Origin of the sequence: Alloalcanivorax balearicus MACL04, assembly GCF_025532145.1 — a bacterium.
Classification (GTDB): Bacteria; Pseudomonadota; Gammaproteobacteria; order Pseudomonadales; family Alcanivoracaceae; genus Alloalcanivorax; species Alloalcanivorax balearicus.
On the sequence record NZ_ARXS01000027.1, the window covers coordinates 1 to 55,767 of the forward strand.

The 55,767-nt window shown below is 62.2% G+C and carries 60 protein-coding genes (1 of these 60 only partly in view); 38 read left to right on the plus strand and 22 right to left on the minus strand.

Translation table 11 applies throughout. From position 1 onward, the window contains the following. Window positions 1–174: 174 nt before the first annotated feature. On the minus strand, window positions 175–582 hold the full coding sequence (locus MA04_RS17780; RefSeq protein WP_262461916.1) for a DUF1090 domain-containing protein: 408 nt from the start codon (window positions 580–582) through the stop codon (window positions 175–177). A gap of 57 nt (window positions 583–639) precedes the next feature. On the opposite strand from MA04_RS17780, the gene rrtA reads away from it, so the two are divergent. The 5 genes from rrtA to rimI all read left to right on the plus strand — a co-directional run bounded on the left by rrtA (window position 640) and on the right by rimI (window position 5,768). After that, entirely contained in the window at window positions 640–1,239 is a 600-nt protein-coding gene (gene rrtA, locus MA04_RS17785; protein WP_262461918.1) for a rhombosortase, read from the plus strand. Then, window positions 1,205–2,926: a DUF3592 domain-containing protein gene (locus tag MA04_RS17790; RefSeq protein WP_262461919.1), complete on the plus strand. Its 1,722-nt coding sequence runs from the start codon at window positions 1,205–1,207 to the stop codon at window positions 2,924–2,926. The genes rrtA and MA04_RS17790 overlap by 35 nt, the downstream gene beginning before the upstream one ends. Window positions 2,927–2,988: 62 nt before the next feature. After that, window positions 2,989–4,536 (plus strand): 2-isopropylmalate synthase, encoded by a 1,548-nt coding sequence (locus MA04_RS17795; protein ID WP_262461921.1) that lies wholly within the window; start codon window positions 2,989–2,991, stop codon window positions 4,534–4,536. A 34-nt stretch (window positions 4,537–4,570) separates the two neighbouring features. Continuing rightward, the gene (locus MA04_RS17800) at window positions 4,571–5,317 is read left to right on the plus strand and encodes a hypothetical protein (RefSeq protein WP_262461922.1); all 747 of its coding nucleotides are present in this window, start codon (window positions 4,571–4,573) and stop codon (window positions 5,315–5,317) included. After that, window positions 5,310–5,768: a ribosomal protein S18-alanine N-acetyltransferase gene (gene rimI / locus MA04_RS17805; RefSeq protein ID WP_163126271.1), complete on the plus strand. Its 459-nt coding sequence runs from the start codon at window positions 5,310–5,312 to the stop codon at window positions 5,766–5,768. Before MA04_RS17800 ends, rimI begins: the two co-directional genes overlap by 8 nt. 204 nt (window positions 5,769–5,972) lie before the next feature. On the opposite strand, the gene MA04_RS17810 is transcribed toward rimI, so the two are convergent. From MA04_RS17810 to flgA, 5 genes are all read right to left on the minus strand, one after another. After that, a complete protein-coding gene (locus MA04_RS17810) occupies window positions 5,973–6,422 on the minus strand; it encodes a hypothetical protein (protein WP_163126269.1) in 450 nt (149 codons plus the stop codon). An 81-nt stretch (window positions 6,423–6,503) separates the two neighbouring features. Next, window positions 6,504–7,739, minus strand: coding sequence for an EAL and HDOD domain-containing protein (locus MA04_RS17815; RefSeq protein ID WP_262461993.1), 1,236 nt, complete (start codon window positions 7,737–7,739; stop codon window positions 6,504–6,506). A gap of 55 nt (window positions 7,740–7,794) precedes the next feature. After that, entirely contained in the window at window positions 7,795–8,244 is a 450-nt protein-coding gene (locus tag MA04_RS17820; RefSeq protein ID WP_262461924.1) for a flagella synthesis protein FlgN, read from the minus strand. After that, on the minus strand, window positions 8,241–8,525 hold the full coding sequence (gene flgM, locus MA04_RS17825) for a flagellar biosynthesis anti-sigma factor FlgM (RefSeq protein ID WP_262461926.1): 285 nt from the start codon (window positions 8,523–8,525) through the stop codon (window positions 8,241–8,243). Before flgM ends, MA04_RS17820 begins: the two co-directional genes overlap by 4 nt. A gap of 112 nt (window positions 8,526–8,637) precedes the next feature. Then, complete coding sequence (flgA, locus tag MA04_RS17830; protein WP_262461927.1) at window positions 8,638–9,303, minus strand: flagellar basal body P-ring formation chaperone FlgA; 666 nt, start codon at window positions 9,301–9,303, stop codon at window positions 8,638–8,640. Window positions 9,304–9,453: 150 nt separating this feature from the next. Here flgA and flgB point away from each other — a divergent pair, with 150 nt between their 5' ends. The 11 genes from flgB (at window position 9,454) to flgL (ending at window position 19,532) form a co-directional block, all read left to right on the plus strand. Then, window positions 9,454–9,864, plus strand: a complete 411-nt coding sequence (flgB, locus tag MA04_RS17835; RefSeq protein WP_262461929.1) for a flagellar basal body rod protein FlgB — start codon at window positions 9,454–9,456, stop codon at window positions 9,862–9,864. 29 nt (window positions 9,865–9,893) lie between these two features. Continuing rightward, window positions 9,894–10,292 carry a flagellar basal body rod protein FlgC gene (flgC, locus tag MA04_RS17840; protein ID WP_262461931.1) on the plus strand — a complete coding sequence of 133 codons (399 nt, stop codon included), beginning with the start codon at window positions 9,894–9,896 and terminating at the stop codon, window positions 10,290–10,292. Further along, a complete protein-coding gene (gene flgD, locus MA04_RS17845) occupies window positions 10,292–10,975 on the plus strand; it encodes a flagellar hook assembly protein FlgD (protein WP_262461932.1) in 684 nt (227 codons plus the stop codon). Before flgC ends, flgD begins: the two co-directional genes overlap by 1 nt. 14 nt (window positions 10,976–10,989) lie before the next feature. Next, complete coding sequence (gene flgE, locus MA04_RS17850; RefSeq protein WP_262461933.1) at window positions 10,990–12,171, plus strand: flagellar hook protein FlgE; 1,182 nt, start codon at window positions 10,990–10,992, stop codon at window positions 12,169–12,171. Window positions 12,172–12,188: 17 nt separating this feature from the next. Next, window positions 12,189–12,926 carry a flagellar basal body rod protein FlgF gene (locus tag MA04_RS17855; RefSeq protein ID WP_262461934.1) on the plus strand — a complete coding sequence of 246 codons (738 nt, stop codon included), beginning with the start codon at window positions 12,189–12,191 and terminating at the stop codon, window positions 12,924–12,926. A 53-nt stretch (window positions 12,927–12,979) separates the two neighbouring features. Further along, entirely contained in the window at window positions 12,980–13,762 is a 783-nt protein-coding gene (gene flgG, locus MA04_RS17860) for a flagellar basal-body rod protein FlgG (protein WP_063139934.1), read from the plus strand. Next, window positions 13,731–14,423, plus strand: coding sequence for a flagellar basal body L-ring protein FlgH (locus MA04_RS17865; RefSeq protein ID WP_262461935.1), 693 nt, complete (start codon window positions 13,731–13,733; stop codon window positions 14,421–14,423). The genes flgG and MA04_RS17865 overlap by 32 nt, the downstream gene beginning before the upstream one ends. A 14-nt stretch (window positions 14,424–14,437) precedes the next feature. After that, on the plus strand, window positions 14,438–15,574 hold the full coding sequence (locus MA04_RS17870; protein ID WP_262461936.1) for a flagellar basal body P-ring protein FlgI: 1,137 nt from the start codon (window positions 14,438–14,440) through the stop codon (window positions 15,572–15,574). Next, on the plus strand, window positions 15,574–16,473 hold the full coding sequence (gene flgJ / locus MA04_RS17875; RefSeq protein WP_262461937.1) for a flagellar assembly peptidoglycan hydrolase FlgJ: 900 nt from the start codon (window positions 15,574–15,576) through the stop codon (window positions 16,471–16,473). Before MA04_RS17870 ends, flgJ begins: the two co-directional genes overlap by 1 nt. A 225-nt stretch (window positions 16,474–16,698) precedes the next feature. Further along, the gene (gene flgK, locus MA04_RS17880) at window positions 16,699–18,318 is read left to right on the plus strand and encodes a flagellar hook-associated protein FlgK (RefSeq protein ID WP_262461938.1); all 1,620 of its coding nucleotides are present in this window, start codon (window positions 16,699–16,701) and stop codon (window positions 18,316–18,318) included. 20 nt (window positions 18,319–18,338) lie between these two features. Continuing rightward, complete coding sequence (gene flgL, locus MA04_RS17885; RefSeq protein WP_262461939.1) at window positions 18,339–19,532, plus strand: flagellar hook-associated protein FlgL; 1,194 nt, start codon at window positions 18,339–18,341, stop codon at window positions 19,530–19,532. Between the two features lie 250 nt (window positions 19,533–19,782). Here flgL and fliR read toward each other — a convergent pair whose 3' ends face one another. The 13 genes from fliR to fliF all read right to left on the minus strand — a co-directional run bounded on the left by fliR (window position 19,783) and on the right by fliF (window position 30,756). Next, entirely contained in the window at window positions 19,783–20,574 is a 792-nt protein-coding gene (gene fliR / locus MA04_RS17890) for a flagellar biosynthetic protein FliR (RefSeq protein ID WP_262461940.1), read from the minus strand. Between the two features lie 3 nt (window positions 20,575–20,577). Then, the gene (fliQ, locus tag MA04_RS17895) at window positions 20,578–20,847 is read right to left on the minus strand and encodes a flagellar biosynthesis protein FliQ (protein WP_014995753.1); all 270 of its coding nucleotides are present in this window, start codon (window positions 20,845–20,847) and stop codon (window positions 20,578–20,580) included. Window positions 20,848–20,860: 13 nt separating this feature from the next. Beyond that, window positions 20,861–21,619 (minus strand): flagellar type III secretion system pore protein FliP, encoded by a 759-nt coding sequence (gene fliP, locus MA04_RS17900; RefSeq protein ID WP_262461941.1) that lies wholly within the window; start codon window positions 21,617–21,619, stop codon window positions 20,861–20,863. Further along, a complete protein-coding gene (gene fliO, locus MA04_RS17905; RefSeq protein WP_262461942.1) occupies window positions 21,616–22,041 on the minus strand; it encodes a flagellar biosynthetic protein FliO in 426 nt (141 codons plus the stop codon). The genes fliP and fliO overlap by 4 nt, the downstream gene beginning before the upstream one ends. Before the next feature lie 3 nt (window positions 22,042–22,044). Further along, a complete protein-coding gene (gene fliN, locus MA04_RS17910) occupies window positions 22,045–22,560 on the minus strand; it encodes a flagellar motor switch protein FliN (RefSeq protein ID WP_262461945.1) in 516 nt (171 codons plus the stop codon). Beyond that, complete coding sequence (fliM, locus tag MA04_RS17915; protein ID WP_262461946.1) at window positions 22,553–23,584, minus strand: flagellar motor switch protein FliM; 1,032 nt, start codon at window positions 23,582–23,584, stop codon at window positions 22,553–22,555. The genes fliN and fliM overlap by 8 nt, the downstream gene beginning before the upstream one ends. Before the next feature lie 42 nt (window positions 23,585–23,626). Continuing rightward, on the minus strand, window positions 23,627–24,094 hold the full coding sequence (fliL, locus tag MA04_RS17920) for a flagellar basal body-associated protein FliL (RefSeq protein WP_262461948.1): 468 nt from the start codon (window positions 24,092–24,094) through the stop codon (window positions 23,627–23,629). Between the two features lie 372 nt (window positions 24,095–24,466). Next, window positions 24,467–25,531, minus strand: a complete 1,065-nt coding sequence (locus MA04_RS17925; RefSeq protein ID WP_262461949.1) for a flagellar hook-length control protein FliK — start codon at window positions 25,529–25,531, stop codon at window positions 24,467–24,469. Between the two features lie 17 nt (window positions 25,532–25,548). After that, complete coding sequence (fliJ, locus tag MA04_RS17930) at window positions 25,549–26,004, minus strand: flagellar export protein FliJ (RefSeq protein ID WP_262461951.1); 456 nt, start codon at window positions 26,002–26,004, stop codon at window positions 25,549–25,551. After that, window positions 26,001–27,359: a flagellar protein export ATPase FliI gene (fliI, locus tag MA04_RS17935; RefSeq protein WP_262461952.1), complete on the minus strand. Its 1,359-nt coding sequence runs from the start codon at window positions 27,357–27,359 to the stop codon at window positions 26,001–26,003. Before fliI ends, fliJ begins: the two co-directional genes overlap by 4 nt. Then, window positions 27,356–28,066, minus strand: coding sequence for a flagellar assembly protein FliH (fliH, locus tag MA04_RS17940; RefSeq protein ID WP_262461953.1), 711 nt, complete (start codon window positions 28,064–28,066; stop codon window positions 27,356–27,358). The genes fliI and fliH overlap by 4 nt, the downstream gene beginning before the upstream one ends. After that, window positions 28,059–29,075, minus strand: a complete 1,017-nt coding sequence (gene fliG, locus MA04_RS17945; RefSeq protein WP_262461954.1) for a flagellar motor switch protein FliG — start codon at window positions 29,073–29,075, stop codon at window positions 28,059–28,061. Before fliG ends, fliH begins: the two co-directional genes overlap by 8 nt. Then, window positions 29,062–30,756, minus strand: a complete 1,695-nt coding sequence (gene fliF, locus MA04_RS17950; RefSeq protein ID WP_262461955.1) for a flagellar basal-body MS-ring/collar protein FliF — start codon at window positions 30,754–30,756, stop codon at window positions 29,062–29,064. The genes fliG and fliF overlap by 14 nt, the downstream gene beginning before the upstream one ends. A 265-nt stretch (window positions 30,757–31,021) precedes the next feature. Here fliF and fliE point away from each other — a divergent pair, with 265 nt between their 5' ends. Next, on the plus strand, window positions 31,022–31,339 hold the full coding sequence (fliE, locus tag MA04_RS17955; RefSeq protein WP_262461958.1) for a flagellar hook-basal body complex protein FliE: 318 nt from the start codon (window positions 31,022–31,024) through the stop codon (window positions 31,337–31,339). A 48-nt stretch (window positions 31,340–31,387) separates the two neighbouring features. Here the strand turns inward: fliE and MA04_RS17960 are convergent, their stop codons facing one another. Then, on the minus strand, window positions 31,388–31,738 hold the full coding sequence (locus MA04_RS17960; RefSeq protein WP_022995650.1) for a flagellar protein FlaG: 351 nt from the start codon (window positions 31,736–31,738) through the stop codon (window positions 31,388–31,390). A gap of 266 nt (window positions 31,739–32,004) precedes the next feature. Beyond that, window positions 32,005–32,898, minus strand: a complete 894-nt coding sequence (locus tag MA04_RS17965) for a LysR family transcriptional regulator (protein WP_262461960.1) — start codon at window positions 32,896–32,898, stop codon at window positions 32,005–32,007. A gap of 145 nt (window positions 32,899–33,043) precedes the next feature. On the opposite strand from MA04_RS17965, the gene bla reads away from it, so the two are divergent. Continuing rightward, complete coding sequence (gene bla, locus MA04_RS17970) at window positions 33,044–33,940, plus strand: class A beta-lactamase (RefSeq protein ID WP_262461962.1); 897 nt, start codon at window positions 33,044–33,046, stop codon at window positions 33,938–33,940. Between the two features lie 231 nt (window positions 33,941–34,171). On the opposite strand, the gene MA04_RS17975 is transcribed toward bla, so the two are convergent. After that, complete coding sequence (locus MA04_RS17975; protein ID WP_262461964.1) at window positions 34,172–35,437, minus strand: FliC/FljB family flagellin; 1,266 nt, start codon at window positions 35,435–35,437, stop codon at window positions 34,172–34,174. Window positions 35,438–35,769: 332 nt separating this feature from the next. Between MA04_RS17975 and fliD the strand changes: the two genes are divergently transcribed. The 20 genes from fliD to flhA form a co-directional block, all read left to right on the plus strand. Beyond that, a complete protein-coding gene (fliD, locus tag MA04_RS17980; protein WP_262461965.1) occupies window positions 35,770–37,119 on the plus strand; it encodes a flagellar filament capping protein FliD in 1,350 nt (449 codons plus the stop codon). Window positions 37,120–37,237: 118 nt separating this feature from the next. Continuing rightward, window positions 37,238–37,663, plus strand: a complete 426-nt coding sequence (gene fliS, locus MA04_RS17985) for a flagellar export chaperone FliS (protein ID WP_262461966.1) — start codon at window positions 37,238–37,240, stop codon at window positions 37,661–37,663. Next, window positions 37,660–38,076, plus strand: a complete 417-nt coding sequence (locus MA04_RS17990) for a flagellar protein FliT (RefSeq protein ID WP_262461968.1) — start codon at window positions 37,660–37,662, stop codon at window positions 38,074–38,076. Before fliS ends, MA04_RS17990 begins: the two co-directional genes overlap by 4 nt. Continuing rightward, window positions 38,073–39,161, plus strand: coding sequence for a flagellar hook-length control protein FliK (gene fliK / locus MA04_RS17995; protein WP_262461969.1), 1,089 nt, complete (start codon window positions 38,073–38,075; stop codon window positions 39,159–39,161). Before MA04_RS17990 ends, fliK begins: the two co-directional genes overlap by 4 nt. Beyond that, complete coding sequence (locus MA04_RS18000) at window positions 39,154–39,441, plus strand: EscU/YscU/HrcU family type III secretion system export apparatus switch protein (RefSeq protein WP_163125522.1); 288 nt, start codon at window positions 39,154–39,156, stop codon at window positions 39,439–39,441. Before fliK ends, MA04_RS18000 begins: the two co-directional genes overlap by 8 nt. A 330-nt stretch (window positions 39,442–39,771) precedes the next feature. Beyond that, window positions 39,772–40,098: a flagellar transcriptional regulator FlhD gene (gene flhD / locus MA04_RS18005; protein WP_163125524.1), complete on the plus strand. Its 327-nt coding sequence runs from the start codon at window positions 39,772–39,774 to the stop codon at window positions 40,096–40,098. Between the two features lie 3 nt (window positions 40,099–40,101). Beyond that, a complete protein-coding gene (gene flhC / locus MA04_RS18010; protein WP_262461971.1) occupies window positions 40,102–40,674 on the plus strand; it encodes a flagellar transcriptional regulator FlhC in 573 nt (190 codons plus the stop codon). 152 nt (window positions 40,675–40,826) lie between these two features. Continuing rightward, window positions 40,827–41,714 carry a flagellar motor stator protein MotA gene (gene motA / locus MA04_RS18015; RefSeq protein WP_022995639.1) on the plus strand — a complete coding sequence of 296 codons (888 nt, stop codon included), beginning with the start codon at window positions 40,827–40,829 and terminating at the stop codon, window positions 41,712–41,714. Beyond that, window positions 41,711–42,571: a flagellar motor protein MotB gene (gene motB, locus MA04_RS18020; protein ID WP_262461975.1), complete on the plus strand. Its 861-nt coding sequence runs from the start codon at window positions 41,711–41,713 to the stop codon at window positions 42,569–42,571. Before motA ends, motB begins: the two co-directional genes overlap by 4 nt. Window positions 42,572–42,573: 2 nt before the next feature. Then, window positions 42,574–44,562, plus strand: coding sequence for a chemotaxis protein CheA (gene cheA / locus MA04_RS18025; RefSeq protein WP_262461976.1), 1,989 nt, complete (start codon window positions 42,574–42,576; stop codon window positions 44,560–44,562). Then, window positions 44,559–45,059, plus strand: a complete 501-nt coding sequence (locus MA04_RS18030) for a chemotaxis protein CheW (protein WP_022995636.1) — start codon at window positions 44,559–44,561, stop codon at window positions 45,057–45,059. The genes cheA and MA04_RS18030 overlap by 4 nt, the downstream gene beginning before the upstream one ends. A 21-nt stretch (window positions 45,060–45,080) precedes the next feature. Next, a complete protein-coding gene (locus MA04_RS18035) occupies window positions 45,081–46,328 on the plus strand; it encodes a methyl-accepting chemotaxis protein (protein ID WP_262461977.1) in 1,248 nt (415 codons plus the stop codon). Continuing rightward, entirely contained in the window at window positions 46,321–47,982 is a 1,662-nt protein-coding gene (locus MA04_RS18040) for a methyl-accepting chemotaxis protein (protein WP_262461979.1), read from the plus strand. The genes MA04_RS18035 and MA04_RS18040 overlap by 8 nt, the downstream gene beginning before the upstream one ends. Window positions 47,983–48,001: 19 nt before the next feature. Then, window positions 48,002–48,829, plus strand: coding sequence for a CheR family methyltransferase (locus MA04_RS18045; protein WP_262461995.1), 828 nt, complete (start codon window positions 48,002–48,004; stop codon window positions 48,827–48,829). Between the two features lie 129 nt (window positions 48,830–48,958). Beyond that, window positions 48,959–50,011 (plus strand): protein-glutamate methylesterase/protein-glutamine glutaminase, encoded by a 1,053-nt coding sequence (locus MA04_RS18050; protein ID WP_262461982.1) that lies wholly within the window; start codon window positions 48,959–48,961, stop codon window positions 50,009–50,011. A gap of 33 nt (window positions 50,012–50,044) precedes the next feature. Continuing rightward, window positions 50,045–51,793 (plus strand): methyl-accepting chemotaxis protein, encoded by a 1,749-nt coding sequence (locus MA04_RS18055; RefSeq protein WP_262461983.1) that lies wholly within the window; start codon window positions 50,045–50,047, stop codon window positions 51,791–51,793. Between the two features lie 25 nt (window positions 51,794–51,818). Further along, on the plus strand, window positions 51,819–52,208 hold the full coding sequence (gene cheY, locus MA04_RS18060; protein ID WP_262461996.1) for a chemotaxis response regulator CheY: 390 nt from the start codon (window positions 51,819–51,821) through the stop codon (window positions 52,206–52,208). A gap of 90 nt (window positions 52,209–52,298) precedes the next feature. Continuing rightward, the gene (gene cheZ, locus MA04_RS18065) at window positions 52,299–52,955 is read left to right on the plus strand and encodes a protein phosphatase CheZ (protein WP_262461985.1); all 657 of its coding nucleotides are present in this window, start codon (window positions 52,299–52,301) and stop codon (window positions 52,953–52,955) included. Between the two features lie 200 nt (window positions 52,956–53,155). Continuing rightward, the gene (flhB, locus tag MA04_RS18070) at window positions 53,156–54,313 is read left to right on the plus strand and encodes a flagellar biosynthesis protein FlhB (RefSeq protein WP_080531358.1); all 1,158 of its coding nucleotides are present in this window, start codon (window positions 53,156–53,158) and stop codon (window positions 54,311–54,313) included. Further along, window positions 54,310–55,767, plus strand: the 5' portion of a protein-coding gene (gene flhA, locus MA04_RS18075) for a flagellar biosynthesis protein FlhA (protein WP_262461988.1). Its footprint extends 627 nt past the window's final position; only the first 1,458 of its 2,085 coding nucleotides appear in the window; it begins with the start codon at window positions 54,310–54,312; the stop codon falls past the right edge of the window. The genes flhB and flhA overlap by 4 nt, the downstream gene beginning before the upstream one ends.

Consider the following 55,767-nt stretch of genomic DNA (forward strand, 5'->3'; position numbering starts at 1 on the left):
TTCCCGCTAAAGCGCGATGAACCTTTTTTATTGCCACTTCCGTATACCTGCTATGCCGATTCGCTGGCAAGCCAGCTTCCCACAGCGACTTCGTAGCCTCCTCTGTGGGAAGCTGGCTTGCCAGCGAATACCGTGCGAGTTCATGTCCGCAAGACCAACAAATTGGCCGCCAACTCAGCGTACTTGCAGCAGTGCCTCCAGGTCGGCCTGTTCTTCCGCCAATTCCTGCCGCGCCTCTTTGAGCTTTTCCCGCCGCTTTTTGATATCGTCCTTGTCGCCTTCCCGGATGGCGGCATCCAGGTCGGCCTGGCGTTCGGCGACTTCCTGCTGCGCTGCGTCGACGTCGCCGCGGGCGTCGTCGATCAGGCCTTGATCGGTGCAGCCGTCCCGCAGCGCGTCCAGAGCCCGCTGCAGTCCCCGGGCCTTGTGATCGTGGCCGTGAGCGCGCGCTTCCGCCTGCTGACGTTCCACTTCGGCGATCTTCTTCCCGCACAGAGGCTGGTCGGCGAAAACGGGGGCCGCCAGAGCGGTGTGCAGGACAACCAGGGTAGCGGGCAAGGTGAGAAGAGATGATTTCGGCATGGGGCAAATCCGTTTGGGTGAGCCTGTAGGGTAAAGGCAACGACACGAGAGGACCAGATGGTCGTTCGGGACCAAAAACTGTGGCGCCATGTGGCGGTCTTCGCGCTCGTCGTGTTGGCGCTGGGAGCGGCCCACCAATGGGTCAGTCCCTGGCTGCGGTACGATCGCGCTGCTCTGGCGGCGGGCCAGGGATGGCGGTTGTGGAGCGCCCACGTCAGTCACTTGAATCTGTGGCATACGGTGATGAATCTCGCCGGCCTCGCTCTGATCGTCCACTTCTTCCGTGATTTGCTGGACCGCTACCGGTTCTGGGGCTGGCTGCTGTTTTGCGGGCTGTTTTCCAGCGTCGCATTATATCTTCTCGATCCGGAGCTGGATTGGTACGTGGGATTGTCCGGGCTATTGCATGCGTTGCTGGTGTTTTGCCTGCTGCTCGGCTGGCGCGGCCACCCGTGGCTGCACTCGCTGGTGCTGGCGGTGGTGGCTGGTCGCCTGCTGGTCGAGCAATGGCCCGGCTATGACGTGGAGTATCTGCGCGGCTGGATCGGTGGCAGTGTTTACGTGAACGCCCATCTGTATGGGGCGATCAGTGGTGTTTTCTTGATGATGGGAGTGACAGGGTTTGAACGAAGCCGCATCAGACACAAGGAAAGGTAGCAAAGGGCCGGGTTGCCTGCTGAACGGTTTCGCCGCCGTCTTTCTTTTGGCGGGCCTGGCCGCGATGTACTTCATAGCATTGAAGCCATTGTTGCATTACTGGCAGACCGACAGCTGGGAGCGGGTGCCGGCCCAGGTGTTGGACAGCCGTCTGAATCGCAGCACTTCGGACGGTTCCACCACTTACAGCGTCAGCGCGCGCTACCAATACCAGTATCAGGGACGCACCTACACCAGCGAATCGGTGTCGCTGTACGGTGGCAGCGATAACTTCGACGATTTCTGGCAGAGTCTGGCCCGCCGCCTGGAGCGGGCCCGGCTGGCGCAACAGCCGGTGCTGGCCTGGGTGAACCCGGACCAGCCGGAAAAAGCTTATCTGGAACGCGGCCTGCGCAGTGGTTCGCTGGTGTTCGGCTTCGCCTTTGGCGGTGTGTTTGCCCTGGTGGGCGGTGGCTTGTTGTTTTTCTTCAATCGAAGAGCAAAAGCTTCAGGGAACCCTGAGGGCGGCGGCGAACCGGTCTACAGCAGCAGCCAGAAATCCGGACACGGGTTTCTGATTGTGTTCGGCTTGATTTTTGCTCTGGTGCCGGCGCCGGGTTATTGGCCCGCTGTCAAGGGCGTGCCGCAGGGCGATTACGCCATGCTGTTTATCTTTCTGTTCCCCCTGATCGGGCTGTTGGTGATGGCCGGAGGCTGGGCCGGCCGCCGCCGTTACAAGTTCTTCGGGCCGACACCGCTGACCCTGGATCCGAACCCGGGCTACGCCGGCGGGCAGGTGGGCGGTGAGGTCCTGATCAGCCGGGCGGTGCCGCATTCGGTCAAATTCACCGTTTCCCTCTCCTGCGTGCACCAGGAGACCCGCGGCAGTGGCGATGACCGCCGCACGGATACCACGGTGCTGTGGCAGAGCGAGCAGGGTGGCTATGTGGAGTCCGGCATGCGCGACAGCCGCGTTCAGTTCTGCTTCGATGTGCCGGGGGATTTGCCGCCCACCTATCAGCGTGGCCGGCAATCGGTGTACTGGCAGGTTTCCATGGAAGGAGAGATGGACGGTCGCGAATTGCATCGTGACTGGTCCATTCCTGTGATGCAGGGCGACGCTGGCAGCCGCTTTACTCTGCCGGAGTCCCATGTGGAGGAGGATCGCCGCGAGCGCGAGGAAGCGGCACTGGCGTCGGCCAGGGAACAGATCGTGATCAAACGCACCGGCCTGGGGCTGACAGTGACCAGCCGTGCCGGCCGCAATCTGGGCCTGAAATTGGGGCTGCTGCTGCTCGGCGGCATTTTCGCCGCGGTGGGCACCTTCCTGCTGATGCTGGCCCTCGATGAAGGCGGCATGCTGTATTTGATGGCCGGCGTTTTCGGGTTGGTGGGCTACGGCTTGGTCCTTATCACGCTGTATATGCTCGGACGCAGCCTCCAGGTGGTGATTCGTGGCGATGAAGTACGCAGCCGTCGGCGCTGGCTGGGGATTCCGCTGCGACAGCGCCGCATGCGGCTGCGTAACGCCGATCAACTGGTACTCGACAGCGCGCTCAGATCCACCACCAATGGCCGGGTACAGGAATACATGAACCTCTACGCTCAGGACGAGAGCGGGCGGGTGCGGGTGGCCGAGGGCATCGCCGGGCAGCAGGCCGGGGAGCAGCTCCGCGAGGAACTGTTGCGGGAACTGCATCTGGTTTGATACCCCCGGTCCGGGCTGATTTGCTAGAATCGATGAACCCCCATACTCGGCGAGATACGACGATGAACAAAGAGCGCCTGATCATATTCGATACCACCTTGCGTGACGGCGAGCAAAGCCCCGGCGCCACCATGGACCAGGACGAAAAACTGCGCATCGCCAAGGCGCTGGAGCGGATGCGGGTGGATGTCATCGAAGCCGGTTTCGCCATTGCCAGCCAGGGGGATTTCGAGGCGGTGAAGGCGATCGCCGATACCGTGCGCGAGTCCACCATCTGCTCGCTGGCGCGGGCCAAGGCGGAGGACATCGACCGCGCCGCGGAAGCGCTGGCCGGGGCCGAGTCCGGCCGTATCCATACCTTCCTCGCCACCAGCCCCATCCATATGGAGCACAAGCTGCGGATGACCCCGGACCAGGTGGTGGAGAACGCGGTGGCGGCGGTCAAGCATGCCCGTAACCGCATCGACGATGTGGAGTTTTCCTGCGAGGACGCCGGCCGTTCCGAACTGGACTTCCTGTGCCGCATCGTCGAGGCGGCCATTGATGCCGGTGCCCGCACCATCAACATTCCCGACACCGTTGGCTATAACATTCCCGAACAGTTCGCCGACACCATCCGCTCCCTGCTGGAGCGGGTGCCGAACGCCGACAAGGCGGTGTTCTCGGTGCATTGTCATAACGACCTGGGGCTGGCGGTGGCCAACTCCCTGGCGGCGGTGCAGGCCGGCGCCCGTCAGGTGGAGTGCACCATCAACGGACTGGGCGAGCGGGCTGGTAACGCCTCCCTGGAAGAGATCGTGATGGCGGTGCGCACCCGCCAGGATCTGTTTCCGGTGGACACCGGCATCAACGCCCGCGAGATCGTGCCGGCGTCAAAACTGGTCTCCACCATCACCGGCTTCCCGGTGCAGCCCAACAAGGCCATCGTCGGCGCCAACGCCTTTGCCCATGAGTCCGGCATTCACCAGGACGGCGTGCTCAAGCATCGCGAGACCTACGAAATCATGTCCGCCGAGGACGTGGGCTGGCACACCAACCGCATGGTGCTCGGCAAACACTCCGGTCGTGCCGCCTTCCGCGCCCGCCTGGAGGAACTGGGAATCCCGTTGGGCTCCGATGCGTCACTGAACATAGCCTTCCAGCGCTTCAAGGATCTGGCCGACAAGAAGCACGAGGTATTCGACGAGGACCTGCAGGCGCTGGTCAGCGATACCCGGCAGGCGGCGGAACAGGAGCGGTATCAACTGGTGGTGCTGGAAGTGACTTCCTGTACCGGCGAAACGCCCAAGGCACGTATCGTCATTAATGTGGATGGTGAGGAACGGGAGGCCACCGCTGCCGGCGCCGGACCGGTGGATGCCACCTTCAAGGCCATCGAATCCCTGGTTCAGAGTAACTGTTCCATGTCCTTGTATTCGGTGAATGCCATCACCTCTGGCACCGACAGTCAGGGCGAGGTGACCGTGCGGTTGGAGAAAGGCGGGCGCATCGTCAACGGCCATGGCGCCGACACCGATATCATCAGTGCTTCGGCGAAGGCGTATCTGAATGCCTTGAACCATTTCGCCTCCGGGTCACAGCGGGCCCATCCGCAGGCGGCGGACGTATGATAGAGGCTGACATCGGACCGGCGCGGAGCGCCCTATGAACGAACCGCAGCGGCAAAGTTACCTGAAGGCCCTGGGGCTGACGCCCTGGGTGGCGCGGGTGGCACTGCCCGGCGCGGCGCCTTCTCCGGAGCTGGCGCCGCCTGAGCCGCCACCGGCTCCGGAGGCGGCGCCAGCGAGCATCGAGGCACCGCGGGTGGCGGTGGAAACGGAGACGCCGAAAGCGCCGCCGTCATTGTCCAGTGAATTGGAACGGACGCCGCCACCGGCGCCGCGACCTGTCGCAACGGAACCCGCCGCGCCGGTCCAGACCGCTCCGCAGCCCGTTGCCGCCGATCAGGCGTTGGTCTTTACGCTCGAAGCGCACCTGGCCGGGGAAACCTGGCTGCTGTTTCAACAAAGCGATGCCAAGGCGCCGGGATTGGGGCGTCACGACGGTGCCCTGGCGACATCTCTGCTGGCTGTGTTTGCCGCCGCCCCGTCCCGGCCACGCCGGTTTTATTGTCCGCTGACCGACGATCAACCCATGGACCGGAATGCTGCTTCCCAGGCGTTGACGGCGTTTGTCGCCGGTCTGGCGCGGCTGGATGGCGGGCAGCGCGCCCTGTTTTGCCTGAACGAGACCCTGGCGAAGCAGGTGCTCGGCACGGAACGCTATCAAGGGTTCAAGCTCGGCGAAATGGGCGCCCTGGTGGTGAGCAGTCTGGATGAGATGCTCTCGGAACCGGCGCGGCACAAGAAGCGCAGTTGGCAGGCAATGGTGGAATCGGGTTTCCATGGCTGAGATTACCGATGACGTGCGCCTGCGCACCATGACCAGCGCGGATCTGGAGCGGGTGCTGGAGGTGGAGCAGGCCTGTCAGTTAACGCCCTGGTCTATGGCCAATTTCCGCAGCTGTCTTTCCAGTGGTTACCACTGCAAGGTGGCGACCCACGATGGGGAAATCACCGGTTTCATGGTGTTGTCCACGGTGCTGGATGAAGCCCATCTGCTCAATATCGCGGTGGCGCCGGCCTGGCAACGGCGCGGTATCGCTCGCTGGATGCTGGAGCAGGCCATCGCCCGGGCTGTCGATGGGGGCATGTCGGTGATGTATCTGGAGGTGCGGGCTGGCAATCGGGGGGCCCGGAAGCTCTACAAGCAGCTCGATTTCGAGATATGCGGTCGCCGGCCCGGCTACTACCGGGCCGAAGAGGGTTACGAGGACGCGGTGCTGATGACCCTGATGCTGTGATGCGCAGGACGCTTACACGCAACACGCTGGCACGGCCGTTTCCCACGGACCGGACTACGGAGCCGCTGTGGGAGCTTGCTTGCAAGCGAATGGGTTTCGGCCCCAAGAGATTCGCTTGCAGGGCAAGCTCCTACAGCGGCCTTGTCGCGACCTCAGACAGGCTTGGGGGCGCGCTGGCTGGCTACGATGGTGCCAGCGGCCGAATCATCGCTGATCCGGCTTCGCTCCCAAAGCGCTTTTCATTTGCCAGCCCTGATCGCCTTTACTGAATACCAGCCGCCGTTCCCGGTTGAAGGTGTCGCCCTCCTCGAACGGGCCGAACTCCACCCGCACCGCGGCCAGCGCCATGGTCATGGCGAAGCGGTCCATCGGCTCGCGTTCGTCATCGCCGCGGATTTCACCCGCGTAGTCGGCCAGACCCTTGCGGGCGCGTAACCGGTAATTCACTTCCACGCTGTAATCCCCCTGGCTGTCCTCCACCGCGCTGAGTTGTTCCACGTCTTCCACTTCCAGCAATTCGTTGAGATGCGCCTGTTCCAGTTCCGCGTTCAGCGCATCGCGAATCACATTGTCGCCCGGACCGCTATCGCAGGCGGTGAGCAGGGCGGCCAGGGTCAGCAGGCACAATACGGGCAGGGAGCGTGGCACGGTCATGACATTATCCTTATTGGCGAAAGACCCATGCTAGCAAGGCGGCGGCGCGGAGCCCATTGACCGCGCCGCCGTGACCGGGTGTCACAAGCTGCCGAGGGCCTGTTGAATCTGCCGGGCCCAGGCCACGCTGTGACGATAGGCGACTTCGTAGAACGAGGTGTCGTTGAGCCAGGTGAGCCGGTCGAAGCGGCCGTTTTCGTAGTGTTCCACTTCGTTGAGCAGATCCCCGAGTTTCCCTTCGCGGGCCACCAGAGCGCGTTTCACCTCCTGGCTCAGGGGGACCTGATCCATTAATTCCGGCATGGCGATGTCGGTGATGACATCCAGTTGCGACAGCAGGCCAACGATGAAATGGTTCACCGGGACCTCTTCGCCGGAAAGCTCCGCCATCACTTCGCACATGCGTCCGCGCACCAGCATGTTGCGGACCAGATGCGCGGGCTTGTTCTGGCTGCCGTGCACCAGCAGCAGATTGGCCCAGCGCCGCATCTCGTCCATGCCCAGCAAGGCGATGGCCTGGGACAGGGAACTCACCTCACGGTGCAAACCCAGGGCAGCGGAGTTGACCACGCGCAGAATGCGCCAGGTCAGATGGGCGTCCTGGATAGCGATGGCCTCCAGCGACGACGGCGTGGATTCCGGGTTGTGCAGTTCGGCGAGCAGGCGCAGTAACAACAACTGATTGCCGGCGATCTTGCGGCCTTTCACCGGCACCGCCGTGGACAGGAAATCGCCCTGGTAATAACTGAAGCCCAACTCCAGGCAAACACGGAAACGACGGCGATCATCCAGATGATCGGCGAGCAGATCGGCGCCGTGGGGCCGGAGCCTTTCCACCGTGGCGCGCAGCGTGTCGTCGTCAAAGCGGCGAACGTCCAGTTTGATGATATGGACCAGATCCAGCAGCGCCGGATTCACGCTGTCGGCCGGTCCGAATCCGTCCAGTGCCAGCCGATAACCCTGGGCGGCCCAGCGCCGGGCTTGTTCCAGCAACACGTCCGGCTCGGCCAAACCGTGGTCGAGGTCGAGGATATACTGCTTTTTGGGCAGATGAGATAACGACCGGGCCAGCAGCACTTCCGGGGTCACGCGCAAAAAAGTCGGCACGGTGCGGGTGCGGCCGTCCTGATAAACCTGGGAATAGGTGCCCAGAATCACCGGATGGCTGGATTCGATGTCGGACAGTGTGACGCTGTCGCCGCCGCCTTGCAGCAGCAGTTGGAAGGCGGCCAGATCCTGATTTTTGCTGTACACCGGCCGACAGGCCAGCATGACGTCCAGTGCGTCGTCGTCGACGACCGCCTGTTTGAGAGTCATTGCCACGTTGTCATTCCTGCTCGCAGATACGGGAGAAGCGGAAACGAGACCTTTATCACGCGGACGAGGACAGCCGTCCGCTGCGCGGGCCTGGTTGGCCATCGGGGCCGTATAACGGAGTGCCGGCCTTTTCGCGCAGGGCGTTGAGTAGCCGCAGATTGCTGGCCGCGCGCAGTTCGATCAACTCGCCGTTGCCCCGGTTGTCCGCGGCCACGGCCCGGGCCCGGGCCTGGATCGCCCGCCACAACGGCAAACAGCCCGCTTCGCGGGCCGCCTGTTCGTCGCCTTGGGGAGTGTCGTCGTAGCCGAGCCGCTGCAGGGCTTCCCGGCGCCGCCCTTCGAAAGTGTCCAGCGTTTCCAGCAGAGCGGCTTTGCGCTGTGCCACGGCGCCTAGTTCCGGACCGTCGATGCTGCCCCGAACCAGCAAGGCCCGCTCTTCGGACAGTAAGCGTCCCAGCGAGGCCAAGTGGTCGTGTTGGCGCTGCAGATGCGTGTTCAGGCTCATGAAGGGTCGGACCGCGTTTCCAGCTCTTCCCGAACTCGCTCGATCAAGCCGTCGGCGATGCGGTCGGCCCGGATTTCCAGACGGCCTTCACTGATCGCCTGGCGGATTTCCGCCACCCGCGCGGTGTCGATGTCGCCGTCGCTGCGGTCCCGATGCAAATGGGTTACCGCCGCCGGGCTGGTCTGCGCAGGCTCGTTGCCGGAACGCTCGACGCTGCGCTCGGCGGCTTTCTCCGGCACCGGGCGGTTGGCGCCGAAGGGGTGCGGATGATCAATTTTCACAGCTGTCTCTCCATTGCGTTCGCGGAGGCACATAGAGCCTGTTCATGAGCCCGTTCAAGGTCTCCTCTCACGCTTCATCGGCCAAAAAGCCGGGCGCTTGAGTCCGGGAACGTCAAAATGTGACCCGGGTCCGGTTTGGCCCACTGACCACCACGGTCAGTACCCTTCGGTCCGGCAATCGCACCCGGATCCGTTCACCCAGTGCGCCGTCCTCCAGAGCATGGGCCGCGCGTTCGATACGAAAGCCGGTCCCCATGGCTTCCACCTTCACCGGCTGCCGCCGCCGTACCAGAGGCCGTACGCGCAAAACGCTGTCCTGCAGCACGGTGCCAGCGTTCAGCGGGCGGGTCAGTTCCTTGCCGACAAGCTCCTCCAGGCGGGTGACCGCCCGGCGTGGCAGGGCGCTCAGATCCCCCTCCCGCACCCGCAGATCGTCTTTTTCCAGAAGAGTGCCGGCTTCCAGAGTGTCCGCCGCCACCCAGTAGCGCCCCCGGGCACCGACCCGGGCCTGCAGATAGCGGACCTGGCCATCACAGCGCACGCCGACGGTCACCGGTCCGAGCAGGGGGCGCTGATGGCCGGGTAGAAACGGTGTGGCGTCGTCACAGGATGGTAACGACGCGCTCGGCGATTGCATTGTCACCTCGATGTGATCCCCCAGCCCGGCGGCTTCCCGTAACAGAAAGGCCCTGGCCTGTTCCTCCATCGCGGTGGTCGCCGCCGCCAGCGAGGGAATCAACAGCATCAATGCGCTGATTGTCCATGGCCATGCCTTCATGTTTTGTCATCTCTGATTCGGCCCTTGCCCATAGTGTACGAAACCCCGCCGATGGCGAATAAACGAAATGGCCATCAAATGCATGGCTGTTTATCCGTTTGCAGACTCAGGGCCCGTTTTAGTCTGTCTGTATCCAAAAGGAGTTTAGCCATGATCGATAAACTGGCTGGTGCCTTGAACTTCTATCAGCAGGCACTGCAACTTCGTCACGAACGTCAGGGGGTATTGGCTGGCAACATCGCCAACGCCGACACCCCGCATTTCAAAGCGCGTGACTTCAACTTCTCCGACGAGCTGGCGCGGGCCGTGGCCGGGGATGCGCAGGAGCGGGCTTTGCATTTGACCACCACGTCCGAGCGGCATTTTCCAGCACGGATTGCGTCCTCCAGCGACCGGGACTTGCTCTACCGGGTACCGGATCAGCCGAGCCTGGACGGTAATACCGTGAACATGGATGTGGAACGGGTGCAGTTCGCCGATAACTCGGTCCGTTACCAGGCCGCGCTCACCATGATCAACAGTCGTATTCAGGGCCTTAAGGGCGCCATGCAGTCGGAATAAACCTGCAATCGGAATAAAAGGAAACCGTGATGTTTTCCATCTTTGAAATTTCCGGCTCGGCGATGGTGGCCCAGGCCCAGCGCATGAACGTCACCGCCAGCAATCTGGCCAATGCCGACAGCGTCGCCGGCCCCGAAGGCGAAGCCTATCGGGCGCGCCAGGTGATTTTCGAAAGTCGCCAAAACGGGGAAGGCAGTGCCGGTGTTTCGGTACGGGAAGTAGTGGAAGATCCGGCGCCTCTGCGTCGCGAGTATCGGCCTCATCACCCGCTGGCGGATGAGCAGGGGTACGTGGCCATGCCCAACGTGGAACCGGTTCATGAGATGGTCAACATGATCGCCGCGTCCCGTTCCTATGAGGCCAATGTGGAAGTCCTCAACACCAGCAAGCAGTTGATGCTGAAAACTCTGACCGTGGGAGAAAGCTGATGGCGGCCGCCACCCAGAACATTAGTAACTCCGTGCTGAACAGTATGAACAGCACCAGCAGTGGCGACAGCCGCGGCGCCGCCGGCGAATTGCAGGACAGTTTCATGACCCTGCTGGTGACGCAGTTGAAGAATCAGGATCCGATGAATCCGATGGAAAACGCGGAGCTGACCTCGCAGCTGGCGCAGATCAATACCGTCAGTGGCATCCAGGAACTCAATGCCCGGCTCGGAGAAATCAACGATCAGATCGACGCCGGCAAGGCACTGCAGGCCACCGCCCTGATCGGTCGGGGTGTGCTGGTGGCCGGTGATCGGGTGCTGGTGGGTGAAGAGGGCGCCACCACGCCGTTTGGCGTGGAGCTGGATAAAGCGGCCGACAACGTGGTGGTCACCATCACCGATGGTTCCGGGCAGGTGGTGCGCCGCTTTGAGCTGGGCGCCCTGGACGCCGGTGTCGAATCCTTTGTCTGGGACGGCAAGCTGGAAGACGAAACCCTGGCACCGGAAGGCGCTTATAAGGTTTCCGTGACCGCCACCAGCAATGACACGCCGATGGACGTCACCACCTTGAACTATGCCCTGGTCAACGGGGTGAAGATGGGAACCGATGGTCTGCCGCGTCTGGATCTTGGCGGCATTTCCGATCCGGTGACGCTGGACGAAGTCCGGCAGATTCTCTGAACAGGAGCTGAAAGATGGGTTTTTCTCAGGCATTGAGCGGCCTTAACGCGGCCGCTAGTCAACTGGACGTGGTCGGTAACAATATCGCCAACTCGCAGACGGTGGGGTTCAAAGGTTCTTCCGTGCAGTTCGCCGATGTTTACACCGGCGCCAAGGTGGGGCAGGGCGTGCGTGTTTCGGGCGTGTTACAGGACTTCTCCAACGGCACTCTGGAAAGCACCGGCCGTAATCTGGACCTGGGTATCAACGGCGCCGGCTTTTTCCGTTTCCTGCAAGGGGAGCAGATTGTCTATTCCCGTAACGGCCAGCTGACCCTGACCAAGGAAGGCTACCTGGAGAACGCCCAGGGCGCCCGGCTTACCGGCTTCCCCGCCGGCGTGGGCACCGGCGGCCAGCCACAGGTGCTGCAGGTGCCGTCCGGCGGCATGAGCGCCAGCGCCACCACCGGCGTGGATGCCACCTTCAATCTGGACGCGGAGAGCGACATCATCACCGACGCTTTCGATCCGGCGGATGACGATACCTATTCCTATGCCAACACCGCCACGGTGTATGACTCCCTCGGCGTACAGCACACCATGACGCTGTATTTCGTCAAAACCGGTGAGAATGAATGGGCGGTTCACAGTGCCGTGGACGGCACCGTGGATGCGGCCAACTCCGGTCAGTTGCGTTTCAACAGCAACGGCACCCTGGACCAAGCCAACAGTACTTTTCCGGACTATTCCTTTGCCATGAACAACGGCGCCGATGACGTGACTTTTGGCATCAACTTCGATGGCACCACGCAGTTCGGTCAGGAATTCGACCTGGGTTCGCTGGACCAGAACGGTTACACCGCCGGCAGCCTGGTGGGGGTCACCGTGGATGACGACGGCAACATCATTGGTAATTACGCCAATGAGCAGTCCCAGGTGCTCGGCACTCTGGCGCTGGCCAACTTCCGCAACCCGGAAGGTCTGCAACCGGCCGGCGATAACGCCTGGGTGGAAACCGGTACTTCCGGGCAGCCTCTACTTGGCCTGGCCGGCACCGGTATGTTCGGCAATGTGGAGTCCCAGGCACTGGAAGTGTCCAACGTGGACCTGACTTCTGAACTGGTGGATCTGATCATCGCCCAGCGTAACTACCAGGCCAATACCCAGACCATCAAAGTGCAGGATGAGGTTCTGCAGAATGCGGTGAACCTGCGTTAATCGCCGAGGCTTGAGACATGGATCGCATCCTCTATACCGCCATGGTGGCGGCCAAGCAAAGCCAGGATCAGCAGGCGGTGGTCAGTAACAACCTGGCCAATGCCACCACCTCCGGCTTTCGCGAGCAGATTCACGCGCTGCGGGCGGTGCCAGTGCGCGGTGACGGCACGCTGCCGACACGGGTGTCGATGATGGCGACCACGCCGGGTACCGATTTCAGTATCGGCCCGATCAACGCCACCGGCCGCGATCTGGATGTGGCTCTGCAGGAAGGTAACTGGTTGGCGGTGCAGGGCGCCGACGGTGCCGAGGCTTACACCCGCCGTGGTGATCTGCAGGTCAATGGCGAAGGCTTGCTGACCAGTGGCGGGCGGCCGGTGATCGGTGATGGCGGCCCGATCGTGGTACCGCTCGGCGCCAGCCTGTCGATTGGCGCCGACGGTACCGTCAGCGCCATTGGCGCCGGGGAACAGCCGGACGCCATCGCCGAGGTTGGGCGTCTGAAACTGGTCAACGATGTCGCCGGGAACCTGGAGCGTGGCGATGACGGCTTGTTCCGCGCCGGGAACGGTGTACTGCCGCGTGATGAACTGGGGCGCCTGCAATCCGGTGCTCTGGAAGGCAGTAACGTCAGCACCATGGAAGCCATGGTGTCGATGATCAACACCGCCCGCCGCTACGAAATGCAGCTCCAGGTGATTGAGCATACCGACCAGAACGCGCAGCGCGCCAATGCTCTGCTGTCGATGAATTGAGGCCGGCCCGCGAGTGCCGCCCGATAACGAGATAACCGAAAGAGGACATCATCATGATTCGCTCTTTGTGGACCGCCAAGACCGGTCTCGAGTCGCAGCAGGTGAAGATGGACGTGATCGCCAACAATCTGGCCAACGTCAGCACCAACGGCTTCAAGAAAACCCGTGCCGTGTTCGAGGATCTGTTGTATCAGAACCTGCGCCAGCCCGGTGGGCAGAATGATGTGCAGAATCGCCTGCCTTCCGGCCTGCAAATTGGTACCGGGGTGCGACCAGTGGCCACCGAGCGCCTGCATACCCAGGGAGGGCTGGAACAGACCGGTAACTCGCGGGATCTGGCGATCAACGGCAAGGGGTTTTTCCAGGTGCTGATGCCGGATGGCACCATCGCCTATACCCGTGATGGCAGTTTCCAGCTGGATGAGAATGGCCAGATGGTGACCTCCAGTGGCTATCCGCTGGAGCCGGCGATCCTGATTCCCGATAACGCGCTCAGCGTCACCATCGGTCAGGACGGCATTATTTCGATCACCGAGCCCGGTTCCACCGATGCCCGGGAAGTGGGGCAACTGACCCTTTCCACCTTCGTCAATGCCGCGGGCCTGGAAAGTATCGGCGAGAATCTCTATCTGGAGACCGCCGCTTCCGGTATGCGTACCGAGAGCATGCCGGGCATGAACGGCGCCGGCCGGATTTACCAATCCTATGTGGAAACCTCCAACGTCAATGTGGTGGAGGAAATGGTCAACATGATCCAGACCCAGCGGGCCTATGAGATCAACAGCAAGGCAGTGCAAACCTCCGATGAAATGCTTGCCCGGCTCACTCAGCTCTGATTCGCGCCTGTGGGGGCTGGCCCTGGGCCTGTTTCTGTTGGCGGGCTGCGCGCAACTGCCACGTCCTTCCGTGGTGGGTGAACAGGAGCGGGTAGAGATCGCCCAGCCGCCGGCGCCGCGGGCCAACGGATCCATTTTTCAGGCCAGGCGTGGCTATCACCCGTTGTTCGAGGACAACCGGCCGCGCATGGCCGGTGACGTGCTGACCATCGTGTTCGACGAAGAAGTCAGTGCCAGCAAGGTTTCCAGCAGTAACGCCAATCGTACCGGCAACAGCACGTTCACGCCGCAGGTGCTGCCCAAGGGGTTGGAGGATCTGGCCGACTATGGCTTCGACCTGACCGGTGAAAACACCTTCGAAGCGGGCGGCGGTTCCCGGGCCAACAACAGTTTCACCGGCACGCTCACCGTTACCGTTTTGGAGGTACTGAGCAACGGTAATCTGCGCGTGCGGGGGGAAAAGCAGATCGCCATCAATCAGGGAACGGAATTCATCCGTTTCGCTGGCGTGGTGGATCCCCAGGTGATTCGCGGCGACAACTCGGTACTGTCCACCCGGGTCGCCGACGCGCGCATCGAATATGTCGGCGACGGCTACATCAATGAAGCTCAGCACATGGGGTGGCTGCAGCGGTTCTTCTTGAATATCTCCCCGTTCTGATGACGGCGCCAACCATGAAACTGTTTGCCTTCCCTCGTTCCCGATCGCACCGCCCCAAATGGTTGGCGGCATGGTTATTCTTGCTGTTGTCATGGCCACTGTCTGCCGGCGCGGAAACTCTGCGGGAACTGGCCAGCTTCGCCGGCGTGCGTGACAACACCCTGGTGGGGTACGGCCTGGTGGTGGGGCTGGATGGCAGCGGCGACCAGACCATGCAGACGCCGTTCACCACGCAAGGGCTGACCAACATGTTTTCGCAACTGGGTATTACCGTGCCGGCGGGGACCAATATGCAGTTGCGTAATGTGGCGGCGGTGATGGTGACCGCCGACCTGCCGCCCTTCGCCCGTCCCGGGCAACGCATCGACGTGGTGGTGTCTTCGGTGGGCAATGCGCGCAGCCTGCGGGGGGGCACCCTGTTGATGACTCCCCTGAAAGGTGTGGATGGGCAAACCTATGCCCTGGCCCAGGGCAATCTGCTGGTCGGTGGCGTCGGTGCCGAGGCCGGTGGCAGCAGTACTCAGATCAATCAGCAGGCCGGTGGTCGCATCAGTGGCGGCGCCATGGTGGAACGGGAGGTGCCGTTGCAGCTCGGTGGTGACAACGGCGTGCTGGAACTGCAGTTCCATGACGCCGATTTCGATACCACCTGGCGGGCGGTGCAGGCGATCAACGAGGAATTCGGCTCGCCGGTGGCCAGTGCCGTCAACGGGGGAGTGATTCGTCTGGTCGGTCCCCGTGACGATAATCGCCGCGTGGCGTTCATGGCGCGGGTGGAGCGCATTCCTCTGAATCCCTCGGACGCTCCGGCCAAGGTGGTGATTAACGCCCGTACCGGCTCGGTGGTGCTGAACGGACGCGTGACTCTGCGTCCGGCGGCGGTGGCCCACGGCAATCTCTCCGTCACCATCGATACCCGTTTTGGTGTCAGTCAGCCCGCTCCCTTCGGTGAAGGCGAAACCGTGGTGGTGCCGGACAGTGATATCCGTATCGAACAGGAAAGCGGTGCTCTGCAAGTTGTGGAAGGCGCGGATCTGATGGAAGTGGTGGACGCGCTGAATGCGCTGGGCGCCACGCCCCAGGATCTGATGTCAATCCTGCAAGCGCTGAAATCAGCCGGTGCGCTGCGCGCGGAGCTGGAGATTCTGTAATGGCGATTGGCGCAAGCGACAACCAGTTCGCCCTCGATTTGCAGGGGTTGCAACGGCTCAAGCAAAAAGCGGCACTGGACCCGGAGAAACAACTGGCGCACGCGGCGCAACAGTTCGAGGCATTGTTCCTGCAGCAGATGGTCAAGAGCATGCGTGACGCCATCCCGCGCTCGGATTTGCTCGACAGCAATCAGTCGCGCTTCTATCAGTCGCTGGCGGATCAACAACTGGCACAACATGTGGCGGGGCGCGGTGTCGGTCTGGCGGAGCAGCTGATCAGTCAACTGTCGCCGCAAACCGGTGGTGGTACCGACCTGGCCGCCGCTTTTGGCGCCCCGTCACGTACCTTGGGGGCGGGGCAGGCACTGCCGGTGACCACGTCGGACTCCCTCGCCGGAGCGGTGGCGCGGCAGGAAGGCTGGAGCAAGGAAGTGTTCCTACAGCGGCTCTCCGGGCCCGCCCAAGAGGCCAGTGAACGTAGTGGTCTGCCTCGGGAACTGCTGCTGGCACAGGCGGCGCTGGAAACCGGTTGGGGGCGCTACCGCATCAATACCGCCGATGGCGCCGACAGCCATAACCTGTTCGGTATCAAGGCTGGATCGGGGTGGCGCGGCAACACTACCGACATTGTTACGCACGAGTACGTGGACGGTGAGCGAGTGCGTCAGGTGGGCCGGTTCCGGGTCTACGATTCGTACGCCGATGCTTTCGCTGACCACGGCCGCCTGCTTACCGAAAATCCGCGTTATGCCGCGGTGACGGCGGCCCCGGATGCGCGGGGCGCCGCCCGTGCCTTGCAAGCGTCCGGTTATGCCACCGACCCGGCCTACGCGGAGAAGTTGATTGCGGTCATGGAGGGATTGAGCGGCACCTCGCTGGCAAGCACGACGATCGACTAATGTAATCCCGCAATGTGCGGGTGCGCTATTCGCTGCCAAGGCAGCTTCCCACAGCAGGTTACTACGGAGCCGCTGTGGGAAGCTGCCTTGGCAGCGAATGACGAGCCATATAAAAAGGTCGAACATCAGATGCTCTGGCCGTCAATACAAATAAAACCGCCGCCGGGACTCAAGTAGCGCCCGCCGCCGCCGATAACCTGATTAGATAACGCAGGGATACCGTCGATGAGCTTGTTTTCCATTGGCCTGAGTGGTTTGAACGCGGCCCAGAATGCGCTGTACGCCACCAGCAACAACATCAGTAACGTCTACACGCCCGGCTATAACCGGGAGTTGGTTCTGCTGGGCGAGCGTGGCGTTGGCAATGGCGTTCAGGTGAATGACATTCAGCGCCAGTTCGATCAGTACGTGGCCGAGCAACTGAATCAGTCCACCAGCAACGCCAGCGCCTTGCAGGCCTATGAGACCCAGGTCAGTCAGATCGACAATCTGCTGGCGGATCAGGAAGCCGGACTGGCCCCTCTGATCCAGAACTTTTTCTCTTCCCTGGAAGATCTGGCCGGAGCGCCTTCCGATCCTTCTTCCCGGCAGGGGGTGATCGGCAGTGCCGATACGTTGTCCGCCCAATTCCGCTCGTTCCAACAGTATCTGGACGATATGCAGAACGGTATCAACGGACAGATCAGTGACGAAATCACTCAGATCAACAACACCGCCGAACAGATCGCCAATCTGAACCGGGAGATCGCCCTGGCCAAAGCCAAGCAGGGCGAAGCGCCGAACGCCTTGCTGAATCAACGGGACCAGCTGGTGGCGGAACTGAGCGAACGTATCGACGTAAAGCTGTCAGTGCAGGAAAGCGGCACCTACAACCTGAGCATTGGCAATGGTCAGCCATTGGTGGCCGGAACCCGCAGTTTCGAACTGGAAGCGGTGGAATCGAAAACCGACCCCTCCCGCCTGGTGGTGGGCTACCACGATTCCGCTGGCAATCTGGTGGAGCTGAAGAGCAAGAATATCCAGGGCGGTACCCTGGGCGGCTTGTTGAACTTCCGCGAAGAAACTCTGGATAAAACCCAGAACGAGCTGGGTCGGCTGGCGGTGTCCCTGGCCCAGGCTTTCAACGAACAGCATCGTGCCGGTGTGGATCTGAACGGCGACGCCGGTGAGGATTTGTTCGCCATTGGCTCCCCACGGCTGTACAGCCATGCCGACAATACCGGTACGGCCACGCTGTCGGTTGCCTTTGGCGATGTCGAGGGGTTGACCACCAGCGACTACACGGTGACGGTGGTCGATCCCGCCACCGGTGAGTTCGCCATTACCCGCAAGGACAATGGCGAAACCGTCAATGCCATCCTCGATGCCAATAATCAGCTCAGCTTTGGCGGTGTCGTCGTCACCATCGACGATCCGGCACAGCTGGCCGTCAATGATCGCTTCGAGGTTCAGCCCACCCGGTATGCCGCCGGCGGTATGGAAATGTTGATTCGCGATACCGCCGAGATCGCCGCCGGTAGCGCCGCCGGCAGCGGTAACAACGAAAACGCGCTGGCGTTGCAGGAATTGCAGAACCAGTCTCTGGTCAGCGGCAACGCCACGTTCAGCCAGGCTTACGCCTCGCTGGTGGGGGACGTCGGTAACCGTACCAACATCGTCAAGGTGAATCTGGCGGCGCAACAGGGTCTGCAAGAGCAGCTCAGCGCCGTGCAGCAATCGGTATCCGGTGTGGACCTCAACGAGGAGGCCGCCAATCTTATTCGTTTTCAGCAGTATTTCCAGGCCAACGCCAAGGTGATCGAAGTGGGCAGTACCGTGCTCGATTCGATCCTGGGCCTGCGTTAACCGGTTGAGGAGCCATCGTTATGCGTATCAGTACGGTGACCATGTTCGAACAAAGCATGACTTCCATGAATCGTCAGCAGGCCGACTTCATGAAAGTCAGCCAGCAGATCGCTTCCGGACGCCGCGTAGTCAATCCCTCCGATGATCCACAGGCCGCCTCCCAGGCTGTGCGTGTGGCGCAATCCCTCGCGCTCACCGAGCAGTATGGTGACGCGAGGGTCAGTGCGCGCAATGCGCTGTCCCAGGAAGAGAGTGTGCTGAACAGCGTTAGCGATTCAATCACTCAGGCCAAGACGCTGATCCTTCAGGCGGTGAACGGCACGCTCAGCGACGCCGATCGTGACTCCGCCGCCAGTGAGCTGCGCGGGATCTACGAAACACTGCTCGGGCAGGCCAACGCCACCGACGGTAATGGCCGTTATCTGTTCGGCGGTTATCAGGACGACAGCCCGCCGTTCGTCAAAAACGGGGGCGGCGTGGATTATGTGGGGGATACCCAGGTTCGCCAGCAGCGCATTGATGCCTCCCGTCTGATGCCGGTGTCCGATAACGGCGAGGACATCTTCCAGAGTGTGCATACCAGCGCTGGTTATCTGGCCCGTGCTGATGGCGGCAACAGCGGGTCCCTGACGTTCACCGGGCCGGACGTGGTCGATGTCGACGATCCGGACTTTGGCGGCGCCTTTACCATCGAGTTCGCCGACGACGGAACCAACATCACCTACAGCGTCAACGGCGGTGCGCCACAACCCTACCAGGAAGGCGAACCGATCCGTTTTGGTGGTCTCTCCATGACGCTGGAAGGCGCTCCGGCGGATGGTGATAGTATCGCGGTGGATAAGGCCGCCGACATGGAACCGGATTTGTTCGCTACCTTTGAGCGGGCTCTGGCGGTGCTGGAAAATCCGGCCTCCACCGACGCGGAGAAAGCCGCGCGTACCAACACCCTGAATAACGCGTTGCGCGAACTGGACAACGGCCTGGACAACGTCCTCACCGTGCGGGCCTCGGTGGGCTCCCGCCTCAACGAGCTGGACGTGGTGGATACGGTGGCGGAGAACCGCACCCTCAACTACGAGCAGACCATGTCCGATCTGGTTGACCTGGACTACGTGGAGGCGATTTCCGAGTACGTGCTTCGTCAGGTCGGCCTGCAGGCCGCTCAACAGAGCTTCATGGGCATCAAGGGGATGTCCCTGTTCGACCGGATGTAGGGGCCAGCTTCCCATGGTATGAGCTATGAAGCTGCTGAAAAACGTCATGCCGGACTCGATCCGGCATCTCCCACTACGAAGTGATGCGCCCTGCAGAGGGAAATCCCGGGTCAAGTCCGGGATGACGAGGTGCTTTTCAGAGGCTCCTTACGAAGCCGCTGTGGGAAGCTTGCTTGCAAGCGAATGGACTTTCCCGCCCAAAGATTCGCTTGCAAGCAAGCTTCCCACAATTGATCTCTCCAATGACCTCTCAAACAGGAGAGACCAAGCGCTCCAGCAGATGCTGCAAAACGCCCAACCCTTCCCCGAACAAGCCTTGAAGAAAACGCCCAAGGTCCCCCATCAGTACGGTCAGAAGAAACAGCCCCAGGGTCAACGACAACGGGAAACCCACTGAAAACACCGTTAACTGAGGCGCGGAGCGATTCAGGATGCCGAGCGCCAGATTGGTGATCAGCAGTGCACAGACCAGAGGCAGTGCCAGCATCAGGCCGGATGCGAAGATGGTGCCGCCATAGCGCACCAGCAATTCGAAGGCAGCGCTATTGAGGCCGGGTAGCCCCACCGGCAGCGTCTGAAAGCTGCCCGCCAGCGTATCGATCACCATCAGGTGGCCGTTCACCGCCAGAAACATCAGCAGCGTTATCATGTACAGAAAGCGCGACACGATCATGGTGTTGGCGCCGGTATCCGGTGCCACGAAAGTAGCGAAGGCGAGGCCCATTTGCAGCCCGATAAAATCGCCGGCGGCCATTACCACCGCGAACATGATCCGCAACACCAGCCCCATGGCCACGCCGACCAATACCTGCTCCACCGACACGCCGAGGCCGGCCCAGGACATCACTGGAATCGCCGGTGGCGCCGGCAGATGAGGCACGATCACGATGGTGATCAGCAGGCCCAGGCCAATCTTCGTCTGCCGGGGCACGCTGGAGTGGCCGAGCAACGGCGCGGCACTGAAAAACGCCAGAATACGCAGAAAGGGCCACCAGAAGGCGGTCAGCCAGGCATGCAGCTGATCGAAGGTGACCTGGATCATGGATCAGGACAACAGCAAGGGCAGGTTCTGAAACAGCTCGCGGGTAAAGTCGATGATCAAATGCAGCAGCCATGGACCGGCCAGCACCACCACCGCGAACACGCCGAGGATTTTTGGAATGAACGACAGGGTCATTTCGTTGATCTGGGTGGTGGCCTGAAACAGACTCACCAACAGGCCAATCACCAACGCGGTGATCAGCAGGGGCGCCGCCAGCATCAGCGTTACCATCATGCCCTGATAGGCCAGGCTCATTACCGCTTCCGGGGTCATGGCGTTTCTCCGTTCAGACGAAAAAGCTTTGCGCCAGCGAGCCAATCAGCAATTGCCAACCGTCCACCAGCACGAACAGCATCAGTTTGAAGGGCAATGAAATGGTGGCCGGCGGCACCATCATCATACCCAGCGCCATCAGTACACTGGCCACCACCAGATCGATGATCAGAAACGGAATAAAAATAGTGAAGCCGATCTGGAACGCGGTCTTCAGTTCACTGGTCACGAACGCGGGCAGCAATACGCGAAGCGGCACGTCCTCCGGTCCATTCAGGTTCTCCGCCTTGGCCAGCCGCGCGAACAACGCCAGATCCGGTTCCCGCGTCTGTGCCATCATGAATTCCCGGAACGGCTCACTGCCCACACTGAGTGCCTGTTCGAAGCCCATTTCATCGTTGGATAAGGGAACCCAGGCTTCCTGGTAAACCCGGTTCAACACCGGCGACATAATGAAAAAGGTAAGAAACAGGGTCAGCCCGAGCAGCACCTGGTTGGGCGGAGCCGATTGGGTGCCCATGGCCGTACGCAGCAGACTGAACACGATAATGATGCGGGTGAAGCAGGTCATCATCAGCAGCAGAGCGGGCAGGAACGCCAGGCTGCTGAGCAATAACAGCGTCTGTAGCTGGATCGACCATTGCTGGCCGCCGTCGGCGGTGGGCTGGCTGGTGAGGCCGGGGATGCTGGCCTGAGCCCAGGTCAGGCCGGGCAGCGCCAGAGCGGACAGTAACAGGGTCGCCAACCACAGCCAGCGCGGGCCGCGCTTCATGATCCGGCCCTGCCGCTTTTGCCGTTGCCGCCAAGGGTTTTTTTTCCGTTAGCGCTGAGTGCTCTGGCGAAGCGCGCGGCGAAGCTGGTGCCTTCGTCCGCATCATCGGATGGCTCGTGCGGTGATGCGGCCCGCGTCGGCGCGGGCAATTCATGAACCTTATTGATGCCGCCGCCGCCAACGCCGAGCACCAGCCAGGTACCTTCCACTTCCACCACCACCAGGCGTTCCTTTGGTCCCAGGGCGCGACTGCCGACCACCTTCAATGTCTGACCCTGCCCGGGCAAGCCGTTGAGGCGGCGCAGCAGCCAGGCGCACAACAGAATAATGGCGACGATCAGCAGCAGCGCGAACGCGGTCTTACCGATCATCGCCAGTCCGATCCAGCCTTCACCGTGTTGTGCCAGGGTCTCGGTGCTCATGGTTCAGCGATTCAGCTTCTGCACCCGCTCGGACGGGGTGACGATTTCGGTGATGCGGATGCCGTAGCGATCATCCACCACCACCACCTCGCCCTGGGCGATCAGGTAACCGTTGATAAGAATGTCCATCGGCTCGCCGGCCAGACCATCGAGCTCGATCACCGACCCCTGAGCCAGCTCAAGCAACTGTTTTATAGTGATGCGGGTACGTCCCAGCTCCACCGTCAGCTTGACCGGAATGTCCATGATCATTTCCAGATCACGGGGGCCGGAGCCGATGCCGGCCTCGCCTTCCAGCGGTTTGAATACCTGACCGCCTGCATTGCGGGTGGCGTCGCCACCGTTGCTACCGTTGCCCTGGTCGTTGCCGGGGGCCGCGGACTGCTGTTCGGCCAGGGCTTCGGCCCAGGGATCATCCTCGCCGCCGCTGTTCTGTTCGTTCAACGCTTCGGACCAGAGGTCTTCGTGGTCCGGCTTCTCCGGTTGATCCGGCTGATCGGGTTTGTTGGGATCACTCATCTTCGGATTCCTTGGGTTGCGGCGTGGACGCTTTGACGAACGGGGAGGTCGAAGGCGGGCCGGTGTGATCGATCATGCGTACCACGCGCAACGCCCGCTGGTCTTCACGGCTGCCGTATTCACACTCCATGACCGGAACACCGTCCACATGGGCGCGCACGCTGTCCGGTAATTCGATGGGCAATACATCGCCTTGCTTCAATGCCATCACGTCCGCGATGCGGCTGGCCACGGAAACGAACTCCGCCACCAGCTCCACTTCGGTCTGGCGTAACTCGCCGGCCATCCGCCGGGTCCAGCTTTGATCACCTTCACGGCCGTTGGGCCCCAGATTGGTCAGCACATCGCGCAGCGGCTCGATCATCGAGTAGGGGATGCACACCTGAAAATCGCTGGCCAGATTGCCCACTTCCAGATGGAAGGTGGTATTGACCACGATCTCGTTGGGGGAGTTGGTGATGTTGGCGAACTTGGCCTGTATCTCCGAACGCAGGTATTGGACATCCAGGGCGAAGACCGTGCTCCAGGCTTCCTGGTAAGCGTCGATGGCGAGGCGCAACACCCGGCGAATGATTCGCTGTTCGGTGTTGGTGAATTCCCGGCCCTCGGATCGGGTCAGAAAGCGGCCGTCGCCACCGAACAGATTGTCCACCACCATGAACACCAGTCCCGGTGGGAACACCACCAGGGCGGTGCCACGCAGCGGCTTCATGGCTATCAGGTTCAGGTTGGTGGGGACCGGCAGATTACGGGCGAAATCCTTGAAACTCTGATAGCGCACCGAATCCACGGTGATGTCGGCACTGCGCCGGATCAGGTTGAACAGCGCCACACGGAAATGACGCGCGAAGCGCTCGTTGATGATATCCAGGCTGTGCAAACGCTCCCGGATCACCCGATGCTGCGAGGCCGGGTCGTACGGCTTGATCCGTGACTCGTTGGCTTTGGCGCTGTCGTCATCGCCGCCGGGGCCATTCAGCAGGGCGTCGATTTCTTCCTGGGACAGCAGATCGTCTTGGGACATGGCGTTATCGTCAAGCGGCGTCGGTGAATATCGGAGGGCGGGTCATTGGACAATGAACTCGGTGAACAGAACGTCGTCCACTCGCAGGGTCGGCTGGCCGCTCACCAGTTCTTCTTCGAACAGGGCGAGGATCTTTTCGATCAGCGCCTCTTTCCCTTCCGGCGTCATCATCTCCTCGGCCTTCTGGCCGGAGGTCAGCAGCAGTAGCCGGCTGCGCACCTGAGGCATGAAGTCGTTGAGGAAATCCTCGGTGGTGCTGTCGCCTACCTGCAGGGATATTCCCGCGTACAGCAGATGGCGCCCACACAGATCGTCACGCAAATTCACCGTGAAAGGGGCGACTTTGACATAGATCGGCGAGCGGGCGGTCTGCACCACTTTCGCCGCGAGCTTGTCGCCGCCGTTCTTATCCATCAGCAAATAGACATTGGCCGCCGCCAGAGAGGTGGTCATCACCAACAACGCGGCGATCAGCCACACCAGTTTCCGTGAACCTTTTTTTTCGGCCATGCTCATCCGCCTGATCAACTACTCCTCACGCCGCCGAGTATGGGGCTGAAGAGGCCGTGACCATGGCCGGAATAGAACGCGCTAATGGGGTTATCTCGGGGTTTTAGGCGTGAGAGGTGGATAGAGGTGCACCAATCGTTGCTGAAGCAGCTTCCCACCGATCGGTCTACGAAGCCGCTGTGGGAGCTTGCCTGCAAGCGAATTGGATTCCTGGGCCCAAAAGATTCGCTTGCAGGCAAGCTCCCACAGCGGCTTCGTAGTCCAAACTGTGGGAGCCAGCCTGCTGGCGAATCCCGTCCTTCCGGTGTTGGGTATTTGCTTGCAGGCAAGTTTCCACGGCGGCTTCGTCAGTGTGCTGATGCGTCAGGCATCTCAAGCGTACAAATCCACTCCCTGACTTACCGATACGGTGCGAGCTGGAGAGGCGACGGGTTCGAGGTCTTCGGCATCGGCCAGCATGACGTTGGAGGGGGCGCCGGATTCCGGTTGCACGAAATGGGACGGTTGCTGCTGCCCCGGTTGCTGATCACTAACGCTCGCCTCACCCAGGTTGATGCCTTGCTGCGCCAACGCTTCGCGCAATTGCGGCAGCGCCTGCTCCAGAGCCTGGCGGACCTGGCCGTGGGCGGAGAAGAACTGGGCCTGGGCGCCCTGATCATCCACCTTGAGTGAGACCGACAGCGGCCCCAGCTCCGCCGGATGCAGATGCAGTTCCACCCGATGTTCACCGCGCTGTTGCCATTGCGCCAATTGCAGACCCAGCTCTTGTCCCCAGCCCGGCTGGCCCACGGTGGTGGAGATAGCGGCGCTGCTCGTAACCGGCGAGGCTGGCGCCGGTGCCGTGGCGGAATGGGAACGCTCGGTACCTGGCGTGTTCAGTATCGGGGGCTCAGCGCCGGAGGGTGCCACCGCCGGCCGGGGCAGGTCCGCTGATTCCGTCGCGGCCACGGTTTGTGGCAAGGAGGGCGCGGGGCCTTGGTTTTCCGGTTTGATGACCTGGGACTCCGCCGTGACCGGAGAGGGGGAAGTGGCGACCGCCGGCATGCGGGCTTCCCGTGATTCGGCGCCTGACTGGGCGTTATTGCCGGCGGGCGCCGCCGGGATGGCGGTCTGAACCACCGGCGCCAGCAGTGCCGTCACCGCTTCCGGTTTATCTCCGGCATCACTGTCCGCGGCGTGCTCCGGCAAGCCTTTCTGCTGACCTTTTGCCTCACCGAGCAGGGGCGCGCGCAGTGCCTGGCTGAAGGCGTCGTCGGTCAGTGGCGCCAGCGCCGTGGCGGTGGGAGCGTTTGTCCTGATACCGGCCTGGGCCGGCAGGGCGGCGTTCTGGCTCAGCAACCGCAAGGCCGTGGCGAAGTCCGCGCCTTCGGCGGGGGCGGCGTTGGTGGCGGGCTTCAGGCCACTGCCGGGCAAGGTTAACAGGGATTGAATGTCCATGGGGCTCCTCCGACTCTTCAGGTCGCTGTGCCGGGTAACCGGCGTTGGTGCAGGTTGCCGGCGATGTCATCGGTTTGCCGCCGTTCCTGGCGGTGCTCCCGGTGCTGCTGTTGCTGTTGCCGCCGCGTGGCCAGGGTGTCGAACGAGGACAGCCGCTGTTGCCGTTGGCGCCAATGGTCCTGGCCGGCGTCGACGGCGCGTTGTTGTTCGCGCAAGACCTGCCGCGCCTGTTCGATGGCCTGATCCAGGGAAGCCAGGAAGCGGCGGTAGGTATTCAGCGTCAATGTATCCATGCCCTTGGCCAGGGCGTCCTGTAACCGGCCGGCGTACTCATTGCGGTAATTCTCCAGCGTGGACAACTGCGCCGTGGTGTTTTGCTGACCGCGCCGGGCTTCGGCCAGACTGTGCCCGGCCTGATCACGGGCCTGGCGGGCCTGCTCGATCAAAGTGTCCAGCGGCGACGACGGTGTCATGGCGGATCTCCGATCAGGTGGGTCAAGGCGCCGTGGGCGTCCTGCAGCCCGGCGCATTCGTTGATGTCCTGGCGCAGCAGCGCTTCCAGGCGCGGATACAGTTGCACCGCCTGATCCAGCTGCGGATCGTGGCCGGGGCTGTAAGCGCCGACGCCGATCAAATCGCGGTTGCGCTGATACAGGGAAAAAAGCTGTTTGAAGCGCTGGGCCCGGCGTAGCTGGGCGGTGGGCACCAACTGCGTCATGGCCCGGCTGATCGAGGCTTCAATGTCGATGGCCGGATAATGGCCGGCTTCGGCCAGGGAGCGCGACAGCACCACGTGACCGTCGAGAATGGCACGGGCGGCGTCGGCGATCGGATCCTGTTGGTCGTCGCCCTCGGTGAGCACGGTGTAAAACGCCGTGATCGAACCGCTGCCGGGGGCCCCGTTACCGGCCCGTTCCACCAGCCCTGGTAACTTGGCGAACACCGATGGCGGATACCCCTTGGTGGCGGGCGGCTCGCCAATGGCCAGGGCGATTTCGCGCTGCGCCATGGCGTAGCGGGTCAGTGAATCCATGATCAGCAAGACGTTATGGCCGGCGTCCCGAAAGCCCTCCGCCAGCCGGGTGGCATAGGCGGCGCCCTGCAGGCGTTGCAACGGCGAGGTATCCGCCGGCGCCGCCACCACCACCGCCCGGCGGCGGCCTTCGGGGCCGAGAATATGCTCGATGAATTCCTTGACCTCGCGGCCCCGTTCGCCGATCAGCCCCACCACGATGACATCGGCGCTGGTGTAGCGGGACATCATCCCCAGCAGTACCGATTTGCCCACGCCGGAACCGGCGAACAGCCCCATGCGCTGCCCCCGGCCGATGGTGAGCAAGGCGTTGATGGCGCGGATGCCGACATCGATGGGCGTGTCGATGGGGGCGCGGTCCATGGGGTTGAGCGGGGCGCTGTCGAGACCGCCATGGGGACAGTCACCGAGCGCCGCGCCGCCGTCCAGAGGCACGCCGTTGCCGTCCACCACCCGTCCCAACAGGGTTTCACCGAGCGGGAAACGGCGGGTGCCACCTTCGTCGGCGAGCGGCAGTACCCGAGCGCCGGGTGTCAGACCGTGCAGTTCCGCCAGGGGCATCAGATACAACCGCTCACCGGCGAACCCCACCACCTGGGCCTCGGCGAAACCGCGCCCGGCCAGCTCGATACGGCAGCCGCTGCCAAGAGGAATACGCAGGCCCACCGCTTCCAGCACCAAACCGGTGGCCCGTACGATGCGGCCGCTTTCCCGGTAGGGGGGCGTGCTGGTCAGACGCTGACCGACCCGCTGCAGGGTTTCGCGCCAATGGTCGTGATGGGCGGCGGCATTCATGTTTCGCTCTCGCGCGGCTGGCGCCGCAGTTTGGCCAGCAGCATGTCCCAGCGGCAGGCGCGGCTGGCATCCCGTTCGCCGGCATCGCCGGTGACCCGGCAGCCGCCCCGTTGCAGGTCCGGGTCGACCCGGGCTTGCCAGCCGGCGGCGGTCAATTCCATGGCGAGGTGCTCTTCCACCAGGGCCAGATCATCCGGGTGCAACCACAGGCGTGGATGGGCTCCCAGTTGCGGTTCCTGATGGAGCAGCTCGCGTATCAGGGCCAGCACTTGCTCCGGCTTGGCCGCAAGCGCCTCGCCGGCCAGTTGCTTACCCACCGCCAGGGCCAGATCGACAAGGTCGTCGGCGATCTGTTGATCCAGGGTCTGGACCGCGTTTTGAAACTGGATGGCGAGTTCGGCCAGGGGGGCGAGACTGGCCGCCGCTTGTTCCCGTGCCTGTTGCTCACCGTCGCGACGGCCCTGTTCCAAGCCCTGGGTATAACCCTGTTCCTGGCCGGCCTCGAAACCGGCCTGGTGTCCCTCCTGATAGGCCTGGTCGCGAACCTGGCGGCGCAAGGCGGTCAGTTCGGCCCGGGCGTCGAAGGTCTGATCCGCCGGGCGTTGCGGTTTGGCGGCCCTTTCTCCCGGACGTTCGGCCCGCGGGCGTTCCAGATCGCCCATCCGCCAACGTTGCCAGGAAGTCTTCGGCGCGGTCGAATCAGACATAAAGGTCGTCCCCACCGGACAGCACGATATCGCCGTTGTCGGCGAGACGGCGCACCACCTGCAGAATGGATTTCTGTTCGTTCTCCACCTGCGATACCCGGATCGGACCGCTGGCCTCCATGTCCTCGCGCAACAGCGAGGCGGCACGCTGGGACATGTTGCGCAGGAATTTCTCGATGAGGGCTTCCTCGGCGCCTTTGAGGGCCAGCATCAGCGACTTGGTGTCGATTTCCTTGAGCAGCAGCTGGATGCTGCGGTCGTCCAGCTCCAGCAGATTCTCGAACAGGAACATCTCGTCGATGATGCGCTGGGCCAGATCCTCGTTGTGGGCGCGCACGGTTTTGATCACCGCCTCTTCCTGGCTGGAGTTCATCAGGTTGAGAATCTCGGCGGCGGTGCGCACCCCGCCCATCTTGCTGCGCTTGAGGTTCTGACCATCGAGCATGCCGCCCAGTACCTCGGTGAGCTCCTGCAACGCCGCCGGTTGCACCCCACTGAAAGTGGCGATGCGCAGTACCACGTCGTTGCGCAATTTCTCGTCGAACTGCTCCAGCACATCGGCGGCCTGGCGCCGCTCCAGATGAACCAGAATGGTGGCGATGATCTGCGGATGTTCGTCGCGAATCATCTCCGCCACCACGTTGGCGTCCATCAGATTGAGCGCGTCGATACCGGAATTGCCGGCGTGCTGTTCGAAAATATCCTCGAGCAGACTGGAGGCCCGTTCCTGCCCCAGCGCCTTGACCAGCACCGAACGGATATGATCGGTGGAACGCAGGTTGAGGGCGGCGAACTGTTCCTGCTCGTCGTAGAAATCCTCCAGCACCTGGTGCATTTCCTCATGGGAAATATGCTTCAGGCCGGCCATTTCCTGACTGATGTCCTGCACCTCACGGGCAGACAGGTGACGGAACACCTCCGCGGCACTGTCTTCGTCCAGCGCCAGCAAAAGGATGGCGGCGCGACGGGCCCCGTTGGCGGTACGCGCGCTGCTGTCAGGTCGGCTCATTACGGTTCATCCAACTACGCAGAATCATGGCTACCATGGCCGGATCGTCCCGGGCCAGGTCCTGCAGGTCCTGCAAATTGCTTTCGTACATCAGGGTCTTGCGCCGCTGGCGCCGGCGCCGGGCCACGGCTTCTTCCGGATCCGGATCATCGTCCTCGTCGTCGCCGACCACGGCGGAGACATTGCCCCCCGCCGCCGGCTGTGGGGGAGCGGCCGGGGTGGCGGTATAGCGCTGTATCAGCGGACGCAGGATCAGCCGATAGAGCAGCAGGGCGGCCAGCGCCACCAGCAGATAGCGGCCCAGGCCCAGCGCCAGATCCACCCATTGTGGTGATTGCCACCAGGGCCTCTCCTCGAACGGCTCGGACAAATCGGCGAACGGGCTGTTGACCACTTCCAGGCCGTCGCCGCGCTCCGCCGAGAATCCCATGGCGTGCCGGGTCAGGTCGGTGATGCGGTTGAGTTCCTCGTCACTCAGCGGTGCCAGTTGAACGGTGCCGTCCTCGCCGGTCTTTTCCCGGTAGTTGAGCACCACGGCCACGGAGAGGCGTTGAATGCTGCCCTGGTGATGCTGAGTGTGGGTGACGTTGCGATCCAGCTCGTAATTGATCAGATCGTCCTGGCGGACACGCTGGGGTGGGGCGTCTTCTTCATCGTCGTTGCCGTCGGCATTGTTGTTGATCGGCGAGGCGGCTTCCCCCGGCGGTGTGTTGCTGAGCGCGCCGGGGATGCCACTGGCGCCGCCGTCCGGGTCTTCATAAACGGCATTGATACGCTTGCTGCGGATGGCCGCTGAATTGCCGTCCTGGTTCGGGCCGTAGCGTTCCTCGGTTTCCTCGCGGCGGCTGAAATCGATCTGCGCGGTGACCTGGGCGCGGACATTGCCACGGCCAAGAATCGGCTCCAGGATTTTTTCGATGCGTTGTTGATAGGCGCGCTCCACCTCCTCGGTATAGCGCAGGCGGGTGCCGTCCAGGTCATGGCCGGGGCCGGTCTCCCGGGACAGCAGGCGGCCGCTTTGGTCCACCACGGTGACGTCTTCCGGTGCCAACTCCGGTACGCTGCTGGCCACCAGATGGACCATGGCATTGACCTGGGCGTCGCCGAGCGCGCGGCCGGGTTGCAATGTCAGTACCACCGAGCCTTTGGCGGGCTGGCGGTCGCGAATGAATACGGAAGGCTTGGCCAGCGCCAGATGCACCCGGGCCCGTTCCACCGGACCCAGCGCTTCGATGGAGCGGGCCAGCTCGCCTTCCAGACCACGTTGGAAATTCACCTGTTCGGCGAACTGGCTGACACCGAACGCCTGCTTTTCCATGATGTCCAGGCCCACGTTGCCGCCTTCCGGCAGCCCTTGTTCCGCCAGTTGCAAACGCAGCTTGTGCACCTGGTCGCCCGGCACCAGCAGGGCCTGGCCGCCTTCGCTGAAACGGTATTGCACGCCTTGCTGCTCGAGGGCGGCGATGATCCTTCCGCCGTCGGCTTCGGTGAGGTTGCTGAACAGCACGCGATAAGTCGGCGCGCTCGCCCACATCAATAGCGCGGCGACGATCGCCACCACCGCCGCGCCCGCCACCAGCAATGGAATCAGCGGATTGGCGCGCAGTCTGGCCAGCCAGGGCGTCAGCGGACTGGCCTGGCTGGCCGCCGCGTTGGCATTACCGGTGGACGCCCCGCTCATGACGGCAGGGTTCCCGCTGCAAAGCGGTGCGCGGGGCCGCGCCGGGGACGCTGTCGATGCAGAAAAACGCGATACATGATCACCCTTGCCTAACGTATGGTCTCTTGCCGGAACGGGCTCATGGAGCCTTGGGCTTTGCCATTATGCGTAGAGCGCCGCCACGCAAAGGCGAGAAAAGCCTGTCTTTTTGTCGTCAATTACCGGCATGGCCATCCGCCGCCCCTTGCTAGTCTGGGTGCCATCAGGAAAACCGGAGAAAGTGACAATGAGTACGCCGGAGATTCAATCCGTACTGAGCCAGATGCGACAGCTGGCCGCCGACGCCGGCGGTGTGTCCCGTTCCGGATCCATCGACGGACGTGGCGGTTTTTCTGGAGAGCTGCGCGCGTCGCTGGAACGGATCAATGGTCTGCAACAGGCCGCTGGTGAACAGGCGCGGGCCTTCCAGGCCGGAGACCCGAGCGTGTCGTTGCCGCAGGTAATGGTGGATTCGCAGAAGGCCAGCGTGGCGTTTGAAATGGGCGTGCAGACGCGCAACCGGCTGGTGTCCGCCTATAAAGAAATCATGAACATGCAGGTGTGAGGAAGTGCATCGAGGCCAAAGCCGTCCGTTGGCAAGCCCGCTCCCACGCTACACCTCCAGCCGCAACAGCCGTCCTTTCATTTCTTCCATGCGTTGATAGGCATTGAGCGCTTCCTCCGGGGGGATCTGCCGGATCACCTGACCGCTTTCCCGGTCCACCACCAGAATGATGGTCCGCCCGGAATCATCGCTGAGATCGAACTGCACGCCGTAGGGGCGCAGTACTTCGTTGATCCGTTGCACCGGTTCCACCAGGCTGTCGTGGTCCGGTTCGGGCTGGCGGGTTTGCGAGTCGGTCAGGGGTAACTGGGCCAGCACTCGCTCCACCCTTTGCCGGGCGGATTGAAAAGAAAACTGCGACGGCAAAGACGAGGCCAGCGGGTCCACCGGAGCACTCATGGCAATGATCCTTATTGGTTTTCACGGGTAGCGTTTGACGAAATTATCGGCGTGCTATGAAAAAACTTTAGAGGAAAAGGGGGCGCCGCTGGCATGTCTGTTTCCCGCAAATCAGACTACGAAGCCGCTGTGGGAAGCTGCCTTGGAAGCGAATGGGTTTTCAGGCCCCAAGATCGCTTGCAGCGGCCCGCCGCCCGGACAAGCTCCCACAGCGGCTTCGTGGCATGATCTGTGGGAGCCAGCCTGCTGGCGAATGGCGCGCGAGATCATCTCGCCAACGCCGCACCGCCGCATCCCCGCAAAGACTGTTCCAGCCAGGCGCGAAGCTGCAACATGGCCGTCGTTTCTTCCCGCGATTTCAGTTTGGTCAGCCAGTAGCGGCCGGTATCCACGGCCAGCTCGAAGGGTTGCTTCACCCGGCCTTGTCCGAGCGCCTCCTGGAACATCGTCACCGGTAACAGGGCCACGCCTTCGCCACCGGCGGCGGCTTCCAGCAGCAGGGCGGAGGAATCAAACATGCCGCCCCGGGGTGTCGGTGGCACCACGCCGGCGGCCTGGAACCAACGCTCCCATTCATCGCGGCGAAAGGAACGCAGCAGCGGCACGCCGTGCAAGTCCGCCGGTTGCTTCAGTTGATCCGCCAGGGCCGGGGCGCAGACCGGCGACAGCGGTGCGTCCAGCAGTGGCAAAGCGTCGGTGCCGTGCCAGGCGCCGTCGCCGAAACGAATGAAATAATCCAGCCCGTCGGCAACGATATCCGCCACGTTGTTATTGGTCTTCAAACGCAAGTCTATGGACGGGTGGCGATCGCGGAAGTCGGACAGGCGCGGCAGCAGCCAGCCGATGGCGAAGGTGCCCACCACGCCGAGGGTGACCACTTCCTGAAAGCGCCCTTCCTGCAAACGGGTGACGGCGCCGCTGATGCGGCCAAAGACGTCGGTCAGCACCGGCAGCAGGGCGTGACCTTCGTCGGTGAGCGCCAGCCCCCGGGGGAGCCGGGTAAAAAGGGTAACGCCAAGTTGGTCTTCCAGTGCCTTGACCTGATGGCTGATGGCGGTTTGGGTGACGTTCAGTTCCTGTCCGGCGCGGGTGAAGTTGCACAGCCTGGCGGAAGCCTCGAAGGCACGCAGGGCGTTCAGGGGCAGTTGCGGGACATCCATGGGCGTGATCGGATCCTGAGGCCAAGATTTTCTCATATCTGAGTGGAGAATTGATCGTTTGTCAACGCGCCGGCGGCTTCCCATAGTAGCCATCGCGACCGGACGGAAAGGGCCGAAGGCGCGGTAACGACAAGGAGAACGGGACATGAGCGCGGGACTGTCACGGAGAGGTTTCTTGCTGGGCTCCATGCTGGCGCTGCCGGCCGTGGGGTTGGCGGCGAAGGCCTCCGATCACGGTAAGGTGAGCGATGCGCTGGGCCACCGCTGCCAGGAGTGGGAGCGGCGGCATGGTGGCCGTATCGGGGTGGCGGTATGGAATCTTGCTACTGGCTATCGTGCCGGCCACCGCGTGGATGAGCGCTTTCTGATGTGCAGTACCTTCAAGGCGCTGGCGGCGGCGTTGGTGCTGGCGCGAGTGGATCGTGACAAGGAGAGCCTGGACCGGCGGGTGTTGGTGTCCCGCAAGGATCTGGTGGGCTGGTCACCGGTTACCGAGAAGCGAACCGGAGAGGGAGGCATGACCGTGGCGGAGCTGTGTGAAGCGGCGGTGGCCTGGAGCGATAACGGCGCCGCCAATCTGCTGATCAAAGGCTTTGGCGGACCAGGGGCGCTGACGGAATTTCTGCGTGAAAACGGCGATTCGGTAACGCGGTTGGACCGGCTGGAGCCGGAACTGAACGGCTATGGCGGCGCCAATAAGGAAAGCGATACCACTTCTCCGGCGGCGATGCTGGGAACACTGCACCGGCTGCTGTTCGGCGAGGTGCTTTCCGCCCAGGGCCGCGCGCAACTGGCGGCGTGGATGATCGCCAACAAAACCGGTGACCGGCGGCTGCGTGCCGGCTTTCCGGCTAACTGGCTGGTGGCTGACAAGACCGGTACCAGTGGCGATGAACTGGGCTACAGTAATGATATTGGTGTGGCCTGGTCGCCGCAGCGGGGGGCGATACTGGTGACGGTGTATTGCGAGATGCCCAAGGCGGAAGCCGAGGCTAGGGACCGGATCATCGCCGAGGTGGCGGAGATGGTGAGCAGAGGGTAGAAGAGGCCGCTTTCACACCATTGTGGGAGCTTGCCTGCAAGCGAATCTTTGGGGCAGACAAGCCCCCTTTCGCTTGCAGGCAAGCTCCCACAGCGGCTTCGTAGTTCCCTCTGTGGGAAGAGCTGCCCGGTGTAGGGCGGCGGCCACAAAAAAAGCCCCCAAAAAACGGGGGCCTGATGCGAAGGTGAGCGCAAAAGCAGTGCCCGGCGAAGCGCCGGGCGCCGATAAACATTAACCCAGCAGGGACAGCACGGACTGCGGTACCTGGTTGGCCTGCGCCAGCACGGAAGTACCGGCTTGCTGCAGAATCTGCGCACGGGTCATGTTGGACACTTCCACCGCGTAGTCGGCGTCCTCGATACGGGAACGGGCGGCGGACAGGTTGGTGGTGGTGGTGCCGAGATTGGTGATGGCGGACTCGAAACGGTTCTGCATGGCACCCAGCTCTGAACGCAGGGAATCCACGGTGCTCAGAGCGGTGTCCAGGGAGGCCAGCGGGTCGACGTTCACGGCGGCGCCCAAGGTGGCTACACCATCATCGGCGATGGTTGCCATGTTGTAGGTACCATCGCCGTTATCCATCAGATACTCACCGGTACCGTTGCCTTCGGCGTCGTTGATTTCGATAAGGCTGGCGGTGTCAAGGTTCGTGGCAGTATCAAGGGTTACATTGGCTTGAATGCTGCTTACCGGGCCGGCCTGGGTGTCGATAGTGTCTTTGTCCAGGGCGGTTGATTCGTCGAACGTCAATGCTGACGCATCGCTGGTGTCGAGTGCGTAGTAGTTACCGTCGCTGGCCAGAGCGGCGTAACCGCTGCCATCTTTAAGGGCGTAGATGCTGTCGGTATCCGTGGTCATTGCGCCGCCGCCAGCGGCGGTAGGGGCAGTCAGATCCGCCACAGCAAATTTGGCGGAAATTGTGTCTGTATCGTTTACTGTAGCGCCGAAATTGGCGGACTGAACTGCGCGTTTGGTAACGTCGAAGCTGTCCAGATTCAGCGTCTTGGAGGTGATCTCTTTCAGGTTCAGGGTGATGGCTTCGCCGTCGTTGGCGCCGACCTGAATCGTCAGGTTCTGGTCATTGGCCAGTACTTTGACGCCGTTGAAATCAGTTTCCTTGGAGATGCGATCGACTTCCGACAAGCGTTGGTTGATCTCATCCTGGATGGAGTTCAGGTCGGATTGAGAGTTGGTGCCGTTCTGGGCCTGAACGGTCAGCTCACGAATACGCTGCAGGTTGTCGTTGACCTGGTTCAGGGCGCCTTCCGCGGTTTGTGCCACGGAGATACCGTCGTTGGCGTTACGCTGAGCCTGGGAAAGGCCGGTGATCTGGGAGCTCATGCGGTTGGCGATGGCCTGGCCGGCGGCATCGTCCTTGGCGCTGTTGATACGCAGGCCGGAAGACAGCCGCTCCATGGAGGTTTGCAGAGCGCTCTGGGAACGGCCCAGGTTCTGCTGGCCGATCAGGGCGGTAATGTTGGTGTTGATGACTGACATATCAGTGTCCTTTTGCTGGTGACCAAATCGGTTTTGCTACACCGGCGGCTCCCGGCGGGAGCGCCGCAACGGCGCGGGCCGTTACTCAGTCTTTCGGCGGTTCACCGGCGAGCTTTAGGGAGCAGGCAAAAAAAAGCAGCTCAGAACCCGAAGAAGCCGCCCATCCACCCTTCTAATCGGCGCTTCACTTTTTGCCAAAGACGCTAAAGTCCGCTGCGGTGGCGCCGATAGCTGAGGTAAGCGGTGAGGATTCGGGAGGCCTCACGCCCTGGAGGGCACCTGCTCCCTTTTTCACCTTCCGTTTCACTTTCCTACTAGGAGAAGGAAGCACCATGGCCAGCATCGCATCTTTAGGTATCGGGTCCGGTTTGGACCTGAATGGATTGTTGGATCAGCTGGAAGCCGCCGAACGGCAAAAGCTGACCCCGATCACTAATCAGGCGGCCAGCTACAATGCCAAAATCTCCGCCTTTGGTACCCTGGAGAGCGCGCTGGACAAATTCCGGGACGCCGCGGAAACGCTGGGGGAAGAAGACAGCTTCCGAAGCGTGGCCACTAGCCAGACCGGTGAATCGGTCACCTTCACCACCGGTACGGATGTGGCACTGGGCAGCTTCGATATCAATGTGACCCAGCGTGCCCGCGCCTACAGTATCGCCACCCAGGGGGTGGCCGATAAGGACACCGATCTGGGGGCGGGATCGGTCTCCATCGATCTGGCCAACGGTGAATCCCTCGAGGTCACCTTGAGTGAGGACAAGAGTTCCCTCAAGGATCTGCGTGATGCCATCAACGACCAGAACAAAGGCGTGCAGGCCTCCATCGTCAACGATGGCAGCGGCACGCCCTACCGGCTGGTGATGACGTCGACGAAGACCGGAACGGAAGAGGCGATCAGCGGCGTCAGCTTCTCCGGCGGGTTGGGTTCCGCGCTGTCTCTGGATGGCGCCTCCGAGGTGACCGCCCGCAATGCCGAATTCACCATCAACGGCATTGCCATGCAGAGTCAGAGCAACAAGGTGGAAGACGCCATCCAGGGCGTGACTTTGAATCTGGTGGAAGAAGGCGAATCCAGCCTGGATATCACCCGGGACACGGATGCGATCAAAAAGGCGGTCAACGATTTCGTCTCCGCCTTCAATAACCTCAAGGAGAGTATCGGAAGCCTGACCAGTTTCAACAGTGAAACCGGAGAAAGTGGCGAGCTGATAGGGAATTCCACGGTGCGCCGTATTGAGTCCGAATTGCGCGGGGTGTTGAGCGCCGGCGTGGATGAGGGCGAATACCGGGTGCTGGCGGACCTGGGGGTCTCCTTGCAACGGGATGGAACCCTGAAGGTCGATGATGACGATCTCGACGAAGCCATCAGCAATAATCTGGAAGGGGTGTCCCGTTTCTTCGTTGGCCGTGATGAGGACGACGGCATGATCGGCAAGCTGGACTCCGCGCTGGAAGACATGCTGGAGGATGACGGCATGATCGACCGCGTCACCGAGGGCTTTCAGACCAGCATCGACAGTCTGTCGAAACGCTATGATCGTATGGAGCAGAGCATTGCCGCCACCGTCGAGCGTTATCGTACGCAGTTCCAGAAACTGGACAGTATGGTGGCGCAGATGAACGCCACCAGCAGCTATTTGACCCAGCAGTTCGACATGCTCAATGCACAGTTGAAGCAGTAAAAATTGAAGCCGTAAACAGGACCCGGGAGGCTGACGAAGCGATGACGTGGGGCGAAACGGTAGCGGCTCGTCCGTCCGTGCCGCTTCGGCTTTCCATGCCAGGTTGGGAGCGCAGATCATGAACAATACCGGTGGTCATTCCGCCTTTGCACGCGGAGCCGGCGCCTATGCCAGAGTGGGAGTGGAGAGCGGCGTGATGTCAGCCAGTCCACATCAATTGATTACCTTGCTCTTCGATGGGGCACAAAGCGCCATCCGCACCGCCCGCCTGCATTTGCAGGACGGCCGCGCCGCGGAAAAAGGCGTGGCGATCTCCAAGGCACTGGACATCGTCAACAATGGTCTGAAGGCCGCGCTTGACCAGGACCGTGGTGGCGAGCTGGCCGAGCGTCTGGCGGCGTTGTATGACTATGTGGCGCGGCTGCTGCTGGCCGCCAACCTGCATAATGACGATGAGCGTCTGCGGCAGGCGGCGGAACTGCTGGAGAATATCGGATCCGCCTGGCGTGAAATTGATCCACGACATTCCGCGGAGGGGGTATGAGTAACCAGAACACGGACACCGTGCCGACCCCCGAAGGGGTGTTGGTGAGCTATGAGACCCTGCTTGCCCGGTCCACCCGGATGCTGGCCTGTGTGCGACAGAAGGACTGGGATGCGCTGGTGGATGAGCAATCCCGCTATGTCCTGGAGGTGGACCGTCTGTCCCGTATCGAGCGGGATTTGTCCTTCAATGTGGAGGAGCAGGAGCGTAAAGCGGCGTTGCTGGAGCGGATTCTCGAACAGGATCTGGAAGTGCGTCGTTGCCTGATGGCGCGCCGCGATGAACTTGACCAACTGCTTGGCACCAGTCGCCGCCGCCAGGACCTGCATCGCACCTATCAGTCTCAATCCGCCCAGGTGGTGGACGGCCGCGCGCGCTTTCATCGCGACCCGTTGCTTAAAGGGACGCCGTGAGCACCATCACGCCGTTGCTTGATACCTTGCTGCATCAGGTGCTCGGGCGACGGATGGATGGGCCGGCGCCAACGCCGCTCAATCAGCCGGTCACGCCCCTGATGCCGGGGCAGGCGGTGGAGGCGCTGGGGCGCGACGAGCGTCTGCCGTTAGCGCCGGAATCACCGACGCGGAAGTCACCGGGGGTGGAAGGGACTGGCGCCCGGGATGCGGCCAAAGCCGGGGAGCGGGCACCGTTGCCCGCATCGGCACCGGACACCGCGCCGGTATCCGCCAGAACCCATTTCAGCGGCGCCGCCCGCGCCATCGCCGATCTGCTGATCCGCTATCCCGCGCCGCCTTCCGCCGTGCGGCCGGCGGAGCCGTTATTGCCCGGGCCGCCGCTGTCCTCCGCTCCGTTGGCGGCGGCCTTACGGGGCAGCGTGGAGCACAGCGGCCTGTTCTACGAATCCCACCTCGGCGAATGGTTTCGCGGTGAGCGTCCACTGGCGGCGTTACGGCCGGAGCCACAGATGCGCCTTGCCACCATGGCCGCCTCTGTCACCTCCGAGTCCGCCACGGCGCCAGCTCCTCCATCGGTCAAGGGGCAAGAGGGCATGGTGAATGCCGGAGGCCGGGAGGCGGAAGGGGAGTCACGGGCGGCCGTGGCGGGCGGAAACCGCGGCCCCACTGGCGTGGAGGAGAGTGTGCAGCCCGTGGTGCGCCATCAACTGGAGTTGCTGGCAACACCGGTATTGCGTTGGGAGGGTGACCTCTGGTCGGGATTGTTCGCCGCGCTGCTGATCCAGGCCCCGCCACGGGAATCCCGGCCCGACGGCGACGCTGAAAACCCGGGCCGTTCCGGTGAGGAGGAGGGGGCTTGGCTGTCGCAATTGGAAGTGCGCACCGAAGCGCTGGGTGAAATTCGGGTACAGCTGCGGTTGCACGGCGGCCATTTGAATCTCGAGCTGGCGGCGCTGCGGGAGGAAACCCTGGCGCGCCTGCGTGAAGGGCAGCCGGTGCTGCGGGATCGCCTCGAGGCTCTGGGGTTGCAGGCAACGATCAAGGTGGTGAATCGTGATCCGGAGCAAAACGCCAATGAGTGAGGAGGGCGATACTTCGCGCCGCCGGGCGGTGGCTCTGGCCTATCGGGAAGGTGACGGTGCTCCGAGGGTAATGGCAAAGGGCTACGGCGACGTGGCCGAGCGGCTGGTGGAAGAAGCCCGCCGCCATGGCGTCTTCGTCCATGCCGCGCCGGAACTGGTGGCCTTGTTGATGACCGTCAATCTGGACCAGCGGATTCCCGAAGCCCTGTACCAGGTGGTGGCGGAGTTGCTGGTCTGGGTACAACAACTGGAACAGGGCCCGCCAGGCGAACAGAGATAAAGTCAGCCGATTCGCTGCCGTTTCCTGCTTTCTCCCCTCTCTATCCCGCAAGAAACCGAAAGTTTGAAATAATTCAAAAGTGGTATGTGAAATGCGTCACTAATTTGGTACTTTAGTGTGATGCTCGTCACGCTAAAAGCTTAGTCGTGACCGAACGTCACGACCCAGGAGCCCGCCGGGACAACGCTATCACCGGTGCTGACGAGCAGGCTCCCGCCGCCATCGAAACGACGCCGGCGGGTAAGACTGATGGATCGGGGGATCGGGAGTCCTCGGCCAAAGCGGGTCAGGGACTCTCTCGGTATGGGTACCGAAGGAGCAAGCGCAACAATGAACGTCGATAACGTACTGAATGAAATTCAGGATCTGAATCTGACCTATCTGCTGCTGGCGCAACGCCTGCTGCAGGAAGATTACGCCACCGCTTTGTTTCGTTTGAAAATCGACGAGCCCATGGCGGAGGTGTTGTTGTCTCTCTCCGCGCGTCAACTCAGCCGTCTGGCACGTACCAACCAGTTTCTGTTTCGTCTCGGGTTGGACGATGCCGGCCAGTTGCAAGCGCTGACCAATCACAAGCGGGAGCAGGGACTGGAGCAGACCCATGCCGCCCTGTTGATGACCGCCACCGGCGATGCCGTGGCCGCGCGGCAAGGGTGAGACATGAGTGAAAAGAGTCTGGTTGGCGAGATGCAGCAGGTGCAGCTCGCCATCGAACTGATTGAACTGGGCGCCCGGCTGCAAGTGCTGGAATCCGAGACCGAGCTCAGCCGTGGCCGGCTGATCCGTCTGTATAAGGAAGTGCGGGGCATGTCACCGCCGAAGGGTATGTTGCCGTTTTCCACGGACTGGTTCATTACCTGGCTGCCGAACATTCACTCGTCGTTGTTCTATGGCTTTTTTCGCCACCTCACCGTGCATCAGCGATGCGGGCGCATGGAGGGGTTCGTCAAGGCCTACCGGCTGTACCTGGAGCAAATGGCATTGGATGGCGCCGAGCCGGTACTGGGGCTGACCCGGGCCTGGACCCTGGTGCGCTTCTTCGAAAGCCAGATGTTCGAGTTATCCGCCTGTACCTGTTGCGGGGGGCACTTCGTCACTCATGCTCATACCCCGACACAAAATTTCGTCTGCGGTATTTGTCAGCCGCCATCGCGCGCGGGCAAGACCCGCAAGCGGTCCCGGCGGACGGAACCGCTGCTGGATGATGACGCCATGTCGGCCTCCTACGCCTAGGAGGCCGCCCGGCTGGCAAGCGAATAACCCGCCACACCCACGCACATTCCCCTAAAGCCCCACCCATTCCTGCCGATACAGAAATGAGAGTGTTCGTAAACCGCGCCCCCAGGGAAGCGGTGAACTGATCCAGCGGCGTAAGGAATCCGGTTGTGCTGATCCCCATTGGTTTCATCATCGTGGCGTTCTCCGTGTTCGGCGGCTTTTTTCTGGCCGGCGGTCATCTCGGTCCGCTCTATCAACCCAGTGAAATCATGATGATCTGCGGTGCCGCCGTGGGGTCCTTCATCGCCGCCAACAATGGCAAAGCGATCAAGGCCACGCTGCGCTCCTCGTCTCAGCTTAAGCGTACCACCCGTTACGGCAAGGAAACCTACATGTCGTTGATGTCGCTGCTGTACAAGCTGCTGTCGAAGATGCGCCGTGAAGGGGTGTTGGGCATTGAACGGGACATCGAGAACCCGCAGGACAGTGATCTGTTCGCCGACTATCCGGAGCTGCGGGAAGATCCGATGATCATGGGGTTCATCACCGATTACCTGCGGCTGATGATCAGCGGCAGCATGGACCCGCACGAGCTCGATGAGCTGATGGCGCATGAAATCGAGGCCTTCGAGGACGAAGCGCATATTCCCGCCGATGCCCTGTCCAAGGTCGGGGACGCCTTGCCGGCTTTCGGTATCGTCGCCGCCGTGCTCGGGGTGGTGAAGGCGTTGGGGGCCGCCGACGCCGGCGTGGACGCCATGGGATATATGATCGCCCAGGCCCTGGTGGGTACATTTCTGGGCATCCTGCTGGCCTATGGTTTCGTCAATCCGCTAGCCAGCCGTATCGACCGGCAGGTGCGCGAGGGCGTGAAAATGTTGCAATGCATTCGCGTCACTCTGCTCGCCAATCTGAATGGCTACGCCCCGCAACTGGCGGTGGAATTCGGTCGCAAAGCCCTGCACACCAGCGAGCGGCCCAGCTTCAGTGAGTTGGAAGATCATGTGCGTGGCGCCCCGCGCGATGACAAGGGCGTGGGTGTGGGTGAAGCATGAGCGAAGCCGTTCGTCGCATCGTCGTTCGCCGCCGCTCGCGTCATGCCGAGGCGCACCACGGTGGCAGCTGGAAGATCGCGCTGGCCGACTTCATGACGGCATTGATGGCGTTGTTTCTGGTGTTGTGGATGATCTCCACCGCCACACCGCAGCAATTGCAGGGGCTGGCCGAGTATTTTCGCACGCCGCTGAACGTGGCGATGACCGGCGGCGACCGTAGCACCGCCAGTACCAGTGCGATTCCCGGTGGCGGCGATGACCCTGCTCACGCCAAGGGCGAACAGGCGCGCATCGATTTGCGTGATCAGACCCGGCCGGCGGAAATGCAGCGTCAGTTCCTGGAACTGCAGCGCCGCATCGAGAGCACTATCAGTGCTGATGACAGCCTGCGCGAGCTGCGTCAGCAGATGCGTTTCGACGTCACCCCGGAAGGGCTGCGCATTCAACTTCTGGATACCGATCCCCGTCCCATGTTCCATCTTGGCAGTGACCAGGTGGCGCCTTATATGCGCGAGCTGTTACGCACGCTGGCGCCGCTGCTTAATGACCTGCCCAACCCGCTCAGCATTACCGGCCATACCGACAGCGTGCCCTACGCCAACGGTGAACGCGGCTACAGCAACTGGGAGTTGTCCGCCGACCGTGCCAATGCCAGTCGCCGGGAACTGATTACCGGCGGGCTGGCGCCGGACAAACTGTTGCGCGTGGCCGGTCTCGGCGACCGCGTGCCGATGGCCGGCAGCCACCCCGGTGATCCGGTGAACCGCCGTATTACGTTGCTGGTGTTGAACGAGCAGGCGGCACGCCGTATCCGCGCCGAAGGCGAGCCCGCCAGCCGCGCCCCGCTACAGGAGTAACCATGGATATCAGCGATTTTTACAGCACCTTCTTTGAGGAAGCGGAGGAATTGTTGGGGGACATGGAAGCCCATTTGCTGGCGCTGGATGTCGACAATCCGGACATGGAGCAACTCAACGCCATCTTCCGGGCGGCCCACTCCATCAAGGGCGGCGCCGGTACCTTCGGGTTCGAGGCACTGCAACGCACCACCCATTTACTGGAGAACCTGCTCGATTACACCCGTCGCGGCGAACTCACGCTGCGTCGTGACATCGTCGATACCTTTCTGGAAGCGAAAGACATGCTACACGACCAACTGGACGCCTACCGCCAAGGCGTGGAGCCGGACGCGGAGGCGATGGCTCGTATCTGTGAGGTGCTGCGCAAGCTGGCGCTGGAGGAGATTGGTGAACCGGCGAGCGAGGTCGCCCCCGCTGCCACGCCGCCGCCGGCCAGTGGCGGGGCCGGACAATCCCTAAGTGTCGCTCTGCTGGGTGTGTCGGAAAGCGACCGAAAGCTGCTCATCGAGGAGTTGGGCCAGCTTGGCGATGTGCTGGAAACGCGAGGTGAAGACGACCGCTACGAAGTGTTGATGCAGTCCACCGCCAGCGCCGATGACATCGAGGCGGTGATGTGTTTCATCGTCGAGCCGGAGCAGCTGGACATTCGCGGTATCTCCCCGGAACAGCTGCCGGTGCCGGTGAAAGCGCCGGAGCCGCCTCCCAAAGCCGAAACGAAAAGCGCCGCGCGACCGGCCGTCGACAGCCGGGACAGCGGCGCCAATTCCTCCATCCGGGTTCCGGTGGCCAAGGTCGATCACATCATCAACCTGGTGGGCGAACTGATCATTACCCAGTCGATGCTCAATCAGGTGGTGGAGGATTCCGAATTCACCGGCGATGGCGGCTTCGCCTCCGGCCTCAGTCTGTTGCAGCGTACCGCCCGGGATCTTCAGGAAGCGGTGATGTCCGTGCGGATGGTGCCGATGGACTATGTGTTCAGCCGTTTTCCGCGTCTGGTACGCGATCTGGCCGGCAAGCTGGGCAAGGATGTGGAGCTGATTACCGAGGGCAAATCCACCGAGCTGGACAAGAGTCTCACCGAACGCATCATCGACCCTCTCACGCACCTGGTGCGCAACAGCCTGGATCATGGCCTGGAAACGCCGGAGCTTCGTGCCGCCGCCGGCAAGCCGGGCACCGGTCGTCTCACGCTTTCCGCGCAGCACCAAGGCGGCAATATTCTGATTGAAGTGAGCGATGACGGTGCCGGCCTGGACCGCGAGCGGATTCTTGCCAAGGCGCGCAGTAATGGACTGCCGGTGTCCGACAACATGAGTGACGAGGAAGTCTGGCAGCTGATCTTCGCGCCGGGCTTCTCCACGGCCGAAGCCGTCAGTGACGTCTCCGGCCGTGGGGTCGGAATGGATGTGGTCAAACGCAACATCCAGGCCATGGGTGGCCACGTGGATGTGCTCTCCGAAGCCGGCCAGGGCACCCGCACCCGCATCGTATTGCCATTGACCCTGGCCATTCTGGACGGCATGTCGGTGCGGGTCGGTGAGGAGACCTTCATTCTCCCGGTCAGCGCGGTGATCGAATCGCTGCAGCCGCGTGCCGATGACCTCTACACCATGGCCGGCGGCGATGTGCTGCTGAAAGTGCGTGAGGATTATCTGCCGTTGGTGGCCTTGCACCACGCCATGGAAGTGTCCGGCGCGGTGACCGACCCGACCTCGGCCATCGTTGTCATCGTACAGGGCGAAGGGCGCCGCTATGCCCTGCTGGTGGACGAACTGGTGGGCCAGCAGCAAGTGGTGGTCAAGAATCTGGAAACCAATTACCGCAAGGTTCCCGGAGTGTCCGCCGCCACCATTCTCGGTGATGGCAGCGTCGCGCTGATTCTGGATATCCCCGATCTGCACCGTCTCAGCCAAAGCAAGAAAGCGAGTGACGCGGTCGCTCGAAACTCCACTGTCTTTTCCTCCAAGGAGGTTTCCGCATCATGAGCAACCTGGTTTCCGTCAATCCCGTCAAGAAAGCCGCCGAGATCAGCAGCCGTGAATTCCTGGTGTTCTCCCTGGGTGACGAGGAGTACGCCATCGACATTCTCAAGGTCCAGGAGATTCGGGGTTACGAGAACGTCACCCGCATCGCCAATGCGCCGGATTTCATCAAGGGGGTGGCCAACCTGCGGGGCGTGATCGTGCCGATTGTCGATTTGCGCCTGAAATTCCGCCTGGCCAGTGCCGACTATACCCAGCAGACCGTGGTGATCGTCATCAATATCGGTACCCGTGTGGTCGGTATCGTGGTGGATCAGGTGTCGGACGTGATGACCTTGACCGCCGAGCAGATCAAACCGCCGCCGGAATTCGGTATCAGCCTGCCTTTGGATTACATCCATGGGCTCGGCAATCTGGAGGAACGCATGCTGGTACTGGTGGACATCGAGAGACTGCTCACCAGCGAGGAACTGGCCATCGTCGAGCGCGTTGGTGAATAACGGCTGAGTGAGATAACCATCGTGAAAGTACTGGATAACATGACGGTCAAAGTAAGTTGGGGGCTGGTTTTGGCGGCGTTCTCGTTGTTGATCCTGATCCTGAGCGCGCAGAGTGTGTACATTCTAAATCAGAGCCATGACGCGATGATCCGGCTGGCGGCGCAATCCGGTGACGTCGGCAGCCAGGCGCTGGCCGCTTTCGACACCTACGCCGCCACCATGCGCTGGGGGATAGGCGTGGTGATCGCGGCATCCGTGGTGCTGGTGGTGATCGTGCTGTGGGGCGTGACCGTGAATGTTATCCGGCCATTGCGCCAGGTAGTGGGGCACTTCGAACGGATGGCCAAAGGCGATTTGTCGGAGCGGATCGAGGCGCGTGGCAATAACGAAATTGGTCAGCTGTACGCGGCCTTGTCGGATATGCAGCAAAGCCTGTCCCGAACCGTGGCTATTGTGCGCGACAGCAGCCAGGGGATCTATCAGGGCGCCGGTGAAATCGCCCAGGGCAACAACGATTTGTCCTCGCGCACGGAACATCAGGCGGCGTCGCTGGAACAGACCGCCGCCAGTATGGAGCAGCTCACCTCGACGGTGGAGCAGAACGCCGACAATGCCCGTCAGGCCAGCCAATTGGCCGCCAGCGCTTCACAAACCGCACAGCGGGGCGGCGAGGTGGTGGGCGAGGTGGTGGGCACCATGGCTGAGATCAGCGGCAGTGCGCGCCAGGTGACCGAGATCATCGAGGTGATCGATTCCATCGCCTTCCAGACCAACATTCTGGCGTTGAACGCTTCGGTGGAAGCGGCCCGGGCCGGCGAGCAGGGCCGTGGTTTCGCGGTGGTGGCGGGAGAAGTCCGTGCTCTGGCCGGGCGCAGTGGCGAGGCTTCGAAAAAGATCCGTGCATTGATCGAAACGTCGGTGGAGCGCATCGAAGCCGGTACCCGGCTGGTGGATCAGGCGGGCAGTACCATGACCGACATCGTCGAAGCGGTGCGGCGGGTAACCGACATCATGGATGAGATTGCTTCCGCCTCGCAGGAGCAGAGCAAGGGCATCGGCCAGGTGAATCAGGCCATCACACAAATGGATCAGGTTACCCAACGCAACGCGGCTTTGGTGGAGGAGGCGGCCTCGGCGGCCAGTGAGCTGGAAGGGGAAGCCGCGCGGCTGCGGCAAGCGGTGGCGCTGTTCAAGCTGGCCCAGGCGAGAGACGACTCCGCCGATGGTGGCTTTGCCGTCGCTGTCGAGGCTGAGGTGGTGCATGCGTGATAACCAGCCCGTCACTCAACGGGAATACCCTCTGCGCGATGATCACTTTCTGATTTCCCGCACGGATCTGCGTGGCAAGATTACCTATGCCAATCCCGCCTTTATCGAGGTCAGTGGCTTCAGCCGGGAGGAGTTACTGGGCGCGCCTCATAATCTGGTTCGCCACCCGGATATGCCGCCACTGGCGTTTGAAAACCTCTGGAACACGCTCAAGCAGGGCGGCACCTGGGTCGGTGTGATCAAGAATCGCCGCAAGAACGGCGACCACTATTGGGTCAAGGCCCACGTCACACCGATCATGGAAGAGGGTGAAATCAAAGGGTATGTGTCGGTGCGACTGAAACCGGACGCCGACAGCGTGGCCCGGGCGGAGCACGATTATGCCGCCATGCGTCAGGGTAAGGGGCAGCATCTCTCGCTGGAACGGGGTGAGGTTCTGCGGCGGGGACCGCTCGGCTGGTGGCGGCGATTGGATCGGCGCGGTGGCGCCTTGCGCCTTGCGGGATTGGTGTTACTGGCCGTGGTGTTGTTGGCGATCAGCAGCGCGGCGGGGCTCTACGGCGCAAGCCATTTGCAGTCGGACGATCCCGTGCGCGGTCGGTTGATCCTCGCGCATGGTTTACTGTTGGCCGCCGGTGTGCCGATGCTGGTGTTGCTTGGCGTGATGACCGCCGGTGCCTTGTTGAAGCCCCTGCATGAGGCGGTGAAGTTCACTTTCCAGATCGCCGCCGGCAACCTGGCGGCACGGCCGCCGAATCGTACCGTGGGCGAAACGGGGCGGCTGGCCATGGCTTTGACAGTAATGCAACGCTGCCTTGGCAGCATCGTCGGCAACGTCAATGAGGGGATCGCGGCGGTGACGCCGGCTGCCCGCGGTATCGCCGAGGCCAATCGGGATTTGTCCTCTCATACCGAGCAGCAGGCCGCTTCCCTGCAGCAAACCGCGTCCAGCATGGAACAGATCACCAGCGCGGTGCGGCAAAACGCGGACAATGCCCGGCAAGTCAGCGGTCTGGTATCGCAGGCGGCCGGCCAGGTGGCGCACAGCGGCGAGGTGATGCGCGAGGTGGTCAGCACCATGGAGCGGATTACCGCCAGTTCCAGCAAGATGACGGTGATCATCGACAGTATCGACGCCATCGCCTTTCAGACCAATATTCTGGCGCTCAATGCCTCGGTGGAGGCGGCCCGGGCCGGGGAGCAAGGGCGCGGCTTCGCGGTGGTGGCCAGTGAAGTCCGTAACCTGGCCGGACGGTCCGCCGCCGCGGCGAAAGAGATTCGCGACCTGATCGCCAACTCGGGCCGGGAGATTCAGGGCGGAGCCGACCTGGTACACCGGGCGGAGAGCACCATCCGGGAAGTGGTGGCGTCGGTGACCCGGGTCAACGACATTATGGGGGAGATCACCTGTGCGTCCGAAGAACAGAGCGCCGGTATTGCCCAGATCAACCAGGCGGTGACACGGATGGACGAGACCATGCGGCACAATGCGCGGCGTATTCAGGGCTCCGCCGATGCCGCCGGCGCGCTGCGGGCCGAGGTCGATACGCTTGGGCATTCCGTGGCGGTGTTTCGTTTGCGCGGCGCCGACCGGGAAGAGGCGGGCCGCTCCCTTCGAGACAGGCCTCCGCTGGTGATGGATGCGGGGAGCTGATTTGAATCCGACTCAAGAGATGGCCGCTTCGTCTCTGTTTTCAGAGCGCGATCTGCATTTTTCCGCCAACGATTTTCAAACCATTCGTACGCTGATTTACCAGCGCGCCGGCATTGTTTTGGCGGAACACAAGAAGGACATGGTTTACAGCCGTGTCGGTCGCCTGGTGCGTGCCCGGGGCCTGACCCGTTTCGCCGATTATCTGGCCGGCCTGGAAGCCAGTGGGCAGGGTGTCGAATGGCAGGCGTTCGTCAACGCGCTCACCACCAACCTGACCTCTTTTTTTCGTGAATCGCACCACTTTCCGGTTCTGGCCGAGCATGTCCGTGGCCGTCGTGATCCGGTCCGGGTATGGAGTGCCGCGGCGTCTACTGGCGAAGAGCCTTATTCCATCGTCATGACGTTACTGGAAACCCTGGGTGAGCACGCCAACGTGGAGGTGCTGGCCACCGATATCGACACCGAGGCCCTGGACCGGGCCCGGCGTGCCGTCTATCCGCTGGAGCAGGTGGCGCGCCTGGATGACCAGCGCATGCGGCGTTTTTTTCAGAAAGGCAGTGGCGCCCGGGCCGGCTATGCCCGGGTCAAACCCGCCCTGGTGGCGAAGGTGCGTTTTCAGGTGATGAACCTTGTCGCCCGGGACTGGCCCTCCGAGCACCGTTTCGATGCCATCTTCTGCCGTAACGTGATGATCTATTTCGATCGTGAAACCCAGACCCGGGTCTTGGGACGGCTGGCCGACCGGCTCAAACCTGACGGGCTGTTGTTCGCCGGCCACTCGGAAAACGTTTCCTACCTGAGCGATCGCTTTCGCTCCCGCGGTCAGACGGTGTACTCGCTGGCATGAACGTGGCGGTGGCGCTGCTTCGCCAATCCGGCCTCAAGCTTGGCGCGTCACGGCCGATAAGCTAACCAGTAGGACTGTTGAACCAACGCCATTGCATTGTTTTCACCGTAACAGGGGCGGGTTTGGGCTATGGAAAAAATTCGCGTGCTGTGCGTTGACGATTCCGCGCTGATTCGTGATTTGATGCGCGAAATCATCAACCACCATCCCGATATGGAAGTGGTGGCGGTGGCGCCGGATCCCATTGTGGCGAGGGACCTGATCAAGCGGCATAACCCGGATGTGTTGACGCTGGATGTGGAAATGCCACGCATGGACGGACTCGACTTTCTGGAGCGCCTGATGCGTCTGCGGCCGATGCCGGTGCTGATGGTGTCGTCGTTGACTCAAGCCGGATCGGAAATCACCTTGCGTGCGTTGGAGCTGGGCGCGGTGGATTTCATCGAGAAGCCGTCATTGGGGATTCGCTCGGGCATGCTCGATTACAGCGAACTGATCGCGGAAAAAATTCGCGCCACGGCCCGCTCCCGACCTCGCCGCGTCAATGAGGCCCGGGTATCGCCGCCGAAGTTGAAGGCACCGATCATTTCCAGCGAAAAACTGGTGATTCTGGGGGCTTCCACGGGCGGAACCGAAGCGATTCGGGAAGTGCTGTCACCGCTGCCGCCAAACAGTCCGGCGATTCTGATCGCGCAACATATGCCCGGTGGGTTCACCCGATCGTTTGCCGAACGGCTCAACCGGCTCTGCACGGTGACGGTAAAGGAGGGGGAACACGGAGAGCGGGTGCTGCCCGGTCACGTGTACATCGCGCCGGGGGACGCGCACATGCTGTTGGCCCGTAGCGGGGCGAACTATGTGATTCACCTTGATCAGGGGCCGCCGGTGAATCGTCACCGGCCCTCCGTGGATGTGCTGTTCCGCTCCGCGGCGCAGCACGCCGGCCGCAACGCCATTGGCGTCTTGCTCACCGGTATGGGCAAGGACGGTGCCGGGGGACTGCTTGCCATGCGTGAAGCCGGTGCCCACACCCTGGCCCAGGATCAGGACACCTCCCTGGTGTTCGGGATGCCTCGTGAAGCCATCGCTCTGGACGCGGCGATCGAAGTGCTGCCACTGGACCAGGTGGCGCCGCGTCTGATGGCACTGGCGGCCGCTTCCGGGCGGGCTCAGCGGGTATAGACAGAACAACCTTGAAAAAAGGAAAGGCCGGCTATGATGAAATTCGTGCGAAATATCAATATCAATACGGCGGTGGCCGGGGCTCTGATTTGCTGTGCGCTTTTGATCAGCGGTCTCGCCGCCATTCGCATCCTGACCAACCAGATGGTGGATTCGTCGATCTCCACCCTCAATCAGGTCAACGTGCAGCAACTGAATCAAGTGGCCCGGGCCACAACCTTGTTGAACCAGGCCCGTATTGAAATGGATCTGGCCGCGGACTATCTGGATAACGGCATGCGGCTGGTGGCGGACAACCAGATTCAGCGGGTCAGTGGTTTCCTGGAGCGCGCCGAGCACCGGTTTCAGAATTTTCTCGATAGCCCGAAAACGGAGATGGGGGCGGCTCGCGCCGATGAGCTGGGCAGTGCTTTCCAGGAAGTGCTGCGGTTGGTGAAACTGCAATACGACTATCTGCAAAAAGCCGATTTGCGTACCTACCGTAATCTGCGCCAGGAATTGCTGACACCCAATGACAGTCTCAATGACAGTCTCACCGATTTCACCCGCTATGCGGACGAGCGCGGCCAGGAGGTCATGGGCCATTACCACCAGCAGACCACCTTGTTCTCTTACATCGGCATCGGCATGCTGGTGCTCACCGGTATCATCATGGTGCTGGTGTATCTGATGTTGCGCGGTGTGGTGGTGAAACCGCTGAGCTGGGCGGTGGAGAATCTGCAACGGATCGCCCGCGCCGATCTGTCCGAGGACATCAAAGTGCCAGGCAACAATGAAATCGGCAAGCTGTTCAGCGCCATGGCGGAGATGCAGCACAGTCTCGGTAAGATCGTCACCGAGGTGCGTGAAAGCGGCAACGCCATTTATGTTGGCGCCTCCGAGATCGCCAGCGGCAACGCGGATCTGTCTTCCCGTACCGAACAGCAGGCTGCTTCCCTGGAAGAGACCGCCACCAGCATGGAACAGCTCACCGCCACGGTGAAGCAGAATGCCGATAACGCCCGGCAGGCCAGCGGCCTGGCCAACGACGCCTCCGGCACCGCCGGTCGTGGCGGTACCGTGATGGAACGGGTGATCGGTACCATGCGCGGTATTTCCGACAGCTCCCGCAAGGTGGCGGAAATCACCAGCATGATCGACTCCATTGCCTTCCAGACCAACATCCTCGCGCTGAACGCCTCGGTGGAGGCGGCGCGCGCCGGTGAACAGGGGCGTGGTTTCGCGGTGGTGGCCGGTGAAGTGCGCAACCTGGCGGGCAACAGTGCCGATGCCGCCCGGCAAATCAAGGAGTTGATCGAGAGCTCCGTGTCCCAGGTGGATGAAGGCTCCCGTCTGGTGGAGGAGGCCGGGGAGACCATGCGGGAAGTGGTGGCCGCGGTGAAGCGGGTCACTGACATCATGGATGAGATCTCTTCCGCCTCACAGGAACAGAGTGGGGGTATCGAGCAGGTCAGCCAGGCGGTAACGCAAATGGATGAAGTGACCCAGCAAAACGCGTCGCTGGTGCAGGAAGCCACCGCCGCCGCCGCGTCACTGGAAGAACAGGCCCGGCGTTTGGAAAAAGCGGTGGCCATCTTCCGTCTGCGGCCGGAACAGCCGGCCTCCTTGTCACTTTGGCGCAAACCGGAGCCGGGTGATGGCCCGAAAACCTCTGGGGAGATCGAGGGTGACGACGACAGCAGTACCAAGGCGGAAAAGTCGGTAACGGCGGAAGAAAAAATGAAAAAGGTGGTGCCGCGCCGCGAAGCGGTGACCACCGAGGATGACTGGGAAGAGTTCTGACCGGAATCAAGTAGCGGAGAGCACAATCGTGGACAAGAACATGAGTATTCTGGTGGTGGATGATTTTCCCACCATGCGCCGCATCATCCGCAGCCTGCTCAAGGAGCTGGGATTCGGCAATGTGGATGAAGCGGAGGATGGTCAGGAAGCCCTGACCAAGTTGCGTGGAGGTGGCTTTCAGTTCGTGGTGTCGGATTGGAACATGCCCAACCTGGACGGTCTGGAAATGCTCAAGCAGATTCGCGCCGACGGCGATCTGAACCACTTGCCGGTGTTGATGGTGACCGCGGAGGCGAAGAAGGAAAACATCATCGCCGCGGCCCAGGCCGGAGCCAACGGTTACATCGTCAAACCCTTTACCGCCGTCACGCTGGAAGAAAAGCTCAACAAGATCTTCGAGAAACTTGGCGCATAACCCGTTACAAGCAGCATCCGGGAATGGTGGTGGCACACCGCCGGCCAGGGCCGGCAGGATGCCAGACCTCCCGAGGCAGGAGAAAGCAGCATGAGCAACGAGGCCGGGCATATCAGCGAAGGGGCAGCCGGATCCGACGATCTGGTCCAGCGTATTGGCCAGCTTACCCGCATGTTGCGCGACAGCATGCGCGAACTGGGTCTGGATAAGGAAGTGGTCAAGGCGGCGGAGGCGATTCCCGATGCCCGGGCCCGCTTGAACTACGTGGCCACCATGACCGAGCAGGCGGCCGACAGGGCGCTGAACGCCATTGATCGCGCACAGCCACTGCAGAATCAGATGGCCGCCCGTGCCGGTGATCTGGATCAGCGCTGGCAAACCTGGTTCCAGGAACCCAAGGAACTGGACCAGGCCCGCGACCTGGTCAACGACACGCGAGCGTTTTTCGGCGAGGTGCCGGACCTGGCTCAGGCCACCAACAAGGAACTGTTGGAAATCATGATGGCTCAGGACTTCCAGGATCTCACCGGCCAGGTGATCAAGAAGATGATGGAAGTGATCCAGGAGGTGGAGCGGCAGTTGCTGCAAGTGCTGCTGGATAACGTTCCGGAAGGCCGGGAGCGTGATGACATGCAGCGTCGCCGCGACGAATCCCTGATCAATGGGCCGCAGATCGACGCCGCCAAGGAAGACGTGGTCAGCAGCCAGGATCAGGTGGATTCCCTGCTGGATGAGCTGGGGTTCTGAGGAATCTGCTTTCTGGCTTTGCCCTCTGTGGGAGCTCGCCTGCAAGCTCCCACAGAGGCTCCGTAGCGCTCTCTGTGGGAAGCGGGCTTGCTCGCGATTCTTTCGAATAACCCCCATTCCCTGCCTCTAATCCACCGTTAGCCGTGCCGCCGCTTTGCCGACAATGATGGGCCGAATACCCAGCCCTCCTTGACGGTGCCATGGCGGACGATACCCAGGACCAGGAAAAGACCGAACCGGCCACTCCCCGACGATTGGAACAGGCGCGGGAAGAAGGCCAGGTGCCGCGTTCGCGGGAGCTGGCTACCTTTCTGTTGTTGTTCGCCGGGGTCGGGGGCCTGTGGGTCATGTCCGGCCCGTTGTTCGGCCAGCTCGGGCTGGTGATGGAGCAGTCCTTCCTGTTTGAGCGTCGCCAGGCGCTGGATACCGGCCCGATGCTCGGCCACGCGGCGGATCTGGGGGTGCGAACCCTGGTGGCGCTGGTACCGCTGTTCCTGACGCTGCTGGTAGTGGCGTTGGTGGCGCCGATGCTCACTGGCGGCTGGTCCATGAGCGCCAAGGCGCTGCAACCGAAATTCTCCAAACTCAATCCGATCGCGGGCCTGAAACGCATGTTTTCCAGCCAGGCGCTGGCGGAGCTGGCCAAGGCGTTGGCCAAATCGATATTGGTGGGAGGCGTGGCGGTGTTTTTCCTGTTACGCCACAAAGGAGAATTCATGGCGTTGATGGAGCAGCCGTTACGTCTGGCGATGACCAATGCGCTGACGCTGGCCGCTTCCGCCAGTGGTTTGATGGTGCTGACGCTGCTGGTGGCCGTGCTGATCGATGTGCCTTACCAGCTCTGGAGTCACGCCAAGAAGCTGCGTATGAGCAAGGAAGAGATCAAACGCGAACACAAGGAAAGCGAGGGGGATCCGCAACTCAAGGCGCGTATCCGTTCGCAGCAGCAGAGCGTGGCGCGCCAGCGCATGATGAGCAAGGTGCCCGAGGCGGACGTGATCGTCACCAACCCCAGCCATTTCGCCGTGGCCCTGCGTTACCAGGAAGGCCTCATGTCCGCGCCGCGGGTGGTGGCCAAAGGGGCGGATCAGGTAGCGGCGCGCATTCGCGCTTTGGGCGAGGAACACCGGGTGCCGTTGCTGGAAGCGCCGCCGTTGGCGCGTGCCCTGTATCGTCACGTGGATCTGGACCAGGAAATCCCCGCCGCTTTGTACACCGCCGTGGCGGAGGTGTTGGTCTGGGCGTTCCGTCTCAAGAGTGCCCGCGGCAGTGGTGAAGCGTCTCCGGAGCCACCACGGGATTTGCCGGTGCCGGATGAGCTGGCGGTGCCCGCCGCCGATCAAGGGAGCGTGTCATGATCGGATCGCTGCTGGGAACGGGAGGCCGTTTATCGGTGAAGAACGTGCCGATGAAGATCATGGCCGGTCCGGTATTGATCCTGCTGGTCATGTCCATGCTGATCCTGCCGCTGCCGCCGTTCGCGCTGGATCTGTTCTTTACCTTCAATATCGCCCTGGCGGTGATGGTGCTGCTGGTCAGCATGTTCACCCTCAACTCCCTGGACTTCTCCGCCTTTCCATCGGTGCTGCTGTTCACCACCCTGATGCGGTTGTCGCTGAACGTGGCCTCCACCCGGGTGGTGTTGATGGATGGACACGAGGGTGGCGACGCCGCCGGTAAGGTGATCGAGGCGTTCGGTCAGTTTCTGGTGGGCGGCAACTTCGCCGTTGGCCTGGTGGTGTTTCTGATCCTGGTGGTGATCAACTTCGTGGTGATCACCAAAGGCGCCGGGCGCATCGCCGAGGTGGGCGCGCGCTTCACCCTCGACGCCATGCCTGGCAAACAAATGGCCATCGATGCCGACCTCAACGCCGGTCTGATCGGTGAGGAGGAAGCCCGCCGCCGCCGTGCCGATGTGGCCAAGGAAGCGGATTTTTACGGTTCCATGGACGGTGCCAGCAAGTTCGTTCGCGGCGACGCCGTGGCCGGGCTGGTGATCATGGTGGTGAACGTGCTCGGCGGTTTGTTGATCGGCATGCTGCAGCACGACATGAGCTTCGCCGAAGCGGGCCGCACCTATGCGCTGCTGACCATCGGTGACGGCCTGGTGGCACAGATTCCGGCGCTGGTGATCTCCACCGCCGCCGGTGTCACCGTGTCGCGGGTTAACACCGATCAGGATATCGGCGAGCAGATCATCGACCAGTTGCTGGTCAATCCCAAGGTAATGTTCCTGGCCGCCGGCGTGATGGGGCTGCTGGGGCTGGTGCCGGGGATGCCGAACTTGGTGTTCCTGTTGTTCACTCTGGCGCTGGGGGGGCTTGCCTGGTATCTGATCCGGCGGCGCGACCGCAACCTGGCGGAACAACACATCGAGGCCGCGGCGGCGCCGGAGCCGGAAGCGCCGGAGGCTACCTGGGACGATGTGCGGCTGATCGATACCCTTGGTCTGGAAGTGGGGCACCGTCTGATCCCGCTGGTGGATCATCGGCAACACGGTGAGTTGCTCGGCCGCATCAAGAGCGTGCGCAAGAAGTTCGCTCAGGAGGTGGGCTTTTTGCCGCCGGTGGTGCACATCCGCGACAACCTGGAGTTGGATGCCAACAGCTATGTGATCACCCTCAAGGGGGCGGAAGTGGGACGCGGCCAGGCTTTCCCCGGCCAGTGGCTGGCCATCGATCCCGGTCAGGTATCCGGCACCCTGGAAGGACGCGCCACCCACGACCCGGCCTTCGGCCTGCCGGCGGTATGGATCGACGAATCCCAGCGGGAACGGGCCCAGGTGTACGGCTACACGGTGGTGGACGCCGGC

Coding starts and splice junctions, on each gene's coding strand:
- MA04_RS17780 (WP_262461916.1), bottom strand. CDS start 582: ATGCCGAAATCATCTCTTCTCACCTTGCCCGCTACCCTGGTTGTCCTG.
- rrtA (WP_262461918.1), top strand. CDS start 640: ATGGTCGTTCGGGACCAAAAACTGTGGCGCCATGTGGCGGTCTTCGCG.
- MA04_RS17795 (WP_262461921.1), top strand. CDS start 2,989: ATGAACAAAGAGCGCCTGATCATATTCGATACCACCTTGCGTGACGGC.
- MA04_RS17800 (WP_262461922.1), top strand. CDS start 4,571: ATGAACGAACCGCAGCGGCAAAGTTACCTGAAGGCCCTGGGGCTGACG.
- rimI (WP_163126271.1), top strand. CDS start 5,310: ATGGCTGAGATTACCGATGACGTGCGCCTGCGCACCATGACCAGCGCG.
- MA04_RS17810 (WP_163126269.1), bottom strand. CDS start 6,422: ATGACCGTGCCACGCTCCCTGCCCGTATTGTGCCTGCTGACCCTGGCC.
- MA04_RS17815 (WP_262461993.1), bottom strand. CDS start 7,739: ATGACTCTCAAACAGGCGGTCGTCGACGACGACGCACTGGACGTCATG.
- MA04_RS17820 (WP_262461924.1), bottom strand. CDS start 8,244: ATGAGCCTGAACACGCATCTGCAGCGCCAACACGACCACTTGGCCTCG.
- flgA (WP_262461927.1), bottom strand. CDS start 9,303: ATGAAGGCATGGCCATGGACAATCAGCGCATTGATGCTGTTGATTCCC.
- flgB (WP_262461929.1), top strand. CDS start 9,454: ATGATCGATAAACTGGCTGGTGCCTTGAACTTCTATCAGCAGGCACTG.
- flgC (WP_262461931.1), top strand. CDS start 9,894: ATGTTTTCCATCTTTGAAATTTCCGGCTCGGCGATGGTGGCCCAGGCC.
- flgD (WP_262461932.1), top strand. CDS start 10,292: ATGGCGGCCGCCACCCAGAACATTAGTAACTCCGTGCTGAACAGTATG.
- flgE (WP_262461933.1), top strand. CDS start 10,990: ATGGGTTTTTCTCAGGCATTGAGCGGCCTTAACGCGGCCGCTAGTCAA.
- MA04_RS17855 (WP_262461934.1), top strand. CDS start 12,189: ATGGATCGCATCCTCTATACCGCCATGGTGGCGGCCAAGCAAAGCCAG.
- flgG (WP_063139934.1), top strand. CDS start 12,980: ATGATTCGCTCTTTGTGGACCGCCAAGACCGGTCTCGAGTCGCAGCAG.
- MA04_RS17865 (WP_262461935.1), top strand. CDS start 13,731: ATGAAATGCTTGCCCGGCTCACTCAGCTCTGATTCGCGCCTGTGGGGG.
- MA04_RS17870 (WP_262461936.1), top strand. CDS start 14,438: ATGAAACTGTTTGCCTTCCCTCGTTCCCGATCGCACCGCCCCAAATGG.
- flgJ (WP_262461937.1), top strand. CDS start 15,574: ATGGCGATTGGCGCAAGCGACAACCAGTTCGCCCTCGATTTGCAGGGG.
- flgK (WP_262461938.1), top strand. CDS start 16,699: ATGAGCTTGTTTTCCATTGGCCTGAGTGGTTTGAACGCGGCCCAGAAT.
- flgL (WP_262461939.1), top strand. CDS start 18,339: ATGCGTATCAGTACGGTGACCATGTTCGAACAAAGCATGACTTCCATG.
- fliR (WP_262461940.1), bottom strand. CDS start 20,574: ATGATCCAGGTCACCTTCGATCAGCTGCATGCCTGGCTGACCGCCTTC.
- fliQ (WP_014995753.1), bottom strand. CDS start 20,847: ATGACCCCGGAAGCGGTAATGAGCCTGGCCTATCAGGGCATGATGGTA.
- fliP (WP_262461941.1), bottom strand. CDS start 21,619: ATGAAGCGCGGCCCGCGCTGGCTGTGGTTGGCGACCCTGTTACTGTCC.
- fliO (WP_262461942.1), bottom strand. CDS start 22,041: ATGAGCACCGAGACCCTGGCACAACACGGTGAAGGCTGGATCGGACTG.
- fliN (WP_262461945.1), bottom strand. CDS start 22,560: ATGAGTGATCCCAACAAACCCGATCAGCCGGATCAACCGGAGAAGCCG.
- fliM (WP_262461946.1), bottom strand. CDS start 23,584: ATGTCCCAAGACGATCTGCTGTCCCAGGAAGAAATCGACGCCCTGCTG.
- fliL (WP_262461948.1), bottom strand. CDS start 24,094: ATGGCCGAAAAAAAAGGTTCACGGAAACTGGTGTGGCTGATCGCCGCG.
- MA04_RS17925 (WP_262461949.1), bottom strand. CDS start 25,531: ATGGACATTCAATCCCTGTTAACCTTGCCCGGCAGTGGCCTGAAGCCC.
- fliJ (WP_262461951.1), bottom strand. CDS start 26,004: ATGACACCGTCGTCGCCGCTGGACACTTTGATCGAGCAGGCCCGCCAG.
- fliI (WP_262461952.1), bottom strand. CDS start 27,359: ATGAATGCCGCCGCCCATCACGACCATTGGCGCGAAACCCTGCAGCGG.
- fliH (WP_262461953.1), bottom strand. CDS start 28,066: ATGTCTGATTCGACCGCGCCGAAGACTTCCTGGCAACGTTGGCGGATG.
- fliG (WP_262461954.1), bottom strand. CDS start 29,075: ATGAGCCGACCTGACAGCAGCGCGCGTACCGCCAACGGGGCCCGTCGC.
- fliF (WP_262461955.1), bottom strand. CDS start 30,756: ATGAGCGGGGCGTCCACCGGTAATGCCAACGCGGCGGCCAGCCAGGCC.
- fliE (WP_262461958.1), top strand. CDS start 31,022: ATGAGTACGCCGGAGATTCAATCCGTACTGAGCCAGATGCGACAGCTG.
- MA04_RS17960 (WP_022995650.1), bottom strand. CDS start 31,738: ATGAGTGCTCCGGTGGACCCGCTGGCCTCGTCTTTGCCGTCGCAGTTT.
- MA04_RS17965 (WP_262461960.1), bottom strand. CDS start 32,898: ATGGATGTCCCGCAACTGCCCCTGAACGCCCTGCGTGCCTTCGAGGCT.
- bla (WP_262461962.1), top strand. CDS start 33,044: ATGAGCGCGGGACTGTCACGGAGAGGTTTCTTGCTGGGCTCCATGCTG.
- MA04_RS17975 (WP_262461964.1), bottom strand. CDS start 35,437: ATGTCAGTCATCAACACCAACATTACCGCCCTGATCGGCCAGCAGAAC.
- fliD (WP_262461965.1), top strand. CDS start 35,770: ATGGCCAGCATCGCATCTTTAGGTATCGGGTCCGGTTTGGACCTGAAT.
- fliS (WP_262461966.1), top strand. CDS start 37,238: ATGAACAATACCGGTGGTCATTCCGCCTTTGCACGCGGAGCCGGCGCC.
- MA04_RS17990 (WP_262461968.1), top strand. CDS start 37,660: ATGAGTAACCAGAACACGGACACCGTGCCGACCCCCGAAGGGGTGTTG.
- MA04_RS18000 (WP_163125522.1), top strand. CDS start 39,154: ATGAGTGAGGAGGGCGATACTTCGCGCCGCCGGGCGGTGGCTCTGGCC.
- flhD (WP_163125524.1), top strand. CDS start 39,772: ATGAACGTCGATAACGTACTGAATGAAATTCAGGATCTGAATCTGACC.
- flhC (WP_262461971.1), top strand. CDS start 40,102: ATGAGTGAAAAGAGTCTGGTTGGCGAGATGCAGCAGGTGCAGCTCGCC.
- motB (WP_262461975.1), top strand. CDS start 41,711: ATGAGCGAAGCCGTTCGTCGCATCGTCGTTCGCCGCCGCTCGCGTCAT.
- cheA (WP_262461976.1), top strand. CDS start 42,574: ATGGATATCAGCGATTTTTACAGCACCTTCTTTGAGGAAGCGGAGGAA.
- MA04_RS18030 (WP_022995636.1), top strand. CDS start 44,559: ATGAGCAACCTGGTTTCCGTCAATCCCGTCAAGAAAGCCGCCGAGATC.
- MA04_RS18040 (WP_262461979.1), top strand. CDS start 46,321: ATGCGTGATAACCAGCCCGTCACTCAACGGGAATACCCTCTGCGCGAT.
- MA04_RS18045 (WP_262461995.1), top strand. CDS start 48,002: ATGGCCGCTTCGTCTCTGTTTTCAGAGCGCGATCTGCATTTTTCCGCC.
- MA04_RS18050 (WP_262461982.1), top strand. CDS start 48,959: ATGGAAAAAATTCGCGTGCTGTGCGTTGACGATTCCGCGCTGATTCGT.
- MA04_RS18055 (WP_262461983.1), top strand. CDS start 50,045: ATGATGAAATTCGTGCGAAATATCAATATCAATACGGCGGTGGCCGGG.
- cheZ (WP_262461985.1), top strand. CDS start 52,299: ATGAGCAACGAGGCCGGGCATATCAGCGAAGGGGCAGCCGGATCCGAC.
- flhB (WP_080531358.1), top strand. CDS start 53,156: ATGGCGGACGATACCCAGGACCAGGAAAAGACCGAACCGGCCACTCCC.